Below are 56,643 nucleotides of genomic sequence, written 5' to 3'. Positions count from 1 at the left end.
ACCAGTTGCTCAGGTGGGCTTCCTGCGTTCGCCCATGAAAATGACGGCCGGAGAGCCCGGCCGTCACGGTGAAGTCGATCAGTAGTGATCCTCGAAGCGCTTAGCGAGCTCGTCGATGTTCTCCGGCGGCCAGCCCGGCACTTCCATGCCGAGGTGCAGACCCATCTGGGCCAGCACTTCCTTGATCTCGTTCAGCGACTTGCGGCCGAAGTTCGGGGTGCGGAGCATTTCGGCTTCCGACTTCTGCACGAGATCGCCGATATAGACGATGTTGTCGTTCTTCAAGCAGTTGGCCGAACGCACCGACAGCTCGAGCTCGTCCACCTTCTTGAGGAAGGCCGGGTTGAAGGCGAGGTCCGGGATGATCTCCTGGGCGACTTCCTTGCGCGGCTCTTCGAAATTGACGAACACGTTGAGCTGATCCTGCAGGATGCGCGCGGCGTAGGCCACCGAGTCATCCGGCGAGATCGCGCCGTTGGTCTCGATCGTCATGGTCAGCTTGTCGTAGTCGAGGATCTGGCCCTCGCGGGTGTTCTCGACCTTGTAGGAGACCTTGCGGACCGGCGAGTAGAGGCTGTCGACCGGGATCAGACCGATCGGCGCATCCTCGGGGCGGTTGCGCTCGGCGGGCACGTAGCCCTTGCCGGTCGAGACCGTGAACTCCATGCGGATCTCCGCGCCCTCGTCGAGGGTGCAGATCTGCAGGTCCGGGTTGAGCACGGTGACGTCGCCGACGGTCTGGATGTCGCCAGCGGTGACGACGCCCGGGCCCTGCTTCTTCACGACCATGCGCTTGGGGCCTTCGCCCTGCATCTTGATCGAGATGTCCTTGATGTTGAGCACGATGTCGGTGACGTCCTCACGGACGCCCGCGATCGAGGAGAACTCGTGCAGCACGCCGTCGATGTGCACCGACTGCACTGCCGCGCCCTGAAGCGAGGAGAGCAGGATGCGGCGCAGGGCGTTGCCGAGGGTCTGGCCGAAGCCGCGCTCGAGCGGCTCGGCGACGATGGTCGCGAAACGCGAGGGATCGCTGCCGGGCGCCACCTGGAGCTTGTTCGGCCGAATCAGTTCTTGCCAATTTTTCTGGATCGTCACTGTTTCACCCATACAGGCCAGTCATTTTGACAGTTCAAATACTGGCGTTGGAGAAAGGCCGCAGAGCATTCCCGCGGCTTCTTAGTAAAGTCATTGCGGGCGCCAATGCGCCCGCAACCTCGTATCAAACGCGCCGACGCTTGCGGGGACGGCAACCGTTGTGCGGGATCGTGGTCACGTCGCGGATCGAGGTGACGGTGAAGCCCGCGGCCTGGAGTGCGCGGAGCGCCGACTCACGGCCCGAACCGGGGCCGGCGACTTCGACTTCCAGCGTGCGCATGCCGTGCTCTTGCGCCTTCTTCGAGACGTCTTCCGCGGCAACCTGCGCGGCGTACGGGGTCGACTTGCGCGAGCCCTTGAAGCCCATCGTGCCGGCGGAGGACCAGGCAATGGTGTTGCCCTGCGCGTCGGTGATGGTGATGGTCGTGTTGTTGAACGACGAGTTCACGTGCGCGACGCCGGAGGCGATGTTCTTGCGCTCACGACGACGAACGCGGGTGGCTTCCTTGCCCATTGAGTACCTTTCCTGGAGATCTCAAACGCCGCCGTAATTCCAGCGGCTACACCTGTGGAACGAAAGGCGCGCGGCGAACGGGTCATCCCCTGTTCGCCGCACGCCGCGACTGAGTTCGAAAACTTACTTCTTCTTGCCGGCGATGGCCTTGGCCGGGCCCTTGCGCGTGCGCGCGTTGGTGTGGGTGCGCTGACCGCGCACCGGCAGACCGCGACGATGACGCAGGCCGCGATAGCAGCCAAGGTCCATCAGACGCTTGATGTTGATACCGACCTCACGACGCAGATCGCCCTCGACGAGGTAGTCGCGGTCGATCACTTCGCGGATCTGGAGCACTTCGGCGTCGCTGAGCTGATTGACGCGACGATCCTCGGGAATCTTCACCTTCTCCATGATGTCACCGGCGATCTTCGGGCCGATGCCATGGATGTACTGGAGCGCGATCAGCACGCGCTTATTGGTGGGAATGTTCACGCCGGCAATACGGGCCACGGCCTTCTCTCCTGTCGCCAATCCTCGTCAGGATCGGGCTTTAAGTGCTAGTGTTCTCGGGCAGGTGTTCACAAACGCGAACACGACGCCCACCCCCGGTCTTCCTGGGGCCCGGCATCGTCTGAAACTATCCGACTTGGATGCGGGGCTTATTAAGGGATTCCGGGGGCTTTCGTCAACCGCTGCTAGCGCTTAGCTCGCTTTTTCGTGACCTTTTTTGCAGCCTTTTTGGCACCTTTTTTGACAGCCTTCTTGGCGGTCTTTTTGGCTGCCTTCTTTGCCGTCTTCTTGGTCGCCTTCCCTGTGCCCTTCACGGCTTTCTTGGCGGCCTTTTTAGGGGATTTGGCGGCCTTTTTGGTCGTTTTCGCCGGTTTTACGGCCGCCTTCCTCCCCGCCTTGGCCTTTTTGGCCGGGGCCGTCTTGGCCGCACTTCTGGCATGGGTCTTGGGCTCGACCGCCCCAAGCGCCAGGAGCAGGCGGTGGATGGCACGGGTGACCTCGTCGATGGCCATCATGCCGTCGATGGTCGAGAGCTTCCGCCGCTCGGAATAGTAGTGAATCAGCGGTTCCGTCTGGCTACGGTAGCTGGCGAGGCGCTTGGTCAGGACCTCCGGGGTGTCGTCGACCCGGACCTCCTCCCCGCGCGCGCGCATCTGGGCGACGCGGGTCTCGACGCGATTCAGCAGCGCGCTTTCATTCACGCGCAGCTCGATCACCGCATCAAGCTTGAGATGCTTGTGCTTGAGCAGCTCGTCCAGCGCCTCAGCCTGCGGCACGGTGCGCGGGAAACCATCGAGGATGAAACCGTTCTTGGCGTCCGGCTGATCGATTCGGTCGGAGATGATTCCGACCACGATCTCGTCGGGCACGAGGCCGCCGCCGGCCATGATCTCCTTGGCCTTCAGCCCGACCGGCGTTCCGGCCGCAACGGCCGCGCGCAACATCTCGCCGGTCGAGAGCTGGACGATGCCATAGCGCTGCACCAAGAGCTGCGCCTGGGTCCCCTTGCCCGACCCCGGCGGTCCCAGAAGTATAATTCTCATCGGCGTACGCCCCCCGGATTGGTGAGCGATACGTCGCGCACCTGTGTTTGAAGATCAAGAACAGTGCAAACCATAATCGGCGATGCACCGCCACCCATATCATAGGGGAGCGGATGGGCTGACGCCAAGAAGGGCTTTGAAATCTGTGATTGCGCTGCAGTGAGAGCAGCTGCCGATGCGGCCGATGGCTGGCTGGTGCCGTGCAGGCGCCGCGCGTTGCTGGCACAGCGAATCGGCGGCGCAATCGCGCCGCCTTCAGAGGACGCCGCGCTTAGCGTCGGCGTCCGCGCAGTTTCGACTTGCGGATCAGGCCTTCGTACTGATGCGCCAGCAGATAGCCCTGCACCTGCGCCACCGTGTCCATGGTGACGCTGACGACGATCAGCAGCGAGGTGCCGCCGAAGTAAAACGGCACCGAGGCGTAGGAGATCAGGATCTCCGGGATCAAGCAGACGATCGCCAGATAAATCGCACCTAACACGGTGATACGCGACAGCACATAGTCGATGTATTCGGCGGTACGCTCGCCGGGGCGAATGCCCGGAATGAAGCCGCCGTGCTTCTTCAGATTGTCCGCGGTCTCGGTCGGGTTGAACACGATCGCGGTGTAGAAGAACGCGAAGAACACGATCAGCGCCAGATACATGATCAGGAATAGCGGACGGCCGTGGCCGAGCTGGGTGGTGATCCACTGGAACCATTCCGGCCCGCTGCCCGCGTTGAAGTTCGCAACCGTGGTCGGCAGCAACAGCAGCGAGGATGCGAAGATCGGCGGGATCACGCCCGAGGTGTTGAGCTTGAGCGGCAGATGCGAGGACTGGCCCTCGAACATCTTGTTGCCGACCTGGCGCTTCGGATACTGGATCAGCAGGCGGCGCTGCGCGCGCTCCATGAACACGATGAAGGCAATCACGGCGACTGCCATGATGATGACGACCAGGATCAGACCGGTCGACATCGCACCCTGACGGCCGAGTTCGAGCATGTTGGCGAGCGCGGCGGGCAGCTCGGCGACGATGCCGGCTAGAATGATCAGCGAGATGCCGTTGCCGATGCCGCGCGAGGTGATCTGCTCGCCCAGCCACATCAGGAACATGGTGCCGCCGGTCAGCGTGATCGCCGTCGACAGGCGGAAGAACATGCCGGGATCACTAACGACGTTGCCGGCGCCCTCGAGGCCCACCGCGATCCCGTAGGACTGGAACGCGGCCAGGATAACGGTGAGATAACGCGTATACTGGTTCAGCGTCTTGCGGCCGGCCTCGCCTTCCTTCTTCAGCGCCTCGAGTTGCGGCGAGACGGTGGTCAGGAGCTGGATGATGATCGAGGCCGAGATGTACGGCATGATGTTCAACGCGAAGATCGCCATGCGGTGGATGCCGCCGCCGGCGAACATGTTGAACATGCCGAGGATGCCGCCCGCCTGGGACCGGAACACCTGTTCCCAGATGTTGGGATCGATGCCGGGCAGCGGGATGTAGGTGCCCAGCCGATAAACGAGCAGCGCACCCAGGGTGAACCAGATGCGCTTCTTCAGTTCGTCGGCCTTGGCAAACGCACCGAAATTGAGATTGGCTGCCAGTTGTTCCGCTGCAGAGACCATCTTGGACTTTCTCCCGCCGCCTGTTGCGCCGTCATGCCCGCGGCCGGGCTACTTTAGCGGACGCCGGACATTATCTGGGGCTCGGCTTCGATAAGTCCATCGTCCCGCATGCGTAAAGGCCCGCGAGGCGCGGGCCAATGACGCAGTTGTTACGCCGCCTCGCCTTCTTCCTTGGCCAGGGCGAGGATCTTCACCGAACCGCCGGCCTTCTCGACCGCCGCGATCGCGGTCTTGGAGGCGCCGTGCACTTCAATGTTGAGCTTGGACTTGAGCTCGCCGCGGCCGAGCAGCCGCAGGCCAGCCTTGGCGCGGCGCAGCACGCCGCCCTTCACCAGGGCCTCAACGTTCACGACGCTGCCGGCGTCGATCTTCTTGGCATCGACCGCTTCCTGGAGCCGGTCGAGATTGATCTCGGCGAACTCGACGCGGAAGATGTTGTTGAAGCCGCGCTTGGGCAGACGGCGATGCATCGGCATCTGGCCGCCTTCGAAACCCTTGATGCGCACGCCCGAACGCGCGGTCTGGCCCTTGCCGCCGCGGCCGGACTGCTTGCCCTTGCCCGAACCGATGCCGCGGCCGACGCGCATACGCTTCTTGCGCGAGCCGGCGTTGTCGGCGATATCGCTGAGCTTCATCGCCCTTCTCCTTGTGTCTTGCGCACGATCTTCACCGAAAACCGGGTGCCCGCTTTTCGGGATCCTGCGCCGCTTCTTACTTCTCGTCGACGATGCGGACGAGATGGTGAACCTTCTCGATCATGCCGCGGACCGCCGGGGTATCCGGCAGTTCGCTGGTGCGGCCGATCTTGTTGAGCTTGAGCCCGATCAGCGTCGAGCGCTGCGAGTGATGGCGGCGGATCGCGCTGCCAGTCTGCTCGAGCTTGATCGTCTTTGCGGCCTTGGCCATGGGAGTCTACTCCGAAAAGCTTCCGTTAGTCGGCAGCCGCCTCGGCGTCGCCGCCGATACGACGGGACTGGAGGGTGGACACCTTGATGTTGCGGCGGGCAGCGACCGAGCGCGGCGAATCCTGATGCTTCAGCGCGTCGAAGGTCGCGCGAACCATGTTGTACGGGTTCGACGAGCCGATCGACTTCGCCACCACGTCCTGGACGCCGAGCGTCTCGAACACGGCGCGCATCGGGCCGCCGGCGATGATGCCGGTACCGGCCGGGGCGGCACGCAGGTAGACACGGCCCGCGCCATGACGGCCGGCGATGTCGTGATGGAGCGTGCGGCCCTCGCGCAGCGACACGCGGGTCAGGTTGCGCTTGGCGGATTCGGTCGCCTTGCGGATGGCCTCAGGCACTTCGCGCGCCTTGCCGTGACCGAAGCCGGCGCGGCCCTTCTGGTCGCCGATCACGACCAGCGCTGCGAAACCGAAGCGCTTGCCGCCCTTGACGACCTTGGCCACGCGATTGATGTGGACGAGCTTGTCGACGAACTCGCTGTCGCGCTCCTCGCGCTCCCTGCGTTCACGTCCGCCGCCGCGTTGATCGCGTCCACCACGTTGTTCGCGTTCAGCTGCCATGGTTTTTCCAATCCTTCAGAGGCTTACGCCTCAATCCTCAAATTCTGTTAGAAGCTCAGCCCGCTCTCACGCGCCGCGTCGGCAAGAGCCTTGACGCGCCCGTGATAGAGATAGCCGCCGCGATCGAACACGACTTCCTTGACGCCCTTCTCCACCGCGCGCTCGGCGAGCAGCTTGCCGACCGCCTTCGCCGCATCGATGTCGGCGCCGGTCTTGCCGCCGTCGCGCATCGATTTCTCGAGCGAGGAGGCAGAGGCCAGCGTCTCGCCCTTGAGGTCGTCGATGACCTGGGCGTAGATGTGCTTGGACGAGCGGAACACCGACAAGCGCGGACGGCCGCCACCGGAGCGGCGCAGCTTCAGACGCACACTCCGCTTGCGCCGGGCATTCGTAACCTTGGCTTTCGACATGACCGGCTCCGTTACTTCTTCTTGCCTTCCTTGCGGAAGATGAATTCGCCAACATACTTCACGCCCTTGCCCTTATAGGGCTCCGGCGGGCGATAGGCGCGGATCTCGGCCGCAACCTGGCCGACGCGCTGGATGTCGCTGCCCGACACGGTGATTTCGGTGGGCTTCGGCACGGCGATCGTGATGCCTTCCGGGATCGGATAGATCACGTCATGGCTGTAGCCGAGCGCCAGCTGGAGGTTCTTGCCCTGCATCGCAGCGCGGTAACCGACGCCGGTGATCTCGAGCTTCTTCTCGAAGCCCTTGGTGACACCTTCGACCAGATTAGCGACCTGGGCGCGAGCGGTGCCATACAGGGCCCGCGCGCGGTTGGTCTCTGCCCGCGGCTTGACCTTGATCTGGCCGCTCTCGAGCTTCACCTCGACGTCGTCATGGACGACGAACTGAAGCTGGCCCTTCGGCCCCTTCATCTTGACGGTCTGCCCATCAACGGTCGCGGTAACACCCGACGGAACCGCCACAGGCCTTTTGCCAACACGTGACATGGATGAAAAATCCTTCTCAGAACACCGTGAAGAGGACTTCACCGCCCACATTCGCGTCGCGCGCGCTGTGGTCGGCCATGATCCCCTTCGGCGTCGACAACACCGAAATGCCGAGCCCGTTGTTGACCCGCGGCAGAGCCTTCACCGAGGCGTAGACGCGACGCCCGGGCTTGGAAACACGTTCGATCTCGCGGATGACAGGCTCGCCGTCGAAATACTTCAGCTCGATCTCGATCTCGCTGCGGCCCGAGGGATGCTCGAGCGTGGCGTAACCGCGGATGTAGCCCTCGGACTTCAGGACCTCGAGCACGTTCTCGCGCATCTTCGAGCCGGGCGTGGAGACCTTCGTCTTGGAGCGCATCTGCGCGTTGCGGATGCGGGTGATCAGATCGCTGATTGGATCGTGCGTAGACATCTAAACGACCCTCCTTACCAGCTCGACTTCACGAGGCCCGGGACCATGCCCCTGGAGCCAAGGTCGCGCAGCGCGATACGGGACAGCTTGTTCTTGCGATAATTCGAGCGCGGGCGGCCCGACAGCTCGCAACGCATACGGATGCGGGTCGCCGACGAGTTGCGCGGCATTTCCGCCAGCTTCAACGTCGCAGCGAAGCGCTCTTCCATCGGCAGCTTCTTGTCGGCGATGATCGCCTTCAACCGCTCGCGCTTGGCCGCGGCGTTCTTCACCATCCGCTTACGCCGGTTGTTCTTCTCGACTGAACTCTTCTTTGCCATGCTTGGCTCCTGGGTATCCGCGTTTGAGAGGCTTTAGGTCAGCGTCTCACTGCCGGAACGGGAAATTGAAAGCGGTCAACAAGGCCCTCGCCTCTTCGTCGGTCTTGGCCGTGGTGCAGACGGTGATGTCCATACCGCGGGCTTCCGCGACCTTGTCGAAGTCGATCTCGGGGAAAATGATGTGCTCCTTGATGCCGAGCGAGTAGTTGCCGCGGCCGTCGAAGCTCTTCGGGTTCAGGCCGCGGAAGTCGCGGACGCGCGGCAGCGCGACCGTCACCAGGCGATCGATGAACTCGTACATGCGTGCCTTGCGCAGCGTGACCTTGCAGCCGATCGGCTGGTTCTCACGCAGCTTGAAGGTCGCGATCGCGATGCGCGAATAGGTCACGATCGCCTTCTGGCCGGCGATCTGAGTCAATTCGGCAGCGGCGGTCTCGGCCTTCTTGCGGTCGTTGACGGAATCGCCAACGCCCATGTTCAGCACGACCTTGTCCAGACGCGGAACCTGCATGACGTTCTCGTAACCGAACTTCTCGGTCAGAGCCGTGCGGATCTTCGCATCATATTCCGCGCGCAGGCGCGGCGTGTAAGCGGCCTCAGCCATCGATCTCAGCTCCCGAGCTCTTGGCGATGCGGACCTTCTTGCCGTCCGCCAGAATCTTGAATCCGATGCGGGTCGGCTTTCCGTCCTTGCCGACATACGCGATGTTGGACAGTTGGATCGGCGCCTCTTTCGAGATGATGCCGCCCTCCTGGGCCTGCGTCTGCTTCTGGTGACGCTTGACCATGTTGATGCCGCGCACGAGCGCGGTGCCGGCGTCGGGACGCACCTCGAACACCTCGCCGGTGCGGCCCTTGTCGCGACCGGTCAGCACGACGACCTTGTCGCCCTTGCGGATCTTCGCAGCCATCACAGCACCTCCGGCGCGAGCGAAATGATCTTCATGTGGTTCTTGGCGCGCAGTTCGCGCGGCACGGGCCCGAAGATACGGGTGCCGACCGGCTCGGCCTGGTTGTTGATCAGGACGGCGGCGTTGCGGTCGAAGCGGATGACCGAACCGTCGGCGCGGCGGATGTCCTTGCGGACGCGCACCACGACGGCCTTCATCACGTCGCCCTTCTTCACCTTGCCACGCGGGATAGCTTCCTTGATCGAGACGACGATGATGTCGCCGATCGTCGCGTAGCGGCGCTTGGAGCCTCCCAGCACCTTGATACACATGACACGGCGTGCGCCAGAATTGTCGGCCACGTCGAGGTTGGTCTGCATCTGAATCATTGATGCACCTCGTCCTCTTTCTCTTTGCGCCAGCCCAGCCGGCGCTCAACATTTCCCTGAAATCAGTCGGCTAAAGCCAACAGATCAGGCGCTTTTCTTGTGCTCGCCCCGGATCACGACCCAGCGCTTCAACTTCGAAATCGGCTTCGATTCCTCGATCCACACCACGTCGCCCGGCTTGAACTGGTTGCTCTCGTCGTGCGCGTGATAATTCTTCGAACGGCGGATCGTCTTCTTGTAGATCGGGTGCGTGAAACGGCGATCGACGCGCACCACGATGGTCTTGGCTTGCTTGTCGCTGACGACCACGCCCTGCAAAGTACGTTTCGGCATCTTCGTAAGCCTCTTACTTCTTCTTGGCGCGCGTCTGCGCGGCGACGGTCTTGATCCGGGCGATGTCACGGCGAGCCTCGCGCAGGCGCGAGGTGTTCTCGAGCTGCCCGGTGGCGCGCTGGAAGCGCAGGTTGAAGCGCTCCTTCTTCAGGTTCAGGATGGCGTCATCCTGCTGGTCGGGGCTCATCGCGCGGATGTCTTCGATCTTCATCTGGGCCATGGCCATTACTCCGCAATGCGCTCGACGAAGCGCGTCTTGATCGGCAGCTTGGCGGCCGCCAGGGTCAACGCCTCACGCGCGATCTGGGTGTTGACGCCGTCGATCTCGAACAGCACCCGGCCCGGCTTGACGCGCGCGACCCACAGTTCCGGCGAGCCCTTGCCGGAGCCCATGCGGACTTCGGCCGGCTTCTTCGACACCGGAACGTCGGGGAACACGCGGATCCAGACGCGGCCGGCGCGCTTCATGTGGCGGGTCAGCGCGCGGCGGGCGGCTTCGATCTGGCGCGCGGTGACGCGCTCAGGTTCGGTCGCCTTCAGGCCGAACTGGCCGAACGCCAACGTCGCGCCCGAAGACGCAACGCCGTGGATGCGGCCCTTGTGCGCCTTCCGGAACTTCGTTTTCTTAGGTTGCATCATGGCTTTAAGCCCTCAAATTCTTGGTGCAGATCAGGCTGCAGCCGTATCGCGGCGCTGACGGCCACCACGATCACCACTGCCGCCCGTCTCGCCCTCGGCCATTCTCTTGTCCTGGGCCATCGGATCGTGCTCGAGGATCTCACCCTTGAAGATCCAGACCTTGACGCCGCAGGTGCCGAAGGTCGTGAACGCGGTCGCAACGCCGTAATCGATGTCGGCGCGCAGCGTGTGCAGCGGCACGCGACCTTCGCGGTACCACTCCATGCGCGCGATTTCCGCGCCGCCCAGGCGTCCCGAGCAGTTGATGCGGATGCCTTCCGCGCCGAGACGCATCGCCGACTGCACGGCGCGCTTCATGGCACGGCGGAACGCCACGCGGCGCTCGAGCTGCTGCGCGATCGACTCGGCCACCAGCGTCGCATCGAGCTCAGGCTTGCGGATCTCGACGATGTTGATGACGACGTCGGACGAGGTGATGTCCGCGACCTTCTTGCGCAGCTTGTCGATGTCGGCGCCCTTCTTGCCGATCACCACGCCCGGACGGGCCGAATGGATGGTGACGCGGCACTTCTTGTGCGGACGTTCGATCACGATGCGGGCGACGGCCGCCTGCTTGAGCTCCTTGTGCAGGATCTCGCGGATCTTGACGTCCTCATGCAGCAACTTGCCGTATTCCTGCTTGCCGGCGAACCAGCGAGAATCCCAGGTCCGGTTGATGCCGAGACGCAGACCGATCGGATTGATCTTTTGACCCATCGTGTTCTCCTGCGCCCTTAAGCGGCTGCTTCGGCTTCGACCTGACGAACGATGATCGTCAGCTGCGAAAATGGTTTGTAGACACGGCCCGAGCGGCCACGGCCGCGGGCGGCGAAGCGCTTCATCACGAGGCCGTTGCCGACGAAGGCCTGCGCCACGACGAGATCGTCGACGTCGAGATCGTGGTTGTTCTCGGCATTGGCGATAGCCGATTCCAGGCACTTCTTCACGTCGACCGCGATCCGCTTGCGCGAAAACTGCAGGTCGGCGAGCGCGGCAGACGCCTTCCGGCCGCGAATGAGCTGGGCGACCAGGTTGAGCTTCTGCGGGCTCACCCGCAGCATCCGGGCGACCGCCTTGGCCTCATTGTCGGCGAGGCTCCGTTCGCGCTTAGGTTTGCTCATCGTTTAATCCTCAAGCCTTCTTGGCTTTCTTGTCGCCGGAGTGGCCATGGAAGGTCCGGGTCGGCGAGAACTCGCCGAACTTGTGACCGACCATTTCCTCGTTGACGGCCACCGGCACGTGCTTCTGACCGTTGTAGACGCCGAAGGTCAGGCCGACGAACTGCGGCAGGATCGTCGAGCGACGGCTCCAGATCTTGATGACGTCGTGACGGCCGGACGCGCGCGCGGCATCTGCCTTCTTGAGCAGAGAACCCTCGACGAACGGGCCTTTCCAGACTGAACGAACCATGTCCGGCGTTCCTTACTTCTTCCGCTTGTGGCGGCTTAGGAGAATGAATTTGTTGGTCGACTTGTTGGTGCGGGTCTTCTTGCCCTTGGTCGGCTTGCCCCACGGAGTGACCGGGTGGCGGCCGCCCGAGGTACGACCTTCACCACCGCCGTGCGGATGGTCGATCGGGTTCATCGCAACACCGCGGTTGTGCGGGCGACGGCCCATCCAACGCTTGCGACCGGCCTTGCCGATCGAGGTGTTCATGTGATCCGGGTTCGACACCGCGCCGATCGTGCCGCGGCAACGGCCGTGCACCAGGCGCTGCTCGCCCGAGTTCAGGCGGATGATGACGTAGTCCTGGTCACGACCGACGAGCTGGGCGTAGGTGCCCGCGGAACGGGCGAGCTGGCCGCCCTTCCCGATCTTGACCTCGATGTTGTGGATGATCGTGCCGACCGGCATGTTGCCGAGCGGCATCACGTTACCCGGCTTCACGTCGACATAGTTGCCGGCGATGATGGTGTCACCCACGGCCAAGCGCTGCGGCGCCAGGATGTAGGCCTGCTCGCCGTCCTGATACTTGATCAGGGCGATGAAGCCGGTGCGGTTCGGATCATACTCCAGCCGCTCGACGGTCGCGGGGACGTCGACCTTCTCGCGCTTGAAGTCGACGGTGCGCAGCGTCTGCTTATGACCGCCGCCGCGGAAGCGCACGGTGATGCGGCCGGTGTTGTTGCGGCCGCCCGAGGACTTCTTGCCCTCGGTGAGCGCCTTCAGCGGCTTGCCCTTGTACAGGGCCGAACGATCGACCATGACCAGCTGGCGCTGGCCCGGCGTCGTGGGATTGAATGTCTTCAGTGCCATCGTCGTACGACCTTACAGACCGGTGGTGACGTCGATCCGGTGGCCCTCTTCGAGGGTCACGATCGCGCGCTTGGTGTTCGACTGCGAACCGAGATTACCGCGGAAGGCCTTGACCTTGCCCTTGCGGACCAGCGTGTTGACGCTCTTGACCTTGACGTCGAACAGCTTCTCGATCGCTTCCTTGATCTGCGGCTTGGTCGCCTTTGCGGCCACCTTGAACAGCACCTTGTTGTGCTCCGAGGCGATCGTCGCCTTTTCGGTCACGACCGGCGACAGGATCACGTCGTAGTGGCGAGGCTCGATGTTCTTCGTCATTTGAAGCGCGCCTCCAGCGCATCGATGGCGGCCTTGGTCAGAACGAGCTTCTGACGGCGCAGGATGTCATAGACATTGATGCCCTGGATCGGCAGCACGTCCATGTTCGGGATGTTGCGGGCCGCCGCGGCAAAGCCGTTGTTGAGCTCGGCGCCATCGATGATGAGCGCGTTGGTGAGCCCCAGGCCCGAGAAGTGACCGAGCAGCGCCTTGGTCTTGGCGGTTTCCAGCGCGGCCTTCTCGATCACGACGAGATCGCCGTCCTTGGCCTTGGCCGAGAGCGCATGCTTCAGCGCCAGCGCGCGGACCTTCTTCGGCAGGTCGGTGGCGTGCGAGCGCACCACCGGACCGAAGGCACGGCCACCGCCGCGGAACTGCGGCACGCGGGCCGAGCCGTGACGAGCACCGCCGGTGCCCTTCTGCTTGTACATCTTCTTGCCGGTGCGCCAGATCTCGGCGCGACCCTTGGCCTTGTGCGTGCCGGCCTGGCGCTTGTTGAGCTGCCACTGCACGCAGCGCGCGATGATGTCCTCGCGCGGCTCGAGGCCGAAAATGGCGTCGGACAGCTGGACCGAGCCGGCTTCCTTACCTTCGAGGGTGGTGACCTTCAATTCCATCTCACGCCTCCTGCGCAGCCGGAGCGGCTTCCGCGTCGCCAGCAACCTTGAACTTGCCGGGCTTCGGAGCTTCCTTCGGCAGCGGCTTCTTGACGGCGTCGCGCACGCGGATCCAGCCGCCCTTGGAACCGGGAACGGCGCCTTCGACGAGGATCAGGCCGCGCTCGACATCGGTCTGGACGACACGAAGATTGAGCGTGGTGATGCGATCGACGCCCATGTGGCCGGGCATCTTCTTGTTCTTCCAGGTCTTGCCGGGGTCCTGACGGCCACCGGTCGAACCGATCGAGCGGTGCGAGATCGACACACCGTGCGTGGCGCGCAGACCGCCGAAGTTCCAGCGCTTCATACCGCCGGCAAAGCCCTTACCGACCGAGGTGCCGGTGACGTCGACGAACTGGCCGACGACGAAGTGGTCGGCCTGGATCTCGGCGCCGACCGGGATCATGGCATCCGCGGTGACGCGGAATTCCTCGACCCGACGCTTCGGCTCGACCTTGGCGACGGCGAACTGGCCGCGCTCGGCCTTGGGCATGTAAACGGTCTTGCGGCTGCCAGAACCGAGCTGGAGCGCGACGTAACCGTTCTTCTCTTCGGTGCGGTGGCCTACGACCTGGCAATTGCCGAGCTTCAGCACGGTCACGGGGATATGTTCGCCGGCCTCCGTGAAGACCCGCGTCATCCCGACCTTTTGTGCGATCACTCCGGAGCGCATCGGCTTGCTTCCTGTTCTTTCTGTCCTTGCGGACTAGCTAATCTTCGTTGTGAGCGAGACCCGGTCCGAAAACCGTTGCCCACTTTTCGGGGTCTTGCTCAGAGCTTGATCTCGACGTCGACACCGGCGGCCAGATCGAGCTTCATCAAAGCATCGACGGTCTGCGGGGTCGGATCGACGATGTCGAGCAGGCGCTTGTGAGTGCGCATCTCGAACTGTTCGCGGCTCTTCTTGTCGACGTGGGGCGAACGGTTGACGGTGAACTTCTCGATGCGGGTGGGCAGCGGAATGGGTCCGCGGACCTGCGCGCCGGTGCGCTTCGCCGTGTTCACGATCTCACGGGTCGACGTATCGAGGATACGATGGTCGAACGCCTTGAGACGGATACGAATATTTTGGCCGTTCATTGCCGTGCTTTCTTTAGTGAGTGGCGAGTAGCGAGTAGCGAATAGAAATCCCTATTCGCCACTCACCATTCCCTATTCGCTTGTTACTCGATGATCGAGGCGACGACGCCGGCGCCGACGGTGCGGCCGCCTTCGCGGATCGCGAAGCGGAGCTTCTCTTCCATCGCGATCGGCACGATCAGGTGCACTTCCATCGCGATGTTGTCGCCCGGCATCACCATCTCGGTGCCTTCCGGCAGGTGCACGACACCGGTCACGTCGGTGGTGCGGAAGTAGAACTGCGGACGGTAGTTGGTGAAGAACGGGGTGTGGCGACCGCCCTCTTCCTTGGTGAGGATGTAGGCCTCGGCCTTGAATTTGGTGTGCGGCTTGACCGAACCCGGCTTGGCCAGAACCTGACCGCGCTCGACGTCCTCACGCTTGGTACCGCGGAGCAGCGCGCCGATGTTGTCGCCGGCCTGGCCCTGATCGAGCAGCTTGCGGAACATTTCGACGCCGGTGACGGTGGTCTTCTGGGTCGCACGCAGACCGACGATCTCGATTTCCTCGCCGACCTTGACGACGCCGCGCTCGACACGGCCGGTCACGACGGTGCCGCGGCCCGAGATCGAGAACACGTCTTCAACCGGCATCAGGAACGGCTGGTCGATCGGACGCTCCGGCTGCGGGATGTACTCGTCGACGTTGCGCATCAGCTCGAGGATGGCGTCGTGGCCGAGCTTCTTGTCCGAATCTTCGAGAGCGGCGAGCGCCGAACCCTTGATGATCGGAATCTTGTCGCCGGGGAATTCGTACTTCGAGAGCAGCTCGCGGACTTCGAGCTCGACGAGCTCGAGCAGCTCCGGATCGTCGACCATGTCGCACTTGTTGAGGAACACGACGAGCGCGGGCACGCCGACCTGGCGGGCGAGCAGGATGTGCTCGCGGGTCTGCGGCATCGGGCCGTCAGCGGCCGACACGACCAGGATCGCACCGTCCATCTGGGCGGCGCCGGTGATCATGTTCTTGACGTAGTCGGCGTGGCCGGGGCAGTCGACGTGGGCGTAGTGGCGGTTCGTGGTCTCGTACTCGACGTGCGCGGTCGAGATGGTGATGCCGCGAGCCTTCTCTTCCGGCGCCTTGTCGATCTGATCGTACGCGGTGAACGTCGCGCCGCCGGTCTCGGCGAGGATCTTGGTGATCGCCGCGGTCAGCGACGTCTTGCCATGGTCCACGTGACCGATGGTGCCGATGTTGCAGTGCGGCTTGGTACGTTCAAACTTTGCTTTGGCCATTTGACTCTCCGTTCAATCGTCAGCTTGAGACCGACGACAATCAGGCAAACTTCTTCTGGACTTCTGCCGACACGTTGGCCGGCGCTTCTGCGTAGTGATCGAACTGCATGGTGAAGGTCGCGCGACCCTGGCTCATCGAGCGCAGATTGTTCACGTAACCGAACATGTTCATGAGCGGCACCATCGCGTTGATGACGTTGGCGTTGCCGCGCATGTCCTGACCCTGGATCTGACCGCGCCGGGAGTTCAGGTCGCCGATGACCGAGCCGGTGTAGTCTTCCGGGGTCACCACTTCGACCTTCATGATCGGCTCGAGCAGGACGGACTTGCCCATCTGGAGCGCCTCGCGGAAGCAGGCGCGCGAGGCGATTTCGAAGGCGAGCGCCGACGAGTCGACGTCGTGATACTTACCGTCGACGAGCTGCACCTTGACGTCGACCACGGGGAAGCCCGCGACCACGCCGGACGACAGCACGCTCTCGAGGCCCTTCTCGACGCCGGGGATGTATTCCTTCGGCACCGCGCCACCGACGATCTTCGACTCGAACTCGTAGCCCTTGCCGGCTTCGTTCGGCTCGACGATGAACGACACGGCCGCGAACTGGCCGGTACCGCCGGTCTGCTTCTTGTGGGTGTAGCTGTGCTCGACCCGCTTGGTGACGCGCTCACGGAAGGCCACCTGCGGCGCACCGATGTTGGCGTCGACCTTGTAGGTGCGCTTGAGGATGTCGACCTTGATGTCGAGATGGAGTTCGCCCATGCCCTTGAGGATGGTCTGGCCGGACTCGTGGTCGGTCGACACGCGGAAGGACGGATCTTCCGCAGCGAGCTTGGCCAGCGCCACGCCCAGCTTCTCCTGGTCGGCCTTGGACTTCGGCTCGATCGCGATCTCGATGACCGGCTCGGGGAATTCCATCTTCTCCAGGATCACCTGCTTGTCCGGATCGCACAGCGTGTCGCCGGTGCGCGCTTCCTTCAGGCCGGCCAGCGCGACGATGTCGCCGGCATAGGCTTCCTTGATGTCCTCGCGGTTGTTCGCATGCATCAGCAGCATGCGCCCGATCCGCTCCTTCTTCTCGCGGGTCGAGTTCACGACGCCGGTGCCGCTCTGCAGAACGCCGGAGTAAATGCGGCAGAAGGTGATGGTGCCGACGAACGGATCGTCCATGATCTTGAACGCGAGCAGCGCCAGCGGCTCCTTGTCGTCCGCCTTGCGCACGACTTCGTTGCCCTTGTCGTCGGTGCCCTTGATCGCGGGCACATCGAGCGGCGACGGCAGGTAGTCGACGACGGCGTCGAGCAGCGGCTGCACGCCCTTGTTCTTGAAGGCCGAACCGCACAGCACGGGATAGAACGCACCGGTCAGCACCGCCTTGCGGATCAGGCGCTTGAGGGTCGCCTCGTCCGGCTCCTTGCCGTCGAGATAGGCGGCCATGGCGTCATCGTCGAGCTCGACGGCGGCTTCCACCATCTTCTCGCGGTATTCCTTGGCCTGGTCGACCAGGTCTTCCGGAATGTCGACATAGTCGAACTTCGCGCCGAGCGCTTCATCGTTCCAGACGACGCCCTTCATCTTCACGAGATCGACGAGACCCTTGAAGTTGTTCTCGGCACCGATCGGAAGCTGGATCGCGACGGGCTTGGCGCCCAGACGGTCAACGATGTCGGACAGGCACTTGAAGAAGTCCGCACCGATCTTGTCCATCTTGTTGGCGAAGACGATGCGCGGAACCTTGTACTTGTCACCCTGGCGCCAGACGGTCTCGGTCTGGGGCTCGACGCCCTGGTTCGAGTCGAGCACGCAGACGGCGCCGTCGAGCACGCGCAGCGAACGCTCGACTTCGATGGTGAAGTCGACGTGGCCGGGAGTGTCGATGATGTTCAGGCGCTTGCCGGCCCAGAAGGCGGTGGTCGCAGCCGAGGTGATCGTGATGCCACGCTCCTGCTCCTGCTCCATCCAGTCCATCGTCGCGGCACCTTCGTGCACTTCGCCGATCTTGTGGCTCTTGCCGGTGTAGTAGAGGATGCGCTCGGTCGTCGTCGTCTTGCCGGCGTCGATATGCGCCATGATACCGAAGTTACGGTAGTCCTCGATGGCATGTTGGCGGGGCATGGGGTGTTCCTTGCGAGTCCGTTTGTTTCGCCGTTACCAGCGATAGTGCGAGAAGGCGCGGTTGGCTTCCGCCATCCGGTGCACGTCTTCACGCTTCTTGACGGCGTTCCCACGGTTGTTCGACGCATCCAGCAGCTCAGCCGAGAGCCGCTCGGTCATGGTCTTCTCGTTGCGCTCGCGCGCGGCCGAGATCAGCCAGCGGATGCCCAGCGCCTGACGGCGGGTCGAGCGAACTTCGACCGGCACCTGGTAGGTCGCGCCGCCGACGCGGCGGGAGCGAACCTCGATCGTCGGCATGACGTTCTCGAGCGCCTGCTCGAACACGCCGAGCGGGTTCTGCTTGGTCTTGGATTCGATGATGCCGAACGCACCGTAGACGATACCTTCCGCGACCGACTTCTTGCCGGCGTACATCACCGAGTTCATGAACTTCGTGACGATGATGTTCCCGAACTTCGGATCGGGAAGAACTTCGCGCTTTTCCGCTGAGTGGCGACGAGACATTGAGCTGGTTCCCGCTTACTTCGGACGCTTCGCGCCGTACTTCGAACGACGCTGCTTACGGTTCTTGACGCCCTGGGTATCCAGAACGCCGCGGAGGATGTGGTAGCGCACGCCGGGCAAGTCCTTGACGCGGCCGCCGCGGATCATGACCACCGAGTGCTCCTGGAGGTTATGACCCTCGCCGGGGATGTAGCCGATCACCTCGAAACCGTTGGTCAAGCGCACCTTGGCGACCTTACGAAGCGCCGAGTTCGGCTTCTTCGGGGTCGTGGTGTAGACGCGGGTGCAAACACCACGCTTCTGCGGCGACTGCTGCAGCGCCGGCACCTTCTTGCGCGACTTCTGCACTTCCCGCGGTTGAGCGATCAGCTGGTTGATCGTCGGCATCCTGGCCTTACCCTTTTGTTCTGCCGCGGCCCCTTCCGGGCCCGCTGTCTTGCCGCGGCCCGTTGCCGGGACCGCAAATTCTTTCGAGCCACCCGCCCGACGGGGCCGCCCTGCGCAAATCAATCCGCGCAAAGCGAAATTGCGCCAACCGCTCCATCAACGAGCGGAAAGCGCTTCGACGCCACAGAGGACCGCAGTAGTTAGACCGGTCAGCACAATGCCGCGGCCCGCGCACTGAGGTCATGCATCCGAGTTCGATCTCATGAGAACGTGCTCAAGAGAACTAAAATCGCACTGGCATTGCCTAGCTATGATCGACAGCGTTTGAGCGGCATTCGTCGAGGTTGGTGCCCGCCTTTACGACCCTTGTGGATCTAGTCCTTGGGGATCAAACGGGTGGCCCGTTCCGACGCTGGCGATGCTCACCGCCTGTCGTTAAGTGAGGCGCTTTCTATAAGTGAGAATCGGTCAAGTCAAGGTGAAACGACAGTCACAAAGCGCTTCAGCGCCTGCAAAAATAGCCTCTTGGCCGCCTCCCCGCGCCTGCCTGAGATGGGGACGAAGCGGTTGGTCTACCAGATCCGAAGGAAATTATACCCGGACAAAATGTAGTTTTATTATCAAAACTGTGGGCTTTTTCCTGCCCATGCACAAATCCGCTGGCTGGCGGCGGTTTTCCAGCTTCCCTGGCGTGCCGCGATGCCCGGTCTCGCGGGGATTTCGGCAGTACTGGTCGACCCGCGACGGGCCGATGCGCCCAAGCCAAATATCGAAAAAGTCCGCGGCTTGGCGCCGGCCGAACGCCTTGCGTCAGGGAATCACTGAGTCGGTGCTGGGCCACGCATGCTTGGGCGACGAGACATGGATAGGACACGGCGCTCCCTCCGGAGCCGAACGCCCCCGGTCACTCCTCCCCGTCATCCTCATCATCCTCGAGGTCGTCTTCATCCTCGTCGTCATCGTCGTCCGCGTGAGCCGCCGCGCCATGGGGCTGGTGAATCTGATCGTTCCACAGCTTGCGATAGGTGCCGTTCCTGGCGAGCAACTCCGCATGGGAGCCGCGCTCGATCGCCTTGCCACCTGAAATCACGATGATCTCGTCCATCTCGACCACCGAGGCCAGGCGGTGGGTCGACCAGATCATGGTGCGGCCCTTGGCGACCTTCAGCAGCGTGCGGTTGATCGCGGCTTCCGTGGTCTGGTCGAGCGCCGAGGTGGCTTCGTCCAGCAGCAGCACGGACGGGTTACGGATGATTGCGCGCGCGATCGCGATGCGCTGGCGCTGGCCGCCTGAGAGCGTTTCGCCGCGCTCGCCGACCGGCGTGTCGTATCGCTGCGGCAGACCCATGATGTAGCGGTGGATCTCGGCCTTCTTGGCCGCCTCCTCCACCTCTTCGTCGGTCGCGCCCTCCTTGCCGAGCCGGATGTTCTCGCGGATCGACATGTTGAACAGCATGTTCTCCTGGAACACCACCGCCATGCTCCGGCGCAGCGAATCCAGCGTCACCTTGCGGACGTCGACACCATCGATGGTGACGCGACCTTCGTCGGGCACGTAGAGCCGCAGGATCAGATTGAGCAGCGTGCTCTTGCCGGAGCCTGACGGTCCGACGATGGCGATGCGCTTGCCGGCCTTGAGCTTGAGGCTGAGATTGTCCAGCACCGGCGTCTGGCTACCTTCGTATTGGAACGTCACGCGGTCGAAGGTGATGTCGTTGGTGATGCGCGGCAGGTCGGGCGCGCCGGGGCGATCGGCACCGCGCGTCGGCTCGTCGAGCAGCTCCTGGATGTGCCGGATCGCAGCGGCCGAGGAGATCGACACCGGGATGAAATGCATCACATGGGCGATATTGTAGGAAACCTCCCAGAACGCGCTCTCGAAGGTGACGAAGGTGCCGATGGTGATCTGGCCCTTGGTTGCCAGATATGCACCGATCGCGAGCACGACCAGGTGCAGGAGCAGCACCGAGATGGTGACCGTCCGCTCCACCATGGTCGACAGGAACGCGGCCGAGGCGATCTTGTTGCGCGTCTCGTCGTTGCGGAAGGTGAAGAAGCCGAACATCTTGCGCTGCAGGCTGAACGCCTTGATCACGGCCTGGGCCGCCACGTTCTCCTGCACCATGCCGAGCAGCGCGCTCTCGTTGAGCTTCTGCTCGTAATTGGCCTGCACCGCCTTCGGGGTGAGGATGCGTGGGCCGATCAGCGTGATCGGGAACACCAGCAGCGCGACCACCGCGAGCTGCCAGTTCAGGAACACCATCAGGATGATGCCGGCGATCAGTTCCAGAAACGGCAGCGCTGCGCTGTTGGCAAAGCTCTTGACCGAGCCTTCGAAGGCCGAAAGATCGACGGAAAAGCGCGACAGGATCTCGCCGCGCTTGGTGCGGCCGAAATAGGCCGCCGGCAGATCCTGGACATGCTCGAACAGGCGTTTGCGCACGTCGGAAATGATGCAGGCAGCGAGCCGCGCGTCCCAGCGCTCGTACCAGACCGCCACGATCGAGGTGAAGATGCCGGCGGCCGCGAGCACGCCGAGGATCTTGTAAAGAGCCTGGAAGTCCTCCTCGCCGAGCGCGTCGTCGATCAGGTACTTCAGGCTGAGCGGCATGATGACGTTGAACAGCGTCTCGACGCAGACGCCGAACGCAACGAATGACAACATCCGCTTGTAGTTGGTCAGATAGGGCCTGACGAACCCGACGATGGTGGCGAGCGCGCCGGCGGCCTCGCGCGCGGTAAAGACGACGAGGTCCTCGTCCTCATCCTCGTCATCGAGCTCCAGCTCGTCCTCGCCCTGGTTGTCCTCCTCGTCTTCGAGTTCCGGCTTCGCGGTGGCGGCGAGCTTGTCGTCGAGCTCGGCCGCCTCTTCCGCGGCGAGCTTCTGTTTGTCGGGCGAGAGGGGCTTGGACGCCATGAAACCAACCGATGCTGACGGCCGGCATGACCGCAGAGAAAGCAGGAATAGCGGCTGCCGCTATTGCACCGATTCTATGCCATCAAGTTGAATTCGGCAAAGCAATTGGCGAAGGCGCCCGACGTCTTGGCTAGTCGTCGTCCTCGACCTTGTCGAAGAAGGAATAGCGCAAGCTGTCAGCGTCGGCGTACCACTGGCCCGGCCCCTTGCTCGCGGCGAGCGTCGCCTCCCAGAGCGCATCGGTGCAGTCCTTGCGGTGCATCGACAGATCGAAGCCGTTGCCGAAGAACAGTTCGGACCATTCCCACCAGGTGCCGAGCTTCTTGACCCCGCGCAGCAGGTCGTAGCGGTCGATCAGTGCCGGCGCCATGTCCGACGTGATCGAGCCGAACACGAGGCCGGTCTTGACCACACGATTCAGCTCGCGGATCGCGCGGACCACCTGCTTCGGCGAAACGTGGCAGAGGCTGGTCTCGAACACGAAGTCGAACGCACCGTCCTTGAACGGCATGTCGGTGATCGAGCCGAGCTTGTTGTACTTCTTCAGCGCCTTCGGCGTTTTGGCGTGGATGGCGCGGTTGTTCTCGATTCCCCATGCATCGATGCCGCGATCGCGCAGCGCACCGACCAGCTCGCCGCTGGCAGAGCCCGCGACCAGCAGCTTGGCGCCCTTCGCCTCGCCCCAGACGATGCCGATCAGCCTCGTGAGATAATCGGGATCGGTGAAGTGGCGCCACGCCTCGTCATAGGGACCAAGGCCGCGATAGTTCTCGAAATAATCGCGGTCGATCTTGTCGGAGAGCGGCTTGTCCTCCTGCGCGCGCTCGCGCCGCAGGCGCATCATCTCGGTCAGGATGATGTCAGTCGCCGCATCCGAGGAGTCGAGCAGACCATTCAGCGTCGAGTCGAATAGGTAGTCGCCGACGACCACGATGCCGGGATGCTGCTTCGGCTCGGGCCGGTGATTGGTCATGACGTCGCGCACCGGCAGACCGCCCGGCAGCGCGTTCACCGACGACAGCCAGCGGTGGATCTTGCCTTCCACAAAATGCAAACGCGCATCGCCGAGCGATGCCGGCAGCGATTTCAGCGCCGCATCGATCAGCTCCTGATCCGACAGATTGGCGAAGGCCAGCGCGTCGGAGCCGGGAATGAGCCAGTTCAAGACGCCGTGCTTGCCGACGTCGTGGCGCGCGCCCTCGTTGTAGACGCAGCAGCCGCCGAAGGCTTCCGACATGAACCAGGCGCCGGGAATCCTCTCGCCCCAGAACGGCGAGTCGAACAGAATCGAGACGCGCAAGTAGTGCGCCGGGCGATCGAAGTATGAGACGTGCTTGACCATCGACTTGCGCAGCTGCTCGCCTTCCCAGCCGACGGTCGCGAGCCAGGAATGCGGCAGGCACATCAGCACGAGATCGAAGTCGCGCGTTTCGGGCCCCTTGCCGTTCATCATCTTGAGTTGATAACGGCCGGTCGGCGCCTTGCCGACGGTAAGCACCCGGTGATTGAGCTGGATGTCGGCATTGACCTCCGACTGCAGGCACTCGATCAGCTGCTCGTTGCCGTTCTGGATGGAATAGAGGCCGATATAGCCGTCGACGTCCATCAGATAGTTCTTGAGCGCGTTGAGGCCGTTGGTGTTGTGGCTCTCGGTCGCGATGTCCGAGCGCGCCATGACCTTGAAGAAACGCTTTGCCGTCTCGTCCTCGACCTCCTCATCGAGCACCTGCTCGGCGGTCTTGTAGGCCCAGGGGTTCTCGTTGTCGTGCGCGCCGACGCCTTCGTAATACTCGATCGGCGACATCACCTCGGTGCAGCGCTTGCGGAACGCCTCGATCGCGGCCGCGGTCTTGGCGCCGTATTTGCGGCGCATGCCAGCGATGTCGTTGAGGAGCTCGCCGCCGAACTGCACCTGCTCGGCATCCATCGGAATGGTCTGAAGCCCGAAATGCTGGATCAGCTCGCGCAGCGGATCGGGCCCGGTCATCGAGTAGTCGTAGATCTCGGCAACGCCAGCCTCGTACATCGCGGGCGCGGAATCGAATTTGCGCGTGACGATCTTGCCGCCGAGCCGGTCGGACGCCTCGAAGATGGTGACGCGGCAGAGGTCGCCGAGCTTGCGCTTAAGATACCAGGCGCTCATCAGCCCGCCGGGGCCGCCGCCTACGATTGCGAGATCAAGCATGTGAGTTCCGTGGTCTCCGGCCCTGCCCCCGTCACGGGACCACCGGTCTAAGCTCTCCTAGCAGAAGCTCTTTTGCGGCTGAAGGAAAGATGAACAAAGACTGATCCCGCATAGCAACAAACACAGAAAGCAGCAAAAAGGCCGGCAAAAGCCGGCCTTTTCATTGTCCTCGGTATTCTTACGGATGAACCATCATTCCGCCGGCGGCAGCGCCATCGGCTCCGCTTCCGGCGCGGGCGACACGACGGCCGCCTGCTTCTCGCGCTCGTCCAGGATCAGCTTGTCGCGCTTCATGGCGACTTCGCGGATCTTGGCCATGGAGGCGCCGGTGCCCGCCGGGATCAGCCGGCCGACGATGACGTTCTCCTTGAGGCCTTCGAGCGGATCGATCTTGCCGTTGACCGCCGCTTCCGTGAGGACGCGGGTGGTCTCCTGGAACGAGGCCGCCGAGAAGAATGAGCGGGTCTGAAGGCTCGCCTTGGTGATGCCGAGCAGAACCGGCGTCCCCGTGGCGGGCTTCTTGCCCTCTTCCTTGGCCTTCTCGTTCAGCGCGTCGAACTCGATCTTGTCGACCTGCTCGCCGGAGATCATGTCCGTGTCGCCCTGGTCGGTGACTTCCACCTTCTGGAGCATCTGACGGACAATCACCTCGATGTGCTTGTCGTTGATGAGCACGCCCTGGAGCCGGTAGACCTCCTGGATTTCGTTGACCAGGTAAGCCGCAAGCTCCTCGATGCCCTTCACCGCAAGAATGTCGTGCGGCGCCGGGTTGCCTTCCACGATGAAGTCGCCCTTTTCGACGACGTCGCCGTCCTGAAGGTGGATGTGCTTGCCCTTCGGGATCAGGTACTCGCGCGGCTCCTCGGTCTTGTCCATCGGCTCGATCGAGATGCGACGCTTGTTCTTGTAGTCGCGTCCGAACCGGATAGTGCCCGCGATTTCGGCGATGATCGCCGCATCCTTCGGACGCCGTGCCTCGAACAGTTCCGCCACCCGCGGCAGACCGCCGGTGATGTCACGCGTCTTGGCGCTTTCGGTCGAGACACGGGCGAGGATGTCGCCCGGATTGACCTTGGCTCCGACGTCGACCGAGAGAATGGCGTCGACCGACAGCATGTAGCGGGCATCGCCGCCACGGGGGAGCTTGAGCACCTTGCCGTCCTTGCCCTTGACCACGATGGCCGGACGCAGGTCCGAGCCGCCGCGGGTCGAGCGCCAGTCGATAACCACGCGCTTGGCGATACCGGTGGCCTCGTCCAGCGTTTCCGAGATCGATTGCCCCTCGACCAGATCCTCGAAGCCGATCGTACCTTCGACTTCGGTGAGGAGCGGACGGGTGTAGGGATCCCACTCGACGACGCGCTGGCCGCGCTTGACCATGTCGCCTTCGTCCACGTGCAGACGCGAGCCGTACTGGACACGGTGCGTCGCACGCTCGGTGCCGTCGGCATCGACGATCGCCACCACCATGTTGCGCACCATCGCGATCAGGTGACCTTCGCTGTTGCGGGCGATGGCCTTGTTCCGGATCACGATCTTGCCGTCGAAGTTGGCTTCGACGAAGGACTGCTCGTTGAGCTGCGCCGCACCGCCGATGTGGAAGGTGCGCATGGTCAGCTGGGTGCCCGGCTCACCGATCGACTGCGCCGCGATGACGCCGACGGCTTCACCGTGGTTGACCGGCGTGCCGCGGGCGAGGTCGCGGCCGTAGCACTTGCCGCAGATGCCGTTGACGAGCTCGCAGGTCAGCGCCGAGCGGATCTTCACCTCCTGCACACCACCCTGCTGGATGGCGTCCAGATGGCTCTCTTCCATCAGCGTGTCGCGCTTGATGATCACCTTGCCCGAGCTGTCACGGATGTCTTCGCAGGCCGTGCGTCCAAGGATGCGCGAGCCGAGCGAAGCCACCACGGTGCCGGCGTCGACGATGGCGCGCATCTTGATGCCGAGCTTGGTGCCGCAGTCACTCTGCGTGATGATGCAGTCCTGCGCCACGTCGACGAGACGACGGGTCAGGTAGCCCGAGTTCGCAGTCTTCAACGCGGTGTCCGCGAGGCCCTTGCGGGCGCCGTGGGTCGAGTTGAAGTACTCGAGAACCGAGAGGCCTTCCTTGAAGTTCGAGATGATCGGCGTCTCGATGATCTCACCCGACGGCTTGGCCATCAGGCCGCGCATGCCGGCGAGCTGGCGCATCTGGGCCGGCGAACCGCGGGCACCGGAGTGAGCCATCATGTAGATCGAGTTGATGTCGGCATCGGCCCCGCTCGCCGTCTTCTTGGTGGCGGAGATCTCCTTCATCATCGCCTTGGCGATTTCTTCCGTGGCCTTCGACCAGGCGTCGACGACCTTGTTGTACTTCTCGCCATGGGTGATCAGGCCGTCGTTGTACTGCTGCTCGAAATCCTTCGCCAACGTACGGGTGGTATCGACGATCTTCCACTTGCCGTGCGGCACGACCATGTCGTCCTTGCCGAACGAGATGCCGGCCTTGAACGCGTTGTAGAAGCCGAGCGCCATGATGCGGTCGCAGAAGATCACCGTCTCCTTCTGGCCGCAGTGACGGTAGACCTGGTCGATCACGCCCGAGATCTCGCGCTTGGTCATCAGCTTGTTGATGATCTCGTACGAGATGCGCGGGTTCTTCGGCAGCAGATTGCCGAGCATGACGCGGCCGGCGGTGGTCTCGATCCAGCGCTTGGAGACCTTGCCGGTCTCGTCCATGCCTTCCCACCGGTACTTGATCTTGGTGTGGAGGTGGATGACCTTCGCATGCAGGGCGTGCTCGAGCTCGGCCATGTCGCCGAACACCTTGCCCTCGCCGGGCAGGCCTTCACGCATGATCGAGACGTAGTAGAGACCGAGCACGATGTCCTGCGACGGCACGATGATCGGCTGACCGTTCGCCGGATGCAGGATGTTGTTGGTCGACATCATCAGGACGCGCGCTTCCAGCTGCGCTTCGAGCGACAGCGGAACGTGCACGGCCATCTGATCACCGTCGAAGTCGGCGTTGAACGCGGAGCAGACCAGCGGGTGCAGCTGGATCGCCTTGCCCTCGATCAGCACGGGCTCGAACGCCTGGATGCCGAGTCGGTGCAGCGTCGGTGCGCGGTTGAGCAGCACCGGATGCTCGCGGATGACCTCGTCCAGGATGTCCCAGACCTCGGGCCGCTCCTTCTCGACCAGCTTCTTGGCCTGCTTCACGGTGGTGGACAGGCCCTTGGCGTCAAGCCGCGAGTAGATGAACGGCTTGAACAGCTCGAGCGCCATCTTCTTCGGCAGGCCGCACTGATGCAGACGCAGCTCGGGACCGACCACGATCACCGAACGGCCCGAATAGTCGACGCGCTTGCCGAGCAGGTTCTGACGGAAGCGGCCCTGCTTGCCCTTGAGCATGTCGGCGAGCGACTTCAGCGGGCGCTTGTTGGCGCCGGTGATGACGCGGCCGCGGCGGCCGTTGTCGAACAGCGCATCGACCGCTTCCTGAAGCATGCGCTTCTCGTTGCGGATGATGATGTCGGGCGCGCGCAGCTCCATCAGCCGCTTCAAGCGGTTGTTGCGGTTGATGACGCGACGGTAGAGGTCGTTGAGGTCCGAGGTCGCGAAGCGGCCGCCGTCCAGCGGCACCAGCGGACGCAGGTCCGGCGGGATCACCGGGACCACGGTCATGATCATCCATTCCGGCTTGTTGCCGGAGTGGCGGAACGCTTCCACGATCTTCAGGCGCTTGGCGAGCTTCTTGTGCTTGATGTCGGAGTCGGTCTCCTGCATCTCGACGCGCAAGGAGGCCTCGAGCTTCTCGAGGTCCATGCCCTTGAGCAGCTCGCGGATCGCTTCCGCGCCGATCATGGCGGTGAAGGAATCCTGGCCGTACTCGTCCTGCGCCTTCAGATACTCGTCTTCCGACAAGAGCTGACGGTCCTTCAGCGCGGTCAGGCCCGGCTCCAGCACGACGTAGTATTCGAAATAGAGGATCCGCTCGAGATCCTTCAGCGTCATGTCCAGCAGGAGGCCGATGCGCGAGGGCAGCGACTTCAGGAACCAGATGTGGGCGACGGGGGCTGCGAGCTCGATATGGCCCATACGCTCGCGCCGGACGCGCGACAGCGTGACCTCGACCGAGCATTTCTCGCAGATGATGCCCTTGTACTTCATGCGCTTGTACTTGCCGCACAAGCACTCGTAGTCCTTGATCGGCCCGAAGATGCGGGCGCAGAACAGGCCGTCGCGCTCCGGCTTGAAGGTACGGTAGTTGATGGTCTCCGGCTTCTTGATCTCGCCGTAGGACCAGGACAGAATCTTTTCTGGAGACGCGATCGAGATCCGGATCTGGTCGAAGACCTGAGCCGGCGTCGTCGGATTGAAGAGATTCATAATTTCTTGGTTCATCGTCTTCTCCTCGCGTGCCGGTCGCCTCCGGCCGCAAATTCGAAAATCACTTAGCGGGGCGCCCTGCCCCTCAAGGCCTCAGGCGGGGCGCCAACGCCCGGCCGCGAAGGCCGGGCATGACAGGTCGAATTACTCGGCCGCTTCCGACGTCGGCGCCGGTCCCATCTTGGAGTTGTGCAGGTCGACGTTGAGGCCGAGCGAGCGCATTTCCTTGACCAGCACGTTGAAGGATTCCGGAATACCAGCCTCGAACGTGTCGTCGCCGCGCACGATCGCCTCGTACACCTTGGTGCGGCCGGCGACGTCGTCCGACTTCACCGTCAGCATCTCCTGGAGCGTGTACGCCGCGCCGTAAGCCTCGAGCGCCCACACCTCCATTTCGCCGAAGCGCTGGCCGCCGAACTGCGCCTTGCCGCCCAGCGGCTGCTGGGTGACGAGCGAGTACGGACCGATCGAACGCGCGTGGATCTTGTCGTCGACGAGATGGTGCAGCTTGAGCATGTAGATATAGCCCACCGTCACCTTGCGATCGAACGGATCGCCGGTGCGGCCGTCATAGACGGTCGACTGACCCGAAGCGTCGAGACCGGCGAGCTTCAGCATCTCCTCGATGTCGGCTTCCTTGGCGCCGTCGAACACCGGCGTCGCGATCGGCACGCCGCGGCTCAAGTTGTGGCCGAGCTCGATCAGTTCGTTGTCGTTGAGCGACTTGATCGTCTCGTCCTCGCCGTAGACCTTCTTCAAGGTTTCCTTCAACGGTTTGATGTCCTGCTTCGACAGGTACGCATCGACCGTCTGGCCGATACGCTTGCCGAGGCCGGCGCAGGCCCAGCCGAGATGGGTCTCGAGGATCTGTCCGACGTTCATGCGCGAGGGCACGCCCAGCGGATTGAGCACGATGTCGGCATGCGTGCCGTCTTCGAGGAACGGCATGTCCTCGATCGGCACGATCTTCGACACCACGCCCTTGTTGCCGTGGCGGCCGGCCATCTTGTCGCCGGGCTGGATCTTGCGCTTAACCGCGACGAAGACCTTGACCATCTTCATCACGCCGGGCGGCAATTCGTCACCGCGCTGAAGCTTCTCGACCTTGTCGAGGAAGCGCTGTTCCAGCCCCTTCTTCGACTCGTCGTACTGCTTCCGCATGGCCTCGATCTCGGCCATCAGCTTGTCGTTCGGGGAGGCGAACAGCCACCACTGCGACTTCGGGTACTCCTCGAGCACCGCACGGGTGATCTTTGTGTCTTTCTTGAAGCCCTTCGGACCGGCGATGCCCTGCCGTCCCTCGAGCAGCTCGGCAAGACGGTTGTAGACGTTGCGGTCGAGGATCGCCTGCTCGTCGTCGCGGTCCTTGGCCAGACGCTCGATCTCTTCCCGCTCGATCGCCAGCGCACGCTCGTCCTTGTCGACGCCGTGACGGTTGAACACGCGCACTTCGACGATCGTGCCCTGCACGCCCGGAGGGACGCGCAGCGAAGTGTCGCGAACGTCGGATGCCTTCTCGCCGAAGATGGCGCGCAGGAGCTTCTCTTCCGGCGTCATCGGGCTTTCGCCCTTCGGCGTGATCTTGCCGACCAGGATGTCGCCGGCGCGCACTTCCGCACCGATGTAGACGATACCGGCTTCGTCGAGGTTCTTCAGCGCTTCTTCCGAGACGTTCGGAATGTCGCGGGTGATTTCCTCAGGTCCGAGCTTGGTGTCGCGGGCCATCACCTCGAACTCCTCGATGTGGATCGAGGTGAAGACGTCTTCTTTCACGATCCGCTCGGAGAGCAGGATCGAGTCTTCGAAGTTGTATCCGTTCCACGGCATGAACGCGACCAGCACGTTGCGGCCGAGCGCGAGCTCGCCGAGATCGGTCGAGGGACCGTCGGCGATGATGTCGCCCTTCTTCACGATGTCGCCGACCTTCACCAGCGGACGCTGGTTGATGCAGGTCGACTGGTTGGAGCGTTGATACTTCATCAACCGGTAGATATCGACGCCCGACTTGGTCGGATCGAGATCTTCCGTGGCGCGGATGACGACGCGGGTCGCATCGATCTGGTCGATCACGCCCGAACGGCGCGCCGCGATCGCAGCACCCGAGTCACGCGCAACCACGCCTTCCATGCCGGTGCCGACGAACGGCGCCTCGGCGCGGACCAGCGGCACCGCCTGGCGCTGCATGTTCGAGCCCATCAGCGCGCGGTTGGCGTCGTCGTTCTCGAGGAACGGGATCAGCGCCGCGGCCACCGAAACGAGCTGCTTCGGCGACACGTCCATGTAGTCGACCTTGTCCGGCGTCACCGGCAAGACTTCGCCGGCGTGACGGCAGACCACGAGGTCTTCGGTGAAGCGGCCCTTCGGGTCGAGCGGCACGTTGGCCTGCGCGACCGTGTAGCGGCCCTCCTCCATCGCCGAGAGGTACACGACCTCGTCGGTGACGCGGCCGTCCTTGACCTTGCGGTACGGCGTCTCGACGAAGCCATACTTGTTCACGCGCGCGAAGGTCGCGAGCGAGTTGATCAGGCCGATGTTCGGACCTTCCGGCGTCTCGATCGGGCAGATGCGGCCGTAATGCGTCGGATGCACGTCGCGCACTTCGAAGCCGGCGCGCTCGCGGGTCAGACCGCCCGGTCCGAGCGCCGAGAGGCGCCGCTTGTGGGTGATCTCGCTGAGCGGGTTGGTCTGGTCCATGAACTGCGAGAGCTGCGAGGAGCCGAAGAACTCGCGCACGGCGGCAGCCGCCGGCTTGGCGTTGATCAGGTCCTGCGGCATCACCGTGTCGATGTCGACCGAGGACATGCGCTCCTTGATCGCACGCTCCATGCGCAGGAGGCCAATGCGGTACTGGTTCTCCATGAGCTCGCCGACCGAACGCACACGGCGGTTGCCGAGATGGTCGATGTCGTCGATCTCGCCCTTGCCGTCGCGCAGGTCCACCAGCGTCTTGATGACGGAGAGGATGTCTTCCTTGCGCAGCGTGCGCTGGGTATCGGGCGCATCGAGGTCGAGGCGCATGTTCATCTTGACGCGGCCGACCGCAGAGAGATCGTAGCGCTCGGCGTCGAAGAACAGCGACTGGAACATGGCCTGCGCCGATTCCAGCGTCGGCGGCTCGCCGGGACGCATGACGCGATAGATGTCGAACAGCGCGTCCTCACGCGTCATGTTCTTGTCGGCCGACAGCGTGTTGCGGATGTAGGGACCGACATTGACGTGGTCGATGTCGAGCAGCGGCAGCTCCTTGTAGCCCTGCTCGTTGAGCGCCTTCATCAGCTTGTCGGTGATTTCCTCACCGGCTTCAGCATGGATCTCGCCCGTCTTCGGGTTGACGAGGTCCTCGGCGACGTAGTTGCCGACCAGCTCCTCATCGGCCATGCGCAGCGCCTTCAGCCCCTTCTCCTGGAGCTGGCGGGCGGCACGGACGGTGAGCTTCTTGCCGGCCTCGAGCACCACCTTGCCGGTATCGGCGTCGATCAAATCGTTGACGGTCGAATAGCCGCGGAAGCGGTTGGCGTCGAACGGAACGCGCCAGCCTTCCTTGGTCCGCTTGTAGAGGATCCTCTTATAGAACGTGGACAGGATCGCCTCGCCGTCGAGGCCGAGCGCGAACATCAGCGACGTCACCGGAATCTTGCGGCGACGGTCGATACGCGCATAGACGATGTCCTTGGCGTCGAACTCGATGTCGAGCCAGGAGCCGCGATACGGGATCACGCGAGCGGCGAACAGCAGCTTGCCCGAGGAATGGGTCTTGCCCTTGTCGTGATCGAAGAACACGCCGGGCGAACGGTGCATCTGCGAGACGATGACGCGCTCGGTGCCGTTGACGATGAAGGTGCCGTTCATCGTCATGAGCGGGATGTCGCCCATGTAGACGTCCTGCTCCTTGATGTCCTTCACCGACTTCGCGCCGGTTTCCTCGTCGATATCGAACACGATGAGGCGCAGCGTCACCTTGAGGGGAGCCGCGAAGGTCATGCCGCGCTGGCGGCACTCGTCGACGTCGTATTTCGGTTGCTCGAACTCGTAGCGGACGAATTCCAGCATCGAGGTGCCCGAGAAGTCGGAGATCGGAAACACCGAGCGGAACACCGCCTGCAGACCCTCGTCGAGACGGCCACCCTGGGGCTCGTCGACCATCAGGAACTGGTCATAGGACGCCTTCTGAACCTCGATGAGGTTCGGCATCTCGGCGACTTCCTTGATGTGTCCGAAAAACTTGCGAACGCGTTTGCGACCGGTGAATGTCTGCTGCGCCATCGTGGCCTCTCATTTCGTCGCCCGCTCTGGGCGCGCCGTCCGGAACGCGGCTGCCACCGCTCCCCGGGTTGAATTTTTCGAACCCGTCTTGGGGGCCGGAAGCTCAGTTTCAGGCGGGAATGTCCTGAATCTGTTCTTCAGACCTTCAAAACGCAAAACGACGCGCGGGGCGCAGAAGCGCGCCCGCCCGTCACAACGATCGTCTTCACGGACTGCAAAAGCCCGAAATAGCCTGCTCTCCCAACGGCTTACAGGGAAATCCGGCATCCCTGCCCACCGCGCTTTCGTGCTGCCGACCCGATATGGGGCGACAATAATGGAGATTCGAGGGGTAAACCCTCAAATCCCCACACTTTTTCGTGTTCGGCCTGCGTCGGGACGCTCCGTCGCACGCCTTTTGCATCCGGCCCACCCCTTCGATGGAGGCGAACCAAGATCCCGGGTCGCGCCGATGCTCGCCCGGGACCTCGCCAGTAAGCTTCCGCTTACTTGAGCTCGACCTTGGCGCCAGCCTTCTCGATCTGCGCCTTGATCTTCTCGGCCTCTTCCTTGTTCACGCCTTCCTTCAGCGGCTTCGGAGCACCCTCGACGAGGTCCTTGGCTTCCTTCAGGCCGAGACCGGTGATGGCGCGGACTTCCTTGATGACCTCGATCTTCTTGTCGCCGGCGCTGGCGAGAACGACCGTGAACTCGGTCTTCTCTTCAGCCGGAGCGGCAGCGCCGCCGCCAGCGGCCGGACCGGCCACGGCGACAGCCGCGGCAGCCGAAACGCCCCACTTCTCTTCGAGGAGCTTCGCGAGTTCGGCAGCTTCGAGCACGGTGAGGCTCGAGAGGTCGTCAACGATCTTCTGCAAGTCAGCCATTGTTCAGTTTCCTTACGTGTAAGTCTGGTTCGGGTTTGAGTTTTGCGAAGGGCGTCAGGCCGCTTCGCCCTTTGAGGCATGAGCCTGGATGACGCGCGCGAGCTTGCCCGCGGGCGCGTTGGCGAGCTGAGCGAGCTTGGTCGCCGGGGCCACGATGAGGCCGACGATCTTGCCGCGCAGTTCGTCAAGCGACGGCAGTGAGGCAAGCGCCTTCACCCCGTCGACATTCAGGACGGTCTTGCCCATCGAGCCGCCGATGATGACGAACTTTTCGTTCGCCTTGGCGAATTCGATGGCGACCTTCGGCGCCGCTACCGGATCGTTGGAAGTCGCGATCACTGTCGGCCCCTTCAGCATGGGGCCAATGGCAACGACGTCAGTGCCTTCAAGAGCAATTTTGGCGAGACGGTTCTTCGAGACCTTCACCGAGGCGCCAGCCTGCTTCATCTGCATGCGCAGCTTCTGCATCTGGGCAACGGTGAGGCCGGAATATTGAGCAACGATCGCGACGCCCGTGGTCTTGAAGACCTCGTTGAGCTGTTCGACCGCTTCCTTTTTTGCCGCTCGTTCCACAGCAAGCTCTCTCCGGTTGGCGGCCATCGCGAGAAGCGGGACCGCCGGGTTGCACCCATCGTCCCGCCCAAACCTGAACCTCCGGGCCAAAACCCATCGGACACGCCGGGCAAGACGACAATTCAAGCCTGCCCTCCGGGAGCCCATAAGGCCCACGGCGTGTCGAGGTCCGAACCAGACCCGTTTCGCGAAGCCAGCCCTTGAAGCTGGGTGCGAAGTGAAATCCGGTCTTCACCCGTCTATGCAGGCCATGCGATTAAGCCGTTGAGAAATCGAAATTCCCCGCGGGCGCCTGCAGTCTTGGACAGGACAAGGTCAGCCGGCGAACCGCCCGACCTCTGCCCGCATTCCACCAAGTGACGAGGTTTCCTTCCTTTTCCGGGCAAATCCTTGCGGACGTCCTGGAAAGGAATGATCTCCCGCTGCATCGGTTTTCGGAATGCGTGCACGAACGCGCCAGCCGAGGCCGGCACGTCCGGAAGCCGTTCTTTAACCGCTCGGAGCCTGCTTGCCAAGAGCAAAATTCACACCAGTTCCAATCCGTTGCCGGCCGGGCCCGAGGCGGGCCAACAAGAGCCGATTCAGGCCGATTTGACCGCGTAAGGCAGCGGCTTGCCCCCGAAGAATGCGGTGAGGTTCGCCAGGACGCAATTTTGCATGGCGACGTGCGAATCGAGGGTGTGGCCACCAATATGCGGGGCGAGCACCACATTGGGGAGAGCGGTCAGCGCATCGGGCGCGTGCGGTTCCCTTTCGTAGACGTCGAGGCCGGCGCCGGCGATGGTCTTGTCGGTAAGCGCGGCGATCAGAGCCTTTTGGTCGATCACAGAGCCGCGGGAGATGTTGACGATATACCCATCCGCGCCGAGACGCTTCAGGATACCGGCGTCGACCACGTGCTGGGTCTCGGCCCCTGCCCGGACCGCGATCATCAGCACGCCGCACCAGTCGGCGAGCGCTTCCAGCGTCGGGAAATATTGATAAGGCAGATCGTATCTGGTGCGGCTGAAATAGCCGATCTCGCTTTCGAACGCCGCGCAGCGCGCCGCAATCTTGCGGCCGATCTCACCCATGCCGTAGATACCGATCCGGCGGCCGGGCATGCCCGCCTGCGGCCGCATCATCGGCGAGGGTTTTGACGCCGCCCAATCGCCGCTGCGGACATATTGGTCGGCAACCAGGATCCGCCGCGTCGTCGCCAGCATCAGGGTCACCGCGATGTCGGCGACGGAGGCCGCATTGGCACCCGGACTATGGCCGACCGCGATGTTGCGCACGGCGGCCGCCTTCAAGTCGACACCGTCATAGCCGGTGCCGTAGCAGACGATGGCGCCAAGCTTCGGAAACAGATCCATCGCCTCGGCCCCCAGCGGCGTGCCGCCCGCGGTGAGCATCGCGCGGATGCCGCCGAGTTCATCCGCCGAAAACACCTCACGCGCGGGTTTGCCACCGGTGTCGAGCAACTCGAACCGTTCGGCGAAGCGCACCATCATTGTCTTGGGAAAGCGGGAGTAGATCAGGACCTTGTCAGCCATTGTTCTTGTTTCCGGTGAACGCGGTCACAAACGACGAGGGGCGGAATCGGTTGCCCAATTCCGCCCCTCGCCTCATGCAATTTGCAAACCTTAGCCGAGGATGGTGCCCGGCTCGACCTTCACGCCGGGGCCCATCGTCGAGGACACCGCAACGCGCTGGATGTAGGTGCCCTTGGAGCCGGCCGGCTTCGCCTTGGAGACGGCGTCTGCCAGGGCCTTGATGTTCTCGACCAGCTTCTCCTCGGAGAACGAGGCCTTGCCCACGCCGGCCTGCAGGATGCCGGCCTTCTCGACGCGGAACTCGACCGAGCCGCCCTTGGCACCCTTCACCGCGCCGGTGACGTCCATGGTCACGGTGCCGATCTTCGGGTTCGGCATCAGGCCGCGCGGGCCGAGCACCTTACCCAACCGGCCGACCAGCGGCATCATGTCGGGGGTGGCGATGCAGCGGTCGAAATCGATCGAGCCGTTCTGCACCTTCTCGACCAAATCCTCGGCACCGACGACGTCGGCACCCGCAGCCTTGGCCTCATCGGCCTTGGCGCCACGGGCGAACACGCCGACGCGGAGCGTACGGCCGGTGCCATTCGGCAGGGTCACGACGCCGCGGACCATCTGGTCGGCGTGACGCGGATCGACGCCGAGATTGATCGCGACCTCGATGGTCTCGTCGAACTTCGCTTTCGCGCGCTCCTTGACCATCTTGATGGCGTCCGCGAGCGAGTAAAGCTTTTCGCGGTCAATGCCTTCGCGGGCTTTGTTCAAACGCTTTCCGATTGCCATGACCGCTTACCCCGCAACTTCCAGACCCATCGAACGGGCGGAGCCCTCGACCATCTTCATGGCCGATTCGATGGAGTCGCAATTCAAGTCCTTCATCTTCTTCTCGGCGATCTCGCGCACCTGCGCCTTGGTCACCTTGCCGGCCTTGTCACGGCCCGGCGCCTTCGAGCCGGACTGGATCTTGGCAGCCTGCTTGAGGAAGAACGACATCGGGGGGGTCTTCATCTCGAAGGTGAACGAACGATCGGCGTAGATCGTGATCACCACGGGAATCGGAGTGTTCTTCTCTTCCTTCTGGGTCTGGGCGTTGAACGCCTTGCAGAACTCCATGATGTTGAGACCGCGCTGACCGAGCGCGGGACCGATCGGGGGCGAAGGATTCGCCGCGCCGGCCGGGACCTGAAGCTTCAGGTATCCGGTCACTTTCTTTGCCATGTATCACTCCTGTTGTGCCGGCATGGCCGGCGGTTTCAGGTTCGTGGTCTGGGTCGAATGCGGCTGGCAACCGCCCTCTCCCTCCCACGGCCTCTTGCTGCGCAAGACCGAAGGTCTCACGCGTACCCGGTCAGACCTTCTCGACCTGACCGAATTCCAGTTCGACCGGCGTGGCGCGGCCGAAGATCGACACCGCGACCTTCACGCGCGAGCGCGCCTCGTCGATTTCCTCGACCACACCCGAGAACGAGGCGAATGGGCCGTCGGCCACGCGCACGTTCTCGCCGATCTCGAACGAGACCGACGCCTTCGGCCGTTCCACGCCCTCCTGCACCTGGTGCAGGATGCGCATGGCCTCGGCTTCCGAGATCGGCATCGGCTTGTTTTCAGCGCCGAGGAAGCCCGTCACTTTCGGCGTGTTCTTGATCAGATGGAACGCCTCGTCGGTCAGCTTCATCTTCACCAGCACATAGCCGGGGAAAAACTTGCGCTCGGCGTCGATCTTGCGGCCGCGGCGCACTTCCGTGACCTTCTCGGTCGGCACCAGCACCAGCTCGAACAGCTCCTCGAGCCCGCGTTGCTTGGCCTGCTCGCGGATCGATTCGGCGACCTTCTTCTCGAAGTTCGAATAGGCGTGGACGATGTACCAGCGCTTGTCAGACACTTGAGCGGTTGCTGTTGCCATCAGTGAATGCCCAGAAGGAAAGTGATGAGGTAACGGATGATCTGGTCGGAGGCGAAGAAGAAGATCGAGGCCACGGCGACCATGACGAACACCATGATGGTGGTGATGGTGGTCTCACGACGGGTCGGCCAGGTGACCTTGGCGGTCTCCGAGCGCACTTCCTGCAAGAACTTGAACGGGCTGACTGCCATCGTTTGATGTCCAACGTCCGTCGCAAGACGGCTACTGATTTCGAAGGGATCCGAACAGCCGCCTTTGGCCCAGCCCTCGTCTGAAGGATGAGCCGGAAACCGGGCTCGATTGTTCGGGGATTTCAAAGCCGCGCCGGAAATCCGCGTCTAACGGGCCGGCTGCGAGTGCGGGGTAGATACTGCGGATAGGGCCAAAGGTCAAGATATTGGGAGGGCTCGCGCGGCGAGCCAGTGTCCCGGGCAGCCATGTAGAGCCCAAGGTGGATCAAGGACTTATCCACCCCTCCCTGCGAGCCGAAATCCAGGCTTCGAGCCGGTAGCCGCGACGCTGGGAGGCACTCGCCTCCAAGCGGCCCCTGACCGGCCTCGCCGGATCAGTCGGCCCGGTCGACCATGGAAATCCCCGGCAGCGGCACCACGAATTTTCCGCCCTCGGCGAAATAACGGGCATGCTTGGACCGGATCGGGTCGACGTAACGCCAGGCGAAGACGACGACGAACGCCGGCTTGCGCTCATACAGCGCCGCAGGCGGCAGGATCGGGATGTCGTAACCCGGTCCGGCCATCACGTTCCCCTTCTTCGGATCGTCGTCCACCAGGAAATCGATTTTGTTCTCCAGGCCGAACTGCGGCAGCAGCGTCGTGGTGCCAACCGAAACGCCGTAGCCGGCGACCAGCTGACCGCGCGCATGGGCGGCATCAGCCATCGCAACCAGCTCGTCGCGGATGGCCGCGATTCTCTTTACATAGGGCGCGTAGTAGGCCGGCTGATCGACGCCGAGCCGATCTTCCTCGGCGATGAACCGCGCGACCTCCGCCGACGGCTTCTTGGCACCGCCGGCGCGCTGCACCGTCACCCGGATCGAGCCGCCCTTGGTCCAGATGTGCTGGACGTCGATCACTTCCATGCCGAGCCGGGCGAAGAAGCGCGTCAGCGGCTTGATGTTAAAATACGACAGATGCTCGTGATAGACGGTGTCGAGCAGGTTCTTCTCGGTGACGTCGACGCCGTATTGCGTTTCGAAGACGAACAATCCGTCCGGCGCGAGCACGTCGCGAACCCCGATCACCAGCGGATCGAGATTGTCGACATTGGCGATCATGTTGTTGGCGATCACGACGCTCGCCGCGCCATGGCTCTTCAGGATGCGGTGCCCGACGGCGTCAGTGAAGAAATCGCCGATGGTTTCGATGCCGGCCTCGGTCGCGCGCCGCGCAATCTCGACGGCGGGATCAACGCCCAGCACACGCATGCCACGCTCCTTGAAGAAGCCGAGCAGCGACCCGTCGTTGCTGCCGAGTTCGACGACGAGTGAACCCGGCGCGACGCCGAAGCGGCTGACGACATCGTTGGCATAGCCTGCGAAATGCTCCCGCAGGCCGAGCGACAGCGAGGTGGTGTAGACGTAGTTGCGGTACTGGATCTCCGGATTGCCGACATGGAGAATCTGGAGGTGGCCGCAATCCCTGCACAGATGCAGCGCCATCGGTACCGCGGCCCGGAAGACGGGATCGTCGACGCTGGCGTTCGGCACCTGGAAGTTCGGCGTGCCAATGGGCATGCCTGCCATCGGAACGACCAGCTCCTGCTTGTCCGAATGACAGAGGCGGCAAGTATGGCGGACGTAGAACAGGTTTTTCATCATGGAACCGAAAAATGAGATGCGCGAGCGAGTGAGGCAGTCCCACCCTGTGAAGGCCAGATCGGCAATGGGCTCAAGCGGGTCATGGGTGGCTCGAGACTTCCTTGCCCTGCCCTAGCGCGAAGCTGGGCGTCCCCTCCGCCGCCTTGGCGGCCTTGTCCGCCGAATACGAGCCGCGCTCCGGACTCGCCAGCCAGATCACGCCGCCGACGAGCCCGATGATCACGCTGATGGCGCCGAGCAGGAGCGAGACCGACAGCGCTTCCTCGGACGGCACGCCCGCCAGCCCGAGGCAGGCGACCATCGCCCCTTCGCGAACGCCCCAGCCGCTGATCGAGATCGGAACGGCCGTCAACAGCACCACCGGCGGAATCAGGATGCCCGCGTCGAGCACGGAGAGCTGCGCTCCGACGCCACGCGCCAAGGCGTAGCAGGCCGCCGCCGTCACCAGATGGATGAGGAGCGCCGATCCGAACAGCAAACCACGGCGCTCGGATTGCAGGAGAAGAAACCTGACGAGCGTTCCGAACCGGACGAAGCTTGCGATCGCGGGAAGCGCGATGAGGCGTTTCGGCAAACGATCGAGCGTCAACAGGACCATGGTGCCGGCGACTCCCGCCAGCGTCAGCCCGCCGATGGCCAGGATCGCGGCCTGATTGGACACGCGCGACACCAGGAACGGCAGTCCGGCCACCATCAGCACGATCAGCCCGATCAACGCCGTGAAACGGTCCGCCGCAACGCCCTTGACCGCCTCCGGCCACTGCACGCTGCGCTGCCGCAGCAGCCACATCCGTACCGCATCGCCACCGACCGACGAGGGCAGCACCTGATTGAACCAGAGGCTGATCATCAGGATCCGCCAACCGGCGAACCAGTCCAGTGGCACGCCGAGCGCGCGCATGATCAGCTCCCACCGGCCGTTGAGCACGAAGGTCTGAAAGAAGATCAGCGCCAGGGCGAGGACGAACAAGACGGGATCGACGGAGACGAGATGGTTGCGCAACTGATGCAGGTCGAGACCGCGCGCGATGTAGACCAGCACCGCGACTGACAGCAGCAGCTTCACCGAAAATAGGGCCGCCTGCTTGAACCGCGACTGCATCGGGGGCTCGCCTCAGGATGCCGGATATTCCGCGCGACCGATGACGAGGTCGATCGCGGCCATCATCCAGAACTGGTGCGTGGTCTCGACAATGTTGTAGCTGCGGCTGTCCACCCAGAAATTGACGTCGCCGAGATTGCGCAGGGGATTGTCCGCATTCATGCCCGACAGCGTGATGACGTCGAGCTTCATTGTCCGCGCCTGCGCAACCGCATTGAGGATGTTCTTCGAGCGCCCCGACGAGCTGATGGCGACCAGACAATCGCCGGCGCGGGCGCTCAGCCGCACCGCATGCGCGATCCAGTCTTCGAACCCATAGTCGTTGGCGAGGCACGACATCATGCTTGCATCGCTGAAGCAAAGTGCAGGCACCGATGCATTCTTCGCCAGATCGATCGCAAGATGCGAGGCAATGCCGGCGGAACCACCATTGCCGATGAAGATGACGCGACCGCCCTGCTCACGCGCGCGCAACCAGGTCGCGCGGGTGGCGGAGATCCTTGCAAAAATAGCGTCATCGACGGCGGTCGCGCGATGCAGGCGCCCCATGTAATCGGCGAGGAACGCCTTGTGATCGGGATCGACGGACTCGGCAGGCATGGGCTGGCGGCTCGACTGCAACATGAGGCCCTGATACCGGCTATCACCAGGGATTGCAAAGGTATAATGCTTGCAAAAGCGGCGAGCGACTGGTAGTCGGCCTTTCGGGTTTCACTCAACATTGGCGGCGCCCGCAGGGCATTCGCACTACGGATGTTCCCTATGAAGTGCATCGTTACTGGCGGCGCCGGTTTCATCGGCAGTCACCTCGTCGATCGCCTCCTCGATGACGGCCACGAGGTGATCGCGCTCGACAATTTCGTCATCGGACGTCCCGAAAATCTTGCGTCGCGCGCCAAATCGGACCGGCTCAAGGTCGTGCGCGCAGACGTCACCGAGGCCGACTCGATCAGACCGTATTTCCACGGTTTCGATTGGGTCTTCCACCTCGCGGCGCTGGCTGACATCGTCCCATCGATCGAATCGCCGATCCCGTATCACCGCGCAAATGTCGACGGCACGGTCAACGTTCTCGAAGCCGCGCGGCACGCAGGCGTCAGCCGCTTCGTCTACGCGGCTTCGTCGTCCTGCTACGGCATTCCCGACATCTATCCGACGCCTGAGAGCGCCGAGATCCGGCCGATGTATCCTTACGCTCTCACCAAGAATATCGGCGAGCAATGCGTCATGCACTGGGCCCAGGTCTACAAGTTGCCGGCCGTGGCGCTGCGCCTGTTCAACGTGTACGGGCCGCGCCATCGCACCACGGGCACCTATGGTGCCGTGTTCGGCGTGTTCATGGCGCAGAAGCTCGCGGGCAAACCCTTCACGGTGGTCGGCGACGGCGAGCAGACGCGCGACTTCACCTTCGTCAGCGACGTCGCCGATGCCTTCGTGACCGCCGCGCGCTCCGATGTCTCGCACGAGATCTTCAACGTCGGCTCGGACAACACCTACAGCGTCAACCGGCTGGTCGAGCTTCTCGGTGGTGACAAGGTCCACATTCCCAAACGTCCCGGCGAGCCCGATTGCACCTACGCCGACATCACCAAGATCAAGCGGGTCCTGAAATGGGCACCGAAGGTGAAGTTCGAGGACGGCGTCGCGACGATGCTGAAGTCGATGGACCAGTACAAGGATGCGCCGCTGTGGACGGTGGATAAGATCGCCGACGCCACCAAGGACTGGTTCAAATATCTCGGTGACGACAGCGATGCGGCGTCCGGGATGCCGAAGGCAGGCCGTTGAGCAAGCTCATTCCACCTCGACGCCCCTGCCTCCAACCGACTATTTCCGGGCCGGCCAGACCGCCCCGCGCCTTGGGTAATTCACATGGCTAATGCTTCGACTGACAAGCCGCCCGTCCATCCGGCACCACACCAGAAGATCAAGACGATCGAGCAACTGGGCGAGATCGCGCGGGCGGCGCAAGCCGAGGGCCGGACCGTTGCGCTCTGCCACGGCGTGTTCGACCTCGTGCATCTCGGCCACGTCCGGCACATCCTGGCGGCGCGCAACGAGGCCGACGTGGTGATCGTGACCGTCACGGCCGACCGATTTGTGAACAAAGGCCCCGGACGGCCGATCTTTCCGGAGAGCATGCGCGCCGAGATGCTGGCCGCGCTCGGCACGGTCGACTGGGTCGGCATCAATCAGACATCCAGCGCCGAGCCGGTCCTCGATACCGTGCGCCCCGACATCTACGTGAAGGGCTCGGACTACGAAAATCCGGAGGATGACGTCACCGGCAAGATCGCCACCGAGCGTGAGGCCGTCGAACGTCATGGTGGCCGCATCGTGTTCACGCGCGACGTGACCTTCAGCTCGTCGTCGCTGATGAACCGCTACTTCGACATCTACGATCCCCCTCTGCGCGACTACCTCCAGAAGGTGCGCGAAAGCGGCGGCGCCGAACGCCTGCTGAAGCTGATCGACAAGATCCAGGACATGCACGTCGTGCTGGTCGGCGACACCATCATCGACGAATACCAATACGTCACGGCGCTCGGAAAGGCTTCGAAGGAAAACATCGTCGCGACCCTGTTCAAGAATGGCGAGCAATTTGCGGGCGGCGTCATTGCCGCGGCCAATCACGTGGCGAGCTTCTGCAAATCGGTGGAGATCGTCACGACGCTGGGTGGCAACGACTACCCCGAAGAGTTCATCCGCGCGCATGTCCGTCCGAACGTCACGCTCACGCCGATCCGCATTCAGGGCCGTCCGACCACCCGCAAATTGCGGTACGTCGAGTTGGGCTATCTGCACAAGCTTTTCGAAGTCTATACCATGGACGACACGCCGCTCGACGAGTCCGAGCGCAAGGAGATCGACCGTATCACCGCCGAGCGCGTGCGCGGCGCTGACGTGGTCATCGTCACCGATTTCGGTCACGGCATGATCGCATCCAGCACCATCGACACGCTGATCGCGAACTCCAAGTTCCTTGCGGTCAACGCGCAGAGCAACAGCGGAAACCACGGCTACAATCTGATCACGAAGTATCCGCGCGCCGACTACGTCTGCATCGACGCGCCAGAAGCGCGTCTGGCGGCCACCGACAAGTTCAACGACATCGCGTCGGTGATCCAGGGCGGCCTGCACGGCAAGATCGATTGCCACAACATGATCATCACGCACGGCTCCTTCGGCTGCTACCCCTTCTCGTCGAAGACTGGTGTTGCGCGCGTACCCGCCTTCACCAAGACCGTCGTCGACACGGTCGGTGCCGGCGATGCCTTCCTGACGATTACGGCGCCGCTGGTGGCAGCCGGCGGCAATATCGAGGACGTCGCCTTCATCGGCAACGCGGCAGGCGCGATCAAGGTTGGCATCGTTGGCCACCGCAGCTCCGTCGAGAAGGCACCGCTGGTCAAATTCGTCACCGCCTTGTTGAAATAGCGCAAAAGAGAAATTCTGGAGAGCGACAGTGATTGGTCAGAAATGGAATGTGATGGTCACCGGTGGCGCCGGCTATGTCGGCAGCGTACTGGTTCCCCAGCTGCTGGCGGCGGGCCACAAGGTCACGGTCCTCGACCTCTTCATGTACGGTGACGACGTCTTCAGCGCCGTTCGCGACAATCCGAACCTGCGCCTGATCAAGGGGGACATCCGCGATGAGGCCGCGATCAACGAGGCCCTGCGCGGCAACAACGCGGTGATCCACCTCGCCTGCATCTCCAACGACCCCTCGTTCGAACTGGATCCGGCGCTCGGCAAGTCCATCAACTACGACTGCTTCCGTCCGATGGTGCGCGCTGCGAAGAAGGCCGGCATCAAGCGCTTCATCTATGCCTCCTCCTCGAGCGTCTATGGCATCAAGGACGAGGCCGAGGTGACCGAGGAGCTGTCCTGCGAGCCGCTCACGGACTACTCGAAATTCAAGGCGATGTGCGAGACCGACCTCGCCGACGAGGCCGCGTCCGGCTTCGTCACCTGCACGGTTCGTCCCGCCACCGTCTGCGGCTACGCACCGCGGCAGCGCCTCGACGTCGTCGTCAACATCCTGACCAACCTGGCGGTCAACACCGGCCGCATCCGCGTGTTCGGCGGAACGCAGAAGCGCCCCAATCTGCACATCGAGGACATGTCCGCGGCCTATCTGTTCCTGCTGCAGCAGGATGACGCGAAGATCGACGGCAAGACCTACAACATCGGCTACGAGAACCACTCGCTGATGAAGATCGCCGACATCGTCAAATCGGTGGTCGGAAATAATGTCGACGTCGCCGTCGAGCCGACCGACGATCTTCGCTCCTACCACGTCTCCTCGGAGAAGATCCGCCGCGAGCTCGGATTTGCGCCGACGCACACGATCGAGCAGGCCGTGTCCGGCCTCGTGGACGCCTTCAAGGCCGGCCGGCTGCCGAACTCGCTCAACGATCCCCGATACTTCAACATCAAGATGATGCAGAACATCAGCCTGAAGTGAGCGGCGTGCGGATCGGCATCGATTTCGACAACACCATCATCTGCTACGACAAGGTCTTTGCCCTTGTCGCGCGTCAGCGCGGGCTGGTGCCTGAGGGCTGGAAGGGGCTGAAGACCGAGGTGCGGGATTATCTGCGGTCCCGCGCGGGCGGCGAGCTTGCCTGGCAAGGCCTGCAAGGCTTCGTCTACGGCAAAGGAATTGGCGGCGCCGAGATCTATCCTGGAGTCCGCGAGTTCCTCGCGGCGTGCCGCAAGGCCGGCGCGAGCGTCTATATCGTCAGCCACAAGACGCGGTTCGGCCATCAGGATCCTGACCGCGTCGATTTGCGCGACGCCGCGCGCGGCTGGTTGAGGGGCGCGGGCCTGATCGACGCCGCCGATGCGGCGCTGGCCGAGGGCAATATCTATTTCGAGGATACGCTGGCGGCCAAGGTCGAGCGGCTCGCGAGCCTGCAGCTCGATATCTTCATTGACGATCTCGTCGATGTTTTCGAGCAGCCGCATTTTCCGAAGGCGACGCGGTCGATCCTGTTCACGCAGTCGAGGGCTCCTCACCCCGTCCATTGCGAGCCGGTCGCGACCTGGGCCGATATCCACCGCGGAGTGTTCGCGGAATGAGTGAGCCGGACATCAGCGCGGAGGATGCAATCTCGATCGGCAGCCGCTTGGCCGGGGCGCGGGTCGCGGCCGCCCAACCGGCGCGGTCCGGCGGCAACAACCGCGTGTTTCGGCTGGAGATGGCGAAGGGACCGCCCCTCGCCCTCAAGCACTATCCATCCGACGGGCGTGATCGCCTCGGACAGGAATATGAAGCGCTCTCGTTTCTGTCGCGCCACGGCATCACGTCGATACCGCGGCCGATCGCGAGGGATGCGGATGCGTTCTGCGCGCTGTATCAATGGTTCGACGGCGATCCGGCGAGCCTGCGCCCCCAGGACGACGATGCCGACCAGCTGGCCGATTTCCTGATCGAGCTGCAAAAGCTGCGCAACGCGGAGGGCGCGCAGAGTTTGCGCAACGCGTCGGCCAGCATCTTCTCGCCCGATGAAGCCATCGCCCAGTACGAGCAACGCCTCGACGGGTTGAGGCGCGCATCGCAGGATCATCCGGACCTGCGCGCGTTCGTGGACGGGAGCCTGGTTCCCAGCACCGCCAGCGCGATCCGGCAACTCCGTCGACGCTATGCGGAAATTGGCCGGGATCCCGCAGCGGACCTGGCGCCGGCCCATCGCGCATTGAGCCCGTCGGATTTCGGACTGCACAATGCGCTGCGCGCCGAAGACGGCAGGCTGCGATTCATCGACTTCGAATATTTCGGCTGGGACGATCCGGTCAAGCTCGTGTCCGACACCGCGATTCATCCCGGCAGCGATCTGCCCGAGGCCGGCGCAAACCGATTGATCGAACGACTCTCGCGCGCCTTCGAGGCTGGGGATGACGCGTTTGCGATCCGCCGTGACGTCCTGTATCCTGTGTTCGGGGCGATTTGGTGCCTGATTGTCCTGAATGCCTATTTGCCGGAAAGCCGCTCCCGGCGCGCCCTGGCCATGCAAGGTGGCGATTTGACGGTCCGCCTCGCCGGTCAGCTCGACAAAGCCCGCCGGCTCCATCAAACGATTTGCCAACGTGATCCAGATCTCACCACACGCTGAAGCCGCCCTCACCTGCCCGCTGGATGAGCGCAGCCTTTATCTGCGCCGCCTGGTCCTCGGTTCTGTCCGCTCGGCGGGACGCGGACATGTCGGTCCTGCCCTGTCGCTGATCGAGATGGTCCGCGTGCTCTACGACGACGTGCTGCGGATCGATCCGAAGAACCCGCGCGATCCCAATCGCGACCGCGCGATCCTCAGCAAGGGCCACGGTTGTCTGGCGCTCTATGCGCTATTGGCCGATCGCGGTTTCTTCCCGCTGTCGGAGCTGGAAGGCTTCTGCGGTCCCGACAGCATCCTGGGCGGACATCCCGAATACGGCATGGTGCCGGGGGTCGAGGCCTCGACCGGCGCACTTGGGCATGGCCTGTCGATCGGTGTCGGCCTCGCGCTCGCCGCACGCATGCGCGAGCGCACCTACCGCACCTTCGTCCTGCTCGGCGACGGCGAGATCAACGAGGGATCGGTGTGGGAAGCCGCCATGGGCGCGGCCAAGCACGGCCTCGACAATCTGGTCGCGCTGATCGACTACAACAAGCTCCAGAGTTATGGGCCCACCGACTACGTTCTGCCGCTGGAGCCGCTTGCGGACAAATGGCGCAGCTTCGGCTTCGCCGTGCAGGAGCTCAACGGCCACGACGTCGGCACACTGCGCACGGTCCTGAAGCAGGTTCCGGCCGTTCCGGGGAAACCCACCGCCATCATCTGCCATACCGTCAAGGGCAAGGGTCTGCCTGCGGCGGAATCCAACGCCGATTGGCATCACAAGAACAAGCTGACCGACAGCGAGCTCGACGCCATCCGCGTCGCCGTCGGCGATTTTTGATCGGCTCCCCATGCGCAACACAACCATGAACATGGTCCACAAGCTCGCCACGCGCGACGAGCGGGTGCTTTACATCGGCTCCGATCCGGGCGCGGGCACCTTGCGCGCGATGAGCAAGGAGTTTCCCAAGCGCCATCTGATCGAGGGCATTTCGGAAGCGCACATCATCGGCATGTCGGCCGGTCTCGCGATGGAGGGCTTCGTGCCCTACGTCAACACCATCGCGACTTTCCTCACCCGCCGCTGCTACGAGCAGGTGGCCGTCGACCTCTGCCTGCACAATCTGCCGGTGCGGCTGATCGCCAATGGCGGCGGGCTCGTCTACGCGCCGCTCGGCCCGACCCACCAGGCGATCGAGGACATCGCCATCATGCGGGCGCTGCCGAACATGACGGTGGTCTGCCCGTGCGATGCCGACGAAGCGGCGCGCATGATGGAGCAAACGCTCGACTGGACCGGGCCGATCTACATCCGGCTCGGAAAGGGCGGCGACGCCGTCGTCTCGAAGGCGGAGCACGGCTTTGAGATCGGCAAGGCTATCCTGATGCGGCCGCCGGGCGACGTTCTCATGGTGACCACAGGCATCATGCTGCAGCGGGCGCTGGCCGCAGCCGACCTCCTGACCGCACAAGGCATTCGCGCCGGCATCCTGCACATGCATACGGTGAAGCCGCTCGACACCGCGGCACTGCTGCAAGCGATCCGCGGCACCAAGCTCGTCGCGACGCTGGAGGAGCACGTCCCCTCCGGCGGCCTCGGCAGCGCGGTTGCGGAGGCGCTGATCGACAAGCTCGGCTCCGGCCTGCCCGCGATGCTGCGGCTGTCGCTGCCGGACCGCTTCATGCACAATTACGGCTCGCAGGACTCGCTGCTGAAGAAGCACGGCCTTTCCGCTGGCGCCATCGCGACCTCGATCGAGCGCACACTTGCCGCCTCGCCCACCTCCTCTCCTCAACTTCATTCCACCTGACGGGTCACATGTACGACGTTCGATATTCCTATCTGCTCGAGCAATTCGCCGACCCCGCTCCGATCCTGGCCGAGATCGGCCGCCTGGTGGCGACCGGTGATTTCACCCTTGGCAAGCCGGTCGCCGAATTCGAGCGGCGCTTTGCCGAATTGATCGGCGTCCGTCACGCCATTGGCGTCGGATCAGGCACCGACGCGCTCAAGCTGCCGCTCAAGGCGCTCGGCATCGGCCATGGCGACGAGGTCATCACCGCCGCCAATACGTTCATTGCGACCGTCGGCGCAATCGCTGAAACCGGCGCGACGCCGGTGCTTGTCGATTGCGACGATTCGTTCTGCATGAATGTCGACCAGGTCGAAGCGGCGATCACCCCGAAGACCAAGGCGATCATGCCGGTTCAGCTGACCGGTGAGGTCACCGACATGGGCAAGCTGATGCCGATCGCCCAGCGCCACAATATCCCGGTCGTCGAGGATGCCTGCCAGGGCATCCTGTCCGAGTTTGCCGGGAAGCGCTCCGGCACCCATGGCATCGCAGCCGGCTTCTCGCTGCATCCCCTCAAGAACCTCAACGTCTGGGGCGATGCCGGCGTCGTCGTCACCAATGACGACGGGATGAACGAGCGGCTCCGCCTCATCCGCAACCACGGCATGAAGAACCGCGACGAGATCGCGATCCTCGGCTGCAACTCGAGGCTTGATTCGCTGCAAGCTGTCGTCGGCAACTGGCTGATCGGCCAGACCAGCGAGATCACGCGGCGCCGGATCGAGAACGCGGCCTATTACGACGCGGGCCTTGCCGGTCTGCCCGGCCTGCGCATCCCGCCGCGCCGGCCCAACGTGAAGCACGTCTACCACCTCTACATGGTGTTCGCCGAGCGCCGCGACGAGCTTTACAAGCACTGCCTGGACAACGGCGTCGAGGCCAAGATCCACTATCCGATCCCGCTGTATCAGCAGGAAGGCCTCAAGCATCTCGGCTACGCCCCGGGGACCTTCCCGGTCACTGACCGCCATGCCAAGGAGGTCATCAGCTTCCCCGTGGACCAGCATCTGACGCGCGCGCAGCAGGATCGCGTCATCGAGACCGTTCGGAAGTTCTGCCATGGACGCTGACACCGGCCGCCGTCGCATCGGTTACGTCAATCTTCCCGCGCAATTCGAGGAAGAGCGCGGCGAAATCATGCAGGCGGTCGAGGGGGTGTTCCAGCGCGGCGATTTCATCGGCGGGGCGGCGGTCGCAAAGCTCGAGGAGGAATTGTCCGCCTATCTCGGCTCGCCGCATGTCGTGACGCTGAATTCCGGCACCGATGCGCTGATCCTCGCCATGAGGGCGCTCAACATCGGTCCAGGCGACGAGGTCATCACCCCGCCGAATTCGTTCGTGGCATCGACCGCCGCGATCATCGCGGTCGGCGCCACGCCGGTCTTTGCCGACGTGCTGCCGGACCAGAACATCGATCCGGCCGCGGTCGAGGCCGCCGTCACCCCGCGGAGCAAGGCGATCATGCCGGTGCACCTGACCGGGCGCATGGCCGACATGACCCCGCTGATGGCGATCGCCACCAAGCACGCTCTCGCCGTGATCGAGGACAGCGCGCAGGCCGTCGGCTCGACCTATGACGGACGAATGAGCGGCACCATCGGAACGTTCGGCTGCTTCTCCGCCCATCCGCTGAAGAATCTCAATGCCGCGGGCGACGCTGGCTTCGTCGTCACCGCCGACGCCGAGCTCGCCGCGAGGCTTCGGCGCCTGCGCAATCACGGCCTCATCAACCGCAGCGACGTCCAGGAATGGGGCATCGTGTCACGGCTCGACACGCTTCAGGCCGAGGTGCTGCGAATCCGCCTGCGCCATCTGCCCTCCGTGATCGAACGCCGGCGGCGCAACGCTGCGCAATACCGCGCCGAACTCGCAGGCCTGCCCTTGTTCATTCCGCCCTGCCGCAACATCGAGTTCAACACCTTCCATACCTTCGTCGTGCAGACCGAACGACGCAACGACTTCCAGAAATATCTGGCCGACAAGGGCATCGAGACCGCGATCCACTATCCGATACCGATCCACCTCCAGCCGGCGGCGGCGCATCTCGGCCACGGACGCGGCACGTTTCCGGTGACGGAACGGCAGGCGGATCAGATCCTCACCCTCCCGATCAACCAGTTCCTCTCGGCCGCCGACATCAGCTATATTTGCGCGACTGCCCGGGAGTATTTTGCATGACTGACACGGCTTTCCTTCAGGCCGACGAGCAGGCGCTGGCCCAGCGTTTCATCGACGACGGCTTCGTCACCACGCCGGCCGACGATCGCGCCGGGCTCGACCGGATCCAGCGCCGCGCAGCAGAGCTCGCCGCGGACTATCTGAAGCTGCCGCACAGCAACGAGCCCTACGCGATGCTGGACACCATCCACACGCGCGTGAGCGTGGACGATCTCAACGGCCTGCGGCTGCACGTCTTCAACGGCCTCAACGCCGAGCCCTGGTTCCGACCGACCTATTTCCGTCTGGCGCGTTCGACGATCGAGACCATCGTCGGCAACGAGCTCTGCATGCAGCGCCGCGTCAATCTCAGCATCCAGCTGCCCGGCGACGACTCCTCACTACTCGCCACCCATTCCGACGTCTGGTCGGGCGACTCGCCGTTCGAGGTCGTGGTGTGGGTGCCGCTGGTCGACGTACACCGGACCAAATCGATGTATCTGCTGCCGCCGTCCCTGAATGGCGACATGCAGGACCGGATGGCCAGCCTGCGCAGCGCCGAAGAGCTGTACAAGACGATCAAGCCGCACGCGACCTTCATCGAGATCCCCTATGGCCACGTGATGCTGTTCAACCAGACGCTGATGCACGGCAATCGCGTCAATGAGGAACCCGGCACGCGCTGGAGCATGAATTGCCGCTTCAAGAGCATCATGTCGCCCTATGCGGACAAGCGCTTCGGCGAATTCTTCGAACCGATTCTACTGCGCCCTGCGACACGGGTCGGCATGCAATACAAGCTGCCGGGAGGCTTCCATGGCTGAGCGAGCCGGCCATCGCGGCTATATCGGCGCCCGGCCGCTGAACGGCAGTCGCGCACCGCAGCACGTGCAGAACATCGTGATCCGCGACTATGCGCGGCGGAAGAACCTGCAATATCTGCTCAGTGCCGCCGAGCACACCATGCCCGGCAGCTACATGGTGCTCGAGGACATCCTGGACGAGCTGCCGCGGCTGCGCGGCCTGATCCTCTACAGCATCTTCATGCTGCCGCCCGAAGAGGCACGGCGGCGAGATATCTACGACCGCGTGCTGCGCGAAGGCTGCGATCTGCACGCGGCCGTCGAGGAGATCGCGCTTTCCTCACGGGACGACATCCAGGCCGTCGAGGACATCCTCCTCGTCAATAAATTTGCGACCATCCTGTGACGATGGCACGGACCGGTTGACGATCATGGCCGAGATCAACCTGCTCCAGCCGATGCATGCGTCGACCAAGCGGAACTACGTTCAGCGGGTTGTCGAGCATGACAAGGCGGAATCCGCGACCGTGGCGCGGCAGTGGGGGCGCGATTACTGGGACGGCGACCGCCGCTATGGCTATGGCGGCTATCGCTACGACGGACGGTGGCGCCCGCTCGCCCAGACCCTGATCGATCGCTACGGCATCAAACCCGGCATGAGCGTGCTCGATGTCGGCTGCGGCAAGGGCTACCTGCTCTACGAGTTCACCCAGCTCGTGCCCGACCTCAAGATCGCCGGCATCGACGTCTCCGACTATGGCATCGCCAACGCCAAGGAGGAGGTGCGGCCGCAGTTGAAGGTGGGCAGCGCCGTCGAGCTGCCCTACCCCGATCACAGCTTCGATCTCGTGGTGTCGCTCGGTGTGCTCCACAATTTGCCGCTCGAGGACGTGTTCCGCGCGGTGTCGGAAATCGAGCGCGTCGGGCGCGGCGCCTCGAAATATCTGATGGTGGAATCATTCCGCAACGAGCGCGAGAAGGCGAACCTCCTCTACTGGCAGCTCACCTGCCTGAGCTTCCACGGTCCGGAAACTTGGGCCTGGATCTACGATAAATGCGGGTACCGGGGCGACCATGGCTTCATCTTCTTCGAATGAGACGGCCGGCCCGCGCCGGCTGACCTCACTGCGCGCGCAAAACCCGGAAGTGTATTATTCGGACGACGCCATCGTCACGGCGGACGATGCCACGATCGCGGAGCTGAAACGCATCGCCGCCGGCAATCCGCGTCTGCGCAGCCGGCTATGCACGCATCCGGATGCCTCGTCCGGCCTGCACGAGATGCTGATCGTGCATCATCGCGAAGCCTATGTCCGCCCCCACAAGCACTTTGGCAAACCTGAATCGTTTCACCTGATCGAGGGCACCGCCCGGGTCGTGATCTTCGAGGACGACGGCCGCATTCGCGACGTGCTCGAGATGGCGCCCTACGGCCATGGCGCCCTGTGCTATTACCGGATGCCCGAGAAGGTCTTCCACTCGATCCTGATCACCTCGGAGTGGCTGGTGTTTCACGAAACCACCGCCGGCCCGTTCGATCCCTCCCGCACCGCCTTTCCCGACTGGGCGCCCGACGGTAGCGACGCCGTCGCGGTCCAGGACTATGTCACATCACTAGGCACGCTCGCCGCGGAATATCTGAACAAGCGAGCCAAAGCTTAGGACCATGGCCAGCTCCGCCGGGTTCGATGATTGTCGCATGACTGCAGGTCTAAAAGCAGCGGCTCTCCCAGAACGGGCGCGATCGGGCATTGGATATGTCCACGTGGCTCTGGCTCTCGCCTTTGTTACGAGCATGCCCGCGCTGTTCGCGCGTGAGGTCTTCGGCGACGACTGGACCGTGTACTACATCTACTGGACTCAAGGTCCGATCGGCGTCGCTCGCGTGCTGTGGGAGTCGGCACACGCCGGCTTCGCGATTCCCATGACGCTGTTTGTGGCGCTTTTGAACGATACTCCCGATGTCGCTGCGCGACTCGCCGGACTGGGCTGCCACCTAGTCAACGGCTTGCTGCTCTACTCCATCCTGTCGCGATCATCACATACAAGACAGATCGCCGGACTTGTCACCGCTCTGTTCCTGCTCAGCCCGTTCTATGCAATTCGCCTGACACTCAACGCGGTCTACGATTTCTTCCTGCTCTTCTACCTGCTGTCCTACGCGTTGACATATTCGAAAGTGCGGGCACTTCGATGGGCAGCGCCGATCGCTCTGTTTTTCTCGTTGTCGCTCGAAATGCTGATCGCGCTCGAACCGCTCCGCATCGTGCTGACCTGGTCCGCTCTCGAACCGTGGAAACGTAGGTTCGCGCGCCTTGCGCCGTTCTGGCTGGTGATCGTGGCGGTGATCATGCTGCGTCTAACCATCCTGGGAAAGAGCGGTCACTACGCCGGACAATATAGCTTTGTGCGCGACCTCACCGTCATAGGCCACTCACTGTCTGAGCACCTCATGGCATTCCCGCAGGGCCTGTCCTACGCCTACTCCCATGGGTCCGCGCTGCTGGGCCATACTGTCTGGACGATGCTGACGTTGGTTGCGATGGCGGGTTTCGCTCTCCTCTCTTCCAGAGCTTTGTGGACGCCATGGGTGTTCGAGGGTCGCGGCTCGATCAGGCGTGTGCTGGTGCTGCTCTTGTCGGGAGCCGCGATTGCCATTCTTGGCGCTATGCCCTTTGCCCTGACCGGGACCTATGGCGACGTGACCAGGGGAGAATCGAGGCTGCTCTTCGCCTCGCAACTCGGCATATTGATATTGGCGGCCACCGTCATACAAATGATTCCGACAGCGCGTCTGCGCGCAGCGGTCGCGGGCGGCCTGATCGCAGTCTTCGCGCTGGCCATGGCGCAGGATTCAAAATGGCTGCTGTATGACGGTCTGATCAACGCAGACCTGCAGCGGCAAGTTCGGGCGGCCTTGCTTGCGGATCCCCAGCCAAAGGTCGTGAAGCTCCAAGTTGAGAACAGCCACATCATCTCATTTCGGTCCCGGTGTCTTGGCGCCAGTGACATGAACGTTGCACAGATGATGTTACGCGATGAAAATCGCGAACGATCGTTTGTCTATACCGATTATTGCGGGGATTTTCAGAACCCCAGCGCCGTCCCGAGCGGCAACTGCACGGTTTCCTACCTCGAGTTTTTTCCCTGCCCGCCACGCCGAGAAACCTGGCGCTATCGCGCTGCGCCGGGAATTCCGCAGCCCGACGACATCAGCTTGGTCGAACTGCTGAAGGCCGTCCTCAAGGAAGCGCCTTCCGCCACGGAAGGTCGCGGCGAGCTCATGCAACTAAAGGACGATCTGCCGATCCCCCTGGCAAGAGCAGAATACCGGCCACCCTGCGGCCGGCCTGGAGTACGCGGATCCGCCTGGCTGCTGGCTCTCCCCACACCGGCCTGCGAAGATTCCGCTTCAGGAGCTCGATAGGCGCACCGCGATGTTCATACTATCGCATCCCTTGATCATCCTACTCATTCTGACAAGAGTTAGTGCCGTTCAGCTGATGCGCGGTGCCGGAGGAAACTGGTTGATCACGGGCGGAACGGGCTGACGATGCTTCCTGGCAAGAAGACAATCATTGTCCTTACCAAGCTCATGGTCTCGGCCGGTATCATCGTTCTGATCGCACGCGACCTCGATCTTTCGTCACTCAAGGCCGACCTTCTCGCTGTTAAATTACACATGCTCGCACTGGCGATGTTGCTGCTGTTCGCGCAGACGTTCGCCCTGTGCAACCGCTGGATCTTGATCCTGCGCACGATGGGCGTTTCTCTGGATTGGCTGGCCGGGTGGCGCATTCTCCTTGCGAGTGCCTGGTTCAATCAGGTGTTGCCCTCCGGCGGCGAAGCCGTCCGTATATGGATGTTGCGGCGGCATGGCATACAGTGGTCGCTGACCCTCAGCAGCATTATCGCAGACCGGTTCATCGGCCTTCTGGCCCTTGGCTTCCTCATCTTGGCGGGAATGCCGTTCTTGATCTCGCGCATCCATGACAATGTCTTGCTGGTCGCCGTCATAGGTATTGTCGCTGCCGCGTACTTCGGCGCAATTGTCCTGATGATGTTGAATCGCTTGCCGGCCCGAGTGACTGCAGTTCTTCCCGTCAGGATCGTGCAATTTGCGATGCTTCTCGAGGCTCCGCTACTCGCGCGAGCAGGACGCAAAGCATTGTTTGGTTCGGCTATAGTTGTTCATCTTTTGACCGTTACGGCTTGTTATGCCCTCGCGATTGGCCTGGACGCCGGGTTGTCCGCACTTGACGCATTCGTCCTCGTTCCGCTGGTGATTGTGGCGGCCGCTGTCCCGCTTTCCATCGGAGGATGGGGCATTCGTGAGGGAGCGATGGTTGGCGCGCTCGGTCTCGTCGGTATCGCACCTGACAAGGCGCTTGCGATATCAATTTTGTTTGGCCTCGGCAATCTCATCGTGGGCGTCATCGGGGGTGCTGTGTGGCTGCTTGCACCGGAGCGTGCGACTTACAGCACCGGTCAAGCACGAGTCAGCGCCGAACGGGATGATGCTGCTGCGCCGGTCCATCAACGGCAATTGCGCGAACCTGAGGCGCATGGGACGGAACTACAGCGGTGACCGGACGAGCCGGATGCTCTTGCTCAAACACCACCGTGTGGCGCCGCGCTGGTCCGGCCGCTGGTGGACAGGGCAACTTAGGAATTGTGGCGCAGGCTGGGCCACTATATAGGCTTCAGCTACGTTGAGTTTTCACCTCGGGGGCTGTTGTTCCCCTGTCATTCCTGCACAGGCTCAGACCAGTGACCGACCATTGCCGCCTTTGCCATTCGACCAACCTGCGACCGGTGATCGACCTCGGAATGATGCCGATTGCGCATCGACTTCGGCATAGCCGAAACGAGCAGGAGGAACGGTATCCGTTCGAGGTGCTGGCCTGCGGCGATTGCGGTCTGCCGCAGATCGTCAAGCCGATCGATCCCGATATCCTGTATCGCCAGTTCAATTACAATTTCAGCAGCTGGAAGCCGGAACCGCACCAGGTGGACGAGCTCGATACCATCGCGAAATTCTCGAGCCCTCAATCGGTGTTCGAGATCGGATGCAACGACGGCCTGTTCATGGACAAGCTGCGCGAGCGCGGCGCGAAGGTCTTGGTGGGCGTCGAGCCCAACCCGGTATCGGGCAAGATCGCCCGCGAGCGCGGCATCAAAGTCTATGCCGACATGATCAGCCCGGCACTATGCCACGATGCGGTCGCGCAGGCCGGCAAGTTTGATCTCGTCGTCTCGCGCCAGGTGCTGGAGCACATCGTCGACTTCGAGAACTTCTTCGACTGCGTGAAGATCGCGCTGCGCGAC

60 protein-coding genes (1 of these 60 cut by a window edge) are annotated in these 56,643 nt (G+C 63.2%); 16 read left to right on the top strand and 44 right to left on the bottom strand.

What is annotated here, in order from left to right; all coding sequences use genetic code 11:
• Positions 1–78: 78 nt before the first annotated feature.
• From AAE027_RS04420 to AAE027_RS04205, 44 genes are all read right to left on the bottom strand, one after another.
• Positions 79–1,110, bottom strand: coding sequence for a DNA-directed RNA polymerase subunit alpha (locus tag AAE027_RS04420; protein WP_370985642.1), 1,032 nt, complete (start codon positions 1,108–1,110; stop codon positions 79–81).
• Between the two features lie 112 nt (positions 1,111–1,222).
• On the bottom strand, positions 1,223–1,612 hold the full coding sequence (gene rpsK / locus AAE027_RS04415) for a 30S ribosomal protein S11 (protein WP_007603045.1): 390 nt from the start codon (positions 1,610–1,612) through the stop codon (positions 1,223–1,225).
• Positions 1,613–1,735: 123 nt separating this feature from the next.
• Complete coding sequence (gene rpsM, locus AAE027_RS04410) at positions 1,736–2,104, bottom strand: 30S ribosomal protein S13 (RefSeq protein WP_027574068.1); 369 nt, start codon at positions 2,102–2,104, stop codon at positions 1,736–1,738.
• A gap of 185 nt (positions 2,105–2,289) precedes the next feature.
• Positions 2,290–3,147, bottom strand: a complete 858-nt coding sequence (locus AAE027_RS04405; RefSeq protein WP_370985641.1) for an adenylate kinase — start codon at positions 3,145–3,147, stop codon at positions 2,290–2,292.
• A gap of 271 nt (positions 3,148–3,418) precedes the next feature.
• Positions 3,419–4,750: a preprotein translocase subunit SecY gene (secY, locus tag AAE027_RS04400; protein ID WP_091894740.1), complete on the bottom strand. Its 1,332-nt coding sequence runs from the start codon at positions 4,748–4,750 to the stop codon at positions 3,419–3,421.
• Positions 4,751–4,899: 149 nt separating this feature from the next.
• Entirely contained in the window at positions 4,900–5,385 is a 486-nt protein-coding gene (gene rplO, locus AAE027_RS04395; protein WP_370985640.1) for a 50S ribosomal protein L15, read from the bottom strand.
• Between the two features lie 76 nt (positions 5,386–5,461).
• A complete protein-coding gene (gene rpmD / locus AAE027_RS04390; RefSeq protein ID WP_011088137.1) occupies positions 5,462–5,656 on the bottom strand; it encodes a 50S ribosomal protein L30 in 195 nt (64 codons plus the stop codon).
• Positions 5,657–5,681: 25 nt separating this feature from the next.
• A complete protein-coding gene (rpsE, locus tag AAE027_RS04385; RefSeq protein WP_014494507.1) occupies positions 5,682–6,278 on the bottom strand; it encodes a 30S ribosomal protein S5 in 597 nt (198 codons plus the stop codon).
• A gap of 47 nt (positions 6,279–6,325) precedes the next feature.
• Complete coding sequence (gene rplR / locus AAE027_RS04380) at positions 6,326–6,688, bottom strand: 50S ribosomal protein L18 (RefSeq protein ID WP_080137236.1); 363 nt, start codon at positions 6,686–6,688, stop codon at positions 6,326–6,328.
• Positions 6,689–6,699: 11 nt separating this feature from the next.
• A complete protein-coding gene (gene rplF, locus AAE027_RS04375) occupies positions 6,700–7,233 on the bottom strand; it encodes a 50S ribosomal protein L6 (protein WP_091894742.1) in 534 nt (177 codons plus the stop codon).
• Positions 7,234–7,249: 16 nt separating this feature from the next.
• Complete coding sequence (rpsH, locus tag AAE027_RS04370; RefSeq protein WP_008549240.1) at positions 7,250–7,648, bottom strand: 30S ribosomal protein S8; 399 nt, start codon at positions 7,646–7,648, stop codon at positions 7,250–7,252.
• Positions 7,649–7,662: 14 nt separating this feature from the next.
• The gene (gene rpsN / locus AAE027_RS04365; RefSeq protein ID WP_091894744.1) at positions 7,663–7,968 is read right to left on the bottom strand and encodes a 30S ribosomal protein S14; all 306 of its coding nucleotides are present in this window, start codon (positions 7,966–7,968) and stop codon (positions 7,663–7,665) included.
• A 46-nt stretch (positions 7,969–8,014) separates the two neighbouring features.
• The gene (gene rplE / locus AAE027_RS04360) at positions 8,015–8,572 is read right to left on the bottom strand and encodes a 50S ribosomal protein L5 (protein WP_370985639.1); all 558 of its coding nucleotides are present in this window, start codon (positions 8,570–8,572) and stop codon (positions 8,015–8,017) included.
• Positions 8,565–8,879 (bottom strand): 50S ribosomal protein L24, encoded by a 315-nt coding sequence (gene rplX / locus AAE027_RS04355; protein WP_024342453.1) that lies wholly within the window; start codon positions 8,877–8,879, stop codon positions 8,565–8,567. Before rplX ends, rplE begins: the two co-directional genes overlap by 8 nt.
• Entirely contained in the window at positions 8,879–9,247 is a 369-nt protein-coding gene (gene rplN / locus AAE027_RS04350; RefSeq protein ID WP_008549246.1) for a 50S ribosomal protein L14, read from the bottom strand. The genes rplX and rplN overlap by 1 nt, the downstream gene beginning before the upstream one ends.
• An 84-nt stretch (positions 9,248–9,331) precedes the next feature.
• A complete protein-coding gene (gene rpsQ / locus AAE027_RS04345; protein ID WP_008549247.1) occupies positions 9,332–9,580 on the bottom strand; it encodes a 30S ribosomal protein S17 in 249 nt (82 codons plus the stop codon).
• Between the two features lie 13 nt (positions 9,581–9,593).
• A complete protein-coding gene (gene rpmC / locus AAE027_RS04340; RefSeq protein ID WP_011088144.1) occupies positions 9,594–9,800 on the bottom strand; it encodes a 50S ribosomal protein L29 in 207 nt (68 codons plus the stop codon).
• Between the two features lie 5 nt (positions 9,801–9,805).
• The gene (gene rplP / locus AAE027_RS04335) at positions 9,806–10,219 is read right to left on the bottom strand and encodes a 50S ribosomal protein L16 (RefSeq protein WP_035709578.1); all 414 of its coding nucleotides are present in this window, start codon (positions 10,217–10,219) and stop codon (positions 9,806–9,808) included.
• A gap of 30 nt (positions 10,220–10,249) precedes the next feature.
• Entirely contained in the window at positions 10,250–10,975 is a 726-nt protein-coding gene (gene rpsC, locus AAE027_RS04330) for a 30S ribosomal protein S3 (RefSeq protein ID WP_014494500.1), read from the bottom strand.
• Between the two features lie 17 nt (positions 10,976–10,992).
• Entirely contained in the window at positions 10,993–11,379 is a 387-nt protein-coding gene (gene rplV, locus AAE027_RS04325) for a 50S ribosomal protein L22 (protein ID WP_008549264.1), read from the bottom strand.
• A 10-nt stretch (positions 11,380–11,389) separates the two neighbouring features.
• A complete protein-coding gene (gene rpsS / locus AAE027_RS04320) occupies positions 11,390–11,668 on the bottom strand; it encodes a 30S ribosomal protein S19 (protein WP_008136357.1) in 279 nt (92 codons plus the stop codon).
• A 12-nt stretch (positions 11,669–11,680) separates the two neighbouring features.
• The gene (rplB, locus tag AAE027_RS04315) at positions 11,681–12,514 is read right to left on the bottom strand and encodes a 50S ribosomal protein L2 (RefSeq protein WP_060736369.1); all 834 of its coding nucleotides are present in this window, start codon (positions 12,512–12,514) and stop codon (positions 11,681–11,683) included.
• Between the two features lie 12 nt (positions 12,515–12,526).
• The gene (locus AAE027_RS04310) at positions 12,527–12,829 is read right to left on the bottom strand and encodes a 50S ribosomal protein L23 (protein WP_018647244.1); all 303 of its coding nucleotides are present in this window, start codon (positions 12,827–12,829) and stop codon (positions 12,527–12,529) included.
• Complete coding sequence (gene rplD, locus AAE027_RS04305; RefSeq protein ID WP_091894751.1) at positions 12,826–13,446, bottom strand: 50S ribosomal protein L4; 621 nt, start codon at positions 13,444–13,446, stop codon at positions 12,826–12,828. The genes AAE027_RS04310 and rplD overlap by 4 nt, the downstream gene beginning before the upstream one ends.
• A gap of 1 nt (position 13,447) precedes the next feature.
• Positions 13,448–14,161 carry a 50S ribosomal protein L3 gene (gene rplC / locus AAE027_RS04300; protein WP_025036993.1) on the bottom strand — a complete coding sequence of 238 codons (714 nt, stop codon included), beginning with the start codon at positions 14,159–14,161 and terminating at the stop codon, positions 13,448–13,450.
• A gap of 98 nt (positions 14,162–14,259) precedes the next feature.
• A complete protein-coding gene (rpsJ, locus tag AAE027_RS04295; RefSeq protein WP_002712302.1) occupies positions 14,260–14,568 on the bottom strand; it encodes a 30S ribosomal protein S10 in 309 nt (102 codons plus the stop codon).
• Between the two features lie 83 nt (positions 14,569–14,651).
• Entirely contained in the window at positions 14,652–15,842 is a 1,191-nt protein-coding gene (gene tuf / locus AAE027_RS04290) for an elongation factor Tu (RefSeq protein ID WP_027574053.1), read from the bottom strand.
• A gap of 40 nt (positions 15,843–15,882) precedes the next feature.
• Entirely contained in the window at positions 15,883–17,955 is a 2,073-nt protein-coding gene (gene fusA, locus AAE027_RS04285) for an elongation factor G (protein ID WP_091894754.1), read from the bottom strand.
• A 33-nt stretch (positions 17,956–17,988) separates the two neighbouring features.
• Positions 17,989–18,459 (bottom strand): 30S ribosomal protein S7, encoded by a 471-nt coding sequence (rpsG, locus tag AAE027_RS04280; RefSeq protein ID WP_008136420.1) that lies wholly within the window; start codon positions 18,457–18,459, stop codon positions 17,989–17,991.
• A 15-nt stretch (positions 18,460–18,474) separates the two neighbouring features.
• Complete coding sequence (gene rpsL, locus AAE027_RS04275) at positions 18,475–18,846, bottom strand: 30S ribosomal protein S12 (protein WP_007603006.1); 372 nt, start codon at positions 18,844–18,846, stop codon at positions 18,475–18,477.
• A gap of 904 nt (positions 18,847–19,750) precedes the next feature.
• Positions 19,751–21,763 (bottom strand): ABC transporter ATP-binding protein, encoded by a 2,013-nt coding sequence (locus AAE027_RS04270; protein WP_370985638.1) that lies wholly within the window; start codon positions 21,761–21,763, stop codon positions 19,751–19,753.
• Between the two features lie 130 nt (positions 21,764–21,893).
• Complete coding sequence (locus tag AAE027_RS04265) at positions 21,894–23,948, bottom strand: FAD-dependent oxidoreductase (RefSeq protein WP_370985637.1); 2,055 nt, start codon at positions 23,946–23,948, stop codon at positions 21,894–21,896.
• 192 nt (positions 23,949–24,140) lie between these two features.
• Positions 24,141–28,337, bottom strand: a complete 4,197-nt coding sequence (gene rpoC / locus AAE027_RS04260; RefSeq protein WP_091894761.1) for a DNA-directed RNA polymerase subunit beta' — start codon at positions 28,335–28,337, stop codon at positions 24,141–24,143.
• 129 nt (positions 28,338–28,466) lie between these two features.
• Entirely contained in the window at positions 28,467–32,585 is a 4,119-nt protein-coding gene (gene rpoB, locus AAE027_RS04255; RefSeq protein WP_091894763.1) for a DNA-directed RNA polymerase subunit beta, read from the bottom strand.
• A gap of 485 nt (positions 32,586–33,070) precedes the next feature.
• Complete coding sequence (gene rplL, locus AAE027_RS04250; RefSeq protein WP_091894765.1) at positions 33,071–33,448, bottom strand: 50S ribosomal protein L7/L12; 378 nt, start codon at positions 33,446–33,448, stop codon at positions 33,071–33,073.
• 54 nt (positions 33,449–33,502) lie between these two features.
• Complete coding sequence (gene rplJ / locus AAE027_RS04245; protein ID WP_091894789.1) at positions 33,503–34,021, bottom strand: 50S ribosomal protein L10; 519 nt, start codon at positions 34,019–34,021, stop codon at positions 33,503–33,505.
• A gap of 581 nt (positions 34,022–34,602) precedes the next feature.
• On the bottom strand, positions 34,603–35,556 hold the full coding sequence (locus tag AAE027_RS04240) for a 2-hydroxyacid dehydrogenase (RefSeq protein ID WP_370985635.1): 954 nt from the start codon (positions 35,554–35,556) through the stop codon (positions 34,603–34,605).
• Between the two features lie 90 nt (positions 35,557–35,646).
• Positions 35,647–36,339 carry a 50S ribosomal protein L1 gene (gene rplA / locus AAE027_RS04235; protein WP_370985634.1) on the bottom strand — a complete coding sequence of 231 codons (693 nt, stop codon included), beginning with the start codon at positions 36,337–36,339 and terminating at the stop codon, positions 35,647–35,649.
• Positions 36,340–36,345: 6 nt separating this feature from the next.
• The gene (gene rplK / locus AAE027_RS04230) at positions 36,346–36,774 is read right to left on the bottom strand and encodes a 50S ribosomal protein L11 (RefSeq protein ID WP_006611824.1); all 429 of its coding nucleotides are present in this window, start codon (positions 36,772–36,774) and stop codon (positions 36,346–36,348) included.
• A 130-nt stretch (positions 36,775–36,904) separates the two neighbouring features.
• Positions 36,905–37,459: a transcription termination/antitermination protein NusG gene (gene nusG, locus AAE027_RS04225; protein ID WP_018647229.1), complete on the bottom strand. Its 555-nt coding sequence runs from the start codon at positions 37,457–37,459 to the stop codon at positions 36,905–36,907.
• On the bottom strand, positions 37,459–37,650 hold the full coding sequence (gene secE, locus AAE027_RS04220; protein ID WP_091894769.1) for a preprotein translocase subunit SecE: 192 nt from the start codon (positions 37,648–37,650) through the stop codon (positions 37,459–37,461). The genes nusG and secE overlap by 1 nt, the downstream gene beginning before the upstream one ends.
• Positions 37,651–38,024: 374 nt before the next feature.
• On the bottom strand, positions 38,025–39,293 hold the full coding sequence (locus AAE027_RS04215) for a methyltransferase domain-containing protein (protein ID WP_370986045.1): 1,269 nt from the start codon (positions 39,291–39,293) through the stop codon (positions 38,025–38,027).
• A gap of 82 nt (positions 39,294–39,375) precedes the next feature.
• Complete coding sequence (locus tag AAE027_RS04210) at positions 39,376–40,398, bottom strand: lysylphosphatidylglycerol synthase transmembrane domain-containing protein (RefSeq protein ID WP_370985633.1); 1,023 nt, start codon at positions 40,396–40,398, stop codon at positions 39,376–39,378.
• A gap of 12 nt (positions 40,399–40,410) precedes the next feature.
• On the bottom strand, positions 40,411–40,998 hold the full coding sequence (locus AAE027_RS04205) for an SIS domain-containing protein (RefSeq protein ID WP_370985632.1): 588 nt from the start codon (positions 40,996–40,998) through the stop codon (positions 40,411–40,413).
• A 162-nt stretch (positions 40,999–41,160) separates the two neighbouring features.
• Here AAE027_RS04205 and AAE027_RS04200 point away from each other — a divergent pair, with 162 nt between their 5' ends.
• The 16 genes from AAE027_RS04200 to AAE027_RS04125 form a co-directional block, all read left to right on the top strand.
• Complete coding sequence (locus AAE027_RS04200) at positions 41,161–42,186, top strand: SDR family oxidoreductase (RefSeq protein ID WP_370985631.1); 1,026 nt, start codon at positions 41,161–41,163, stop codon at positions 42,184–42,186.
• A gap of 84 nt (positions 42,187–42,270) precedes the next feature.
• Positions 42,271–43,836, top strand: a complete 1,566-nt coding sequence (locus tag AAE027_RS04195) for a PfkB family carbohydrate kinase (RefSeq protein WP_370985630.1) — start codon at positions 42,271–42,273, stop codon at positions 43,834–43,836.
• Between the two features lie 28 nt (positions 43,837–43,864).
• Positions 43,865–44,866 carry an NAD-dependent epimerase/dehydratase family protein gene (locus AAE027_RS04190; RefSeq protein WP_370985629.1) on the top strand — a complete coding sequence of 334 codons (1,002 nt, stop codon included), beginning with the start codon at positions 43,865–43,867 and terminating at the stop codon, positions 44,864–44,866.
• Between the two features lie 5 nt (positions 44,867–44,871).
• Entirely contained in the window at positions 44,872–45,483 is a 612-nt protein-coding gene (locus tag AAE027_RS04185) for an HAD family hydrolase (RefSeq protein WP_370985628.1), read from the top strand.
• A complete protein-coding gene (locus AAE027_RS04180; RefSeq protein ID WP_370985627.1) occupies positions 45,480–46,517 on the top strand; it encodes a phosphotransferase in 1,038 nt (345 codons plus the stop codon). Before AAE027_RS04185 ends, AAE027_RS04180 begins: the two co-directional genes overlap by 4 nt.
• Positions 46,492–47,340 carry a transketolase gene (locus AAE027_RS04175; RefSeq protein WP_370985626.1) on the top strand — a complete coding sequence of 283 codons (849 nt, stop codon included), beginning with the start codon at positions 46,492–46,494 and terminating at the stop codon, positions 47,338–47,340. The genes AAE027_RS04180 and AAE027_RS04175 overlap by 26 nt, the downstream gene beginning before the upstream one ends.
• Before the next feature lie 10 nt (positions 47,341–47,350).
• On the top strand, positions 47,351–48,310 hold the full coding sequence (locus tag AAE027_RS04170) for a transketolase family protein (RefSeq protein WP_370985625.1): 960 nt from the start codon (positions 47,351–47,353) through the stop codon (positions 48,308–48,310).
• Between the two features lie 8 nt (positions 48,311–48,318).
• The gene (locus tag AAE027_RS04165) at positions 48,319–49,425 is read left to right on the top strand and encodes a DegT/DnrJ/EryC1/StrS family aminotransferase (protein WP_370985624.1); all 1,107 of its coding nucleotides are present in this window, start codon (positions 48,319–48,321) and stop codon (positions 49,423–49,425) included.
• Positions 49,415–50,533 carry a DegT/DnrJ/EryC1/StrS family aminotransferase gene (locus tag AAE027_RS04160; RefSeq protein WP_370985623.1) on the top strand — a complete coding sequence of 373 codons (1,119 nt, stop codon included), beginning with the start codon at positions 49,415–49,417 and terminating at the stop codon, positions 50,531–50,533. The genes AAE027_RS04165 and AAE027_RS04160 overlap by 11 nt, the downstream gene beginning before the upstream one ends.
• Positions 50,530–51,336, top strand: a complete 807-nt coding sequence (locus AAE027_RS04155) for a sporadic carbohydrate cluster 2OG-Fe(II) oxygenase (protein WP_370985622.1) — start codon at positions 50,530–50,532, stop codon at positions 51,334–51,336. The genes AAE027_RS04160 and AAE027_RS04155 overlap by 4 nt, the downstream gene beginning before the upstream one ends.
• Complete coding sequence (locus AAE027_RS04150; RefSeq protein ID WP_370985621.1) at positions 51,329–51,721, top strand: LIC12192 family sporadic carbohydrate cluster protein; 393 nt, start codon at positions 51,329–51,331, stop codon at positions 51,719–51,721. The genes AAE027_RS04155 and AAE027_RS04150 overlap by 8 nt, the downstream gene beginning before the upstream one ends.
• A gap of 25 nt (positions 51,722–51,746) precedes the next feature.
• Positions 51,747–52,412 carry a class I SAM-dependent methyltransferase gene (locus AAE027_RS04145; RefSeq protein WP_370985620.1) on the top strand — a complete coding sequence of 222 codons (666 nt, stop codon included), beginning with the start codon at positions 51,747–51,749 and terminating at the stop codon, positions 52,410–52,412.
• A complete protein-coding gene (locus AAE027_RS04140; protein ID WP_370985619.1) occupies positions 52,390–52,977 on the top strand; it encodes a WbuC family cupin fold metalloprotein in 588 nt (195 codons plus the stop codon). The genes AAE027_RS04145 and AAE027_RS04140 overlap by 23 nt, the downstream gene beginning before the upstream one ends.
• Before the next feature lie 103 nt (positions 52,978–53,080).
• Positions 53,081–54,742, top strand: a complete 1,662-nt coding sequence (locus tag AAE027_RS04135) for a hypothetical protein (RefSeq protein WP_370985618.1) — start codon at positions 53,081–53,083, stop codon at positions 54,740–54,742.
• Between the two features lie 126 nt (positions 54,743–54,868).
• A complete protein-coding gene (locus AAE027_RS04130; protein WP_370985617.1) occupies positions 54,869–55,903 on the top strand; it encodes a lysylphosphatidylglycerol synthase transmembrane domain-containing protein in 1,035 nt (344 codons plus the stop codon).
• Between the two features lie 182 nt (positions 55,904–56,085).
• On the top strand, positions 56,086–56,643 hold the 5' end (the start) of the coding sequence (locus tag AAE027_RS04125) for a class I SAM-dependent methyltransferase (protein WP_370985616.1). 660 nt of this gene lie beyond the right edge of the window; 558 of the gene's 1,218 nt are visible here — the first part of the coding sequence; its start codon is at positions 56,086–56,088; its stop codon lies off the right edge, out of view.

It is taken from the genome of Bradyrhizobium sp. DN3 (genome assembly GCF_041357655.1).
Classification (GTDB): domain Bacteria; phylum Pseudomonadota; class Alphaproteobacteria; order Rhizobiales; family Xanthobacteraceae; genus Bradyrhizobium.
Note: the sequence above shows the minus strand (reverse complement) of the source record. Positions and strands in the feature narration are given on the sequence as shown.

Coding starts and splice junctions, on each gene's coding strand:
- AAE027_RS04420 (WP_370985642.1), bottom strand. CDS start 1,110: ATGGGTGAAACAGTGACGATCCAGAAAAATTGGCAAGAACTGATTCGG.
- rpsK (WP_007603045.1), bottom strand. CDS start 1,612: ATGGGCAAGGAAGCCACCCGCGTTCGTCGTCGTGAGCGCAAGAACATC.
- AAE027_RS04405 (WP_370985641.1), bottom strand. CDS start 3,147: ATGAGAATTATACTTCTGGGACCGCCGGGGTCGGGCAAGGGGACCCAG.
- secY (WP_091894740.1), bottom strand. CDS start 4,750: ATGGTCTCTGCAGCGGAACAACTGGCAGCCAATCTCAATTTCGGTGCG.
- rplO (WP_370985640.1), bottom strand. CDS start 5,385: ATGAAGCTCAGCGATATCGCCGACAACGCCGGCTCGCGCAAGAAGCGT.
- rpmD (WP_011088137.1), bottom strand. CDS start 5,656: ATGGCCAAGGCCGCAAAGACGATCAAGCTCGAGCAGACTGGCAGCGCG.
- rpsE (WP_014494507.1), bottom strand. CDS start 6,278: ATGGCAGCTGAACGCGAACAACGTGGTGGACGCGATCAACGCGGCGGC.
- rplR (WP_080137236.1), bottom strand. CDS start 6,688: ATGTCGAAAGCCAAGGTTACGAATGCCCGGCGCAAGCGGAGTGTGCGT.
- rplF (WP_091894742.1), bottom strand. CDS start 7,233: ATGTCACGTGTTGGCAAAAGGCCTGTGGCGGTTCCGTCGGGTGTTACC.
- rpsH (WP_008549240.1), bottom strand. CDS start 7,648: ATGTCTACGCACGATCCAATCAGCGATCTGATCACCCGCATCCGCAAC.
- rpsN (WP_091894744.1), bottom strand. CDS start 7,968: ATGGCAAAGAAGAGTTCAGTCGAGAAGAACAACCGGCGTAAGCGGATG.
- rplE (WP_370985639.1), bottom strand. CDS start 8,572: ATGGCTGAGGCCGCTTACACGCCGCGCCTGCGCGCGGAATATGATGCG.
- rplX (WP_024342453.1), bottom strand. CDS start 8,879: ATGGCTGCGAAGATCCGCAAGGGCGACAAGGTCGTCGTGCTGACCGGT.
- rplN (WP_008549246.1), bottom strand. CDS start 9,247: ATGATTCAGATGCAGACCAACCTCGACGTGGCCGACAATTCTGGCGCA.
- rpsQ (WP_008549247.1), bottom strand. CDS start 9,580: ATGCCGAAACGTACTTTGCAGGGCGTGGTCGTCAGCGACAAGCAAGCC.
- rpmC (WP_011088144.1), bottom strand. CDS start 9,800: ATGGCCCAGATGAAGATCGAAGACATCCGCGCGATGAGCCCCGACCAG.
- rplP (WP_035709578.1), bottom strand. CDS start 10,219: ATGATGCAACCTAAGAAAACGAAGTTCCGGAAGGCGCACAAGGGCCGC.
- rpsC (WP_014494500.1), bottom strand. CDS start 10,975: ATGGGTCAAAAGATCAATCCGATCGGTCTGCGTCTCGGCATCAACCGG.
- rplV (WP_008549264.1), bottom strand. CDS start 11,379: ATGAGCAAACCTAAGCGCGAACGGAGCCTCGCCGACAATGAGGCCAAG.
- rpsS (WP_008136357.1), bottom strand. CDS start 11,668: ATGGTTCGTTCAGTCTGGAAAGGCCCGTTCGTCGAGGGTTCTCTGCTC.
- rplB (WP_060736369.1), bottom strand. CDS start 12,514: ATGGCACTGAAGACATTCAATCCCACGACGCCGGGCCAGCGCCAGCTG.
- AAE027_RS04310 (WP_018647244.1), bottom strand. CDS start 12,829: ATGACGAAGAACATCGAGCCTCGCCACTACGACGTGATCCTGTCGCCG.
- rplD (WP_091894751.1), bottom strand. CDS start 13,446: ATGGAATTGAAGGTCACCACCCTCGAAGGTAAGGAAGCCGGCTCGGTC.
- rplC (WP_025036993.1), bottom strand. CDS start 14,161: ATGCGCTCCGGAGTGATCGCACAAAAGGTCGGGATGACGCGGGTCTTC.
- rpsJ (WP_002712302.1), bottom strand. CDS start 14,568: ATGAACGGCCAAAATATTCGTATCCGTCTCAAGGCGTTCGACCATCGT.
- tuf (WP_027574053.1), bottom strand. CDS start 15,842: ATGGCCAAAGCAAAGTTTGAACGTACCAAGCCGCACTGCAACATCGGC.
- fusA (WP_091894754.1), bottom strand. CDS start 17,955: ATGCCCCGCCAACATGCCATCGAGGACTACCGTAACTTCGGTATCATG.
- rpsG (WP_008136420.1), bottom strand. CDS start 18,459: ATGTCTCGTCGCCACTCAGCGGAAAAGCGCGAAGTTCTTCCCGATCCG.
- rpsL (WP_007603006.1), bottom strand. CDS start 18,846: ATGCCGACGATCAACCAGCTGATCGCTCAACCGCGGGAAGTGCAGAAG.
- AAE027_RS04270 (WP_370985638.1), bottom strand. CDS start 21,763: ATGGCGTCCAAGCCCCTCTCGCCCGACAAACAGAAGCTCGCCGCGGAA.
- AAE027_RS04265 (WP_370985637.1), bottom strand. CDS start 23,948: ATGCTTGATCTCGCAATCGTAGGCGGCGGCCCCGGCGGGCTGATGAGC.
- rpoC (WP_091894761.1), bottom strand. CDS start 28,337: ATGAACCAAGAAATTATGAATCTCTTCAATCCGACGACGCCGGCTCAG.
- rpoB (WP_091894763.1), bottom strand. CDS start 32,585: ATGGCGCAGCAGACATTCACCGGTCGCAAACGCGTTCGCAAGTTTTTC.
- rplL (WP_091894765.1), bottom strand. CDS start 33,448: ATGGCTGACTTGCAGAAGATCGTTGACGACCTCTCGAGCCTCACCGTG.
- AAE027_RS04240 (WP_370985635.1), bottom strand. CDS start 35,556: ATGGCTGACAAGGTCCTGATCTACTCCCGCTTTCCCAAGACAATGATG.
- rplA (WP_370985634.1), bottom strand. CDS start 36,339: ATGGCAATCGGAAAGCGTTTGAACAAAGCCCGCGAAGGCATTGACCGC.
- rplK (WP_006611824.1), bottom strand. CDS start 36,774: ATGGCAAAGAAAGTGACCGGATACCTGAAGCTTCAGGTCCCGGCCGGC.
- nusG (WP_018647229.1), bottom strand. CDS start 37,459: ATGGCAACAGCAACCGCTCAAGTGTCTGACAAGCGCTGGTACATCGTC.
- secE (WP_091894769.1), bottom strand. CDS start 37,650: ATGGCAGTCAGCCCGTTCAAGTTCTTGCAGGAAGTGCGCTCGGAGACC.
- AAE027_RS04215 (WP_370986045.1), bottom strand. CDS start 39,293: ATGAAAAACCTGTTCTACGTCCGCCATACTTGCCGCCTCTGTCATTCG.
- AAE027_RS04210 (WP_370985633.1), bottom strand. CDS start 40,398: ATGCAGTCGCGGTTCAAGCAGGCGGCCCTATTTTCGGTGAAGCTGCTG.
- AAE027_RS04205 (WP_370985632.1), bottom strand. CDS start 40,998: ATGCCTGCCGAGTCCGTCGATCCCGATCACAAGGCGTTCCTCGCCGAT.
- AAE027_RS04200 (WP_370985631.1), top strand. CDS start 41,161: ATGAAGTGCATCGTTACTGGCGGCGCCGGTTTCATCGGCAGTCACCTC.
- AAE027_RS04195 (WP_370985630.1), top strand. CDS start 42,271: ATGGCTAATGCTTCGACTGACAAGCCGCCCGTCCATCCGGCACCACAC.
- AAE027_RS04180 (WP_370985627.1), top strand. CDS start 45,480: ATGAGTGAGCCGGACATCAGCGCGGAGGATGCAATCTCGATCGGCAGC.
- AAE027_RS04170 (WP_370985625.1), top strand. CDS start 47,351: ATGCGCAACACAACCATGAACATGGTCCACAAGCTCGCCACGCGCGAC.
- AAE027_RS04165 (WP_370985624.1), top strand. CDS start 48,319: ATGTACGACGTTCGATATTCCTATCTGCTCGAGCAATTCGCCGACCCC.
- AAE027_RS04160 (WP_370985623.1), top strand. CDS start 49,415: ATGGACGCTGACACCGGCCGCCGTCGCATCGGTTACGTCAATCTTCCC.
- AAE027_RS04155 (WP_370985622.1), top strand. CDS start 50,530: ATGACTGACACGGCTTTCCTTCAGGCCGACGAGCAGGCGCTGGCCCAG.
- AAE027_RS04150 (WP_370985621.1), top strand. CDS start 51,329: ATGGCTGAGCGAGCCGGCCATCGCGGCTATATCGGCGCCCGGCCGCTG.
- AAE027_RS04145 (WP_370985620.1), top strand. CDS start 51,747: ATGGCCGAGATCAACCTGCTCCAGCCGATGCATGCGTCGACCAAGCGG.
- AAE027_RS04140 (WP_370985619.1), top strand. CDS start 52,390: ATGGCTTCATCTTCTTCGAATGAGACGGCCGGCCCGCGCCGGCTGACC.
- AAE027_RS04130 (WP_370985617.1), top strand. CDS start 54,869: ATGCTTCCTGGCAAGAAGACAATCATTGTCCTTACCAAGCTCATGGTC.